Origin of the sequence: Bacillus cereus group sp. BfR-BA-01430, from assembly GCF_022663115.1 — a bacterium.
In the GTDB taxonomy this organism is placed as follows: domain Bacteria; phylum Bacillota; class Bacilli; order Bacillales; family Bacillaceae_G; genus Bacillus_A; species Bacillus_A cereus_BD.
Genome location: NZ_JAKUEW010000006.1, coordinates 115343 through 173013, shown reverse-complemented (window position 1 = coordinate 173013; position 57671 = coordinate 115343). Strand labels below are relative to the sequence as shown.

Sequence of the window (57671 nt, the reverse complement as noted above, 5' to 3'; positions counted from 1 at the left end):
CAGAATAGACGAAGTGTACCAAATCGGTACACTTCTTTTTTATAGCTTTAAACTTTAAACCTTACGACGAACAGGCCTCATCACGAATCATTATTTAATCATTCTCTATTTCACGAAACCACTGAATCGTCTCTTTCAATCCTTGTTCCCATGAAACATTAGGATGGAATTGACATGTTTCTCTTAGCTTTGTAACATCAGGCTTTCGATTCGGAATTTCTTCAAACCCATGTGGATACACCTTTTCAAATGGTACATGAACAATTTTGGAAGATGAATTCGTCAATTGATGAATATCTTGTGCTACTTCTTGAATACTTTTTTCGTCTTCAGATCCTATATTAATGATTTCTCCATTTACATTTTCATCCATTGCGGAAATTGTCGCTTCTACCGCATCACTTACATACGTAAAACAACGCGTTTGCTTTCCATCTCCATATACAAGAAGATCATCACCTTGAAGAGCTGCACGAATAAATCGTGGAATCACCCCAGCATATGGACCATCTTTTGCTCTTGGGCCATAAATATTAAAATAACGGACAATTGTTACTGGTAATCCTTGTAGCGCATATCCTAAACACAATGTCTCTTCTAATGTTTTACAAATTGCATAACTCCACCGAATTTTAGATGTTGCTCCATATAACCGATCACCATCTTCCGAAAACGGTGGCGTTCCTTTTCCATACACTTCAGAAGTGGAGGCGAAAATCACTTTCTTCTTTCCCGTTAATGCTGCTTGTAAAATATTTCTTGTTCCATCAAAATTCGTTTCAATTAATTCAATACTTTTTTCCATCGTAGTCTTTACACCTAAAATAGCAGCTAAATGAAATACAACATCATGCTGATCTACCAATTCATACATCGAATTTTTATCAAGAATACTAATCGGAATAATTGGAATTTTTTCTATTAACTCTTCATGATATTTACTTTTTCCTTTATAAAAATTATCAACAATCGTAACTTGATGACCTCTTTTCACAAGTTCTTCCGCTAAATGTGATCCAATAAATCCTGCTCCACCTGTAATCAAACAACGTTTCTTCATGCACTCACCTTCTTTAGTACACCTCGTGTATCTATTACATGTCCCATTCCTTTACATATATTCCAATCTATATTGGAATGATCTGTTACAATTAGTATACAATCTGCTTTTTCTAATATTTTCTTCTCAAGTGGAATAGAATCATATATTTCGTCTCCAATTTTTGCAGATGAAATATATGGATCGTGATATTGTACTTTATATCCCTCGTTTATTAACAGCTCGATGATTGGTAATGCTGGAGATTCTCGTAAATCATTTACATCTTTCTTATACGCAATACCAATCAGAAAGACAGTTCCTGGAGGAGCACTCCATTCTTTCACCTGCGTTACAATTTGTTGTGGCATCTTTTCATTAATCATATGAGCTGCTTCGATTAATTGACTTGATCGCCCTAGCTGTCTTGCTTTCCACTGAAAATATAAAGGATCAACTGGGATACAATGCCCTCCTATTCCTGGTCCCGGCCAATATGGTGTAAAACCAAATGGTTTTGTCGCCGCAGCTTCAAGAGCTTCACGAAAATCAATCCCTAACTTTTCACAAAGTATATTCAACTCATTTACTAAGGAAATATTAACTAAACGCTGAATGTTTTCAAATAACTTACACATCTCTGCTACTTTTGGAGAACTAACTGGAACGACTGTATCAAATACAGTACTATACAATTTTTGGACTTGTTGCTTACATCTCTCAGTTTGACCACTAATTACTTTTGGAATAGTTTGCACTGTATATTGCTGATTCGCTGGATCGATTCGCTCTGGTGAGTATCCAATATAATAATCTTTTCCAACTTCTTTACCTGATTGAGCAATGATCGGAATGATGACTTCTTCCAATGTACCCGGATATGTGGAACTTTCAAAAATGAAGGTTTGTCCTGCTTGAAGGTTTTGTTTTATATAATGAGAGGCTGCAATAAGAGCACTTAAATCAGGTTCTTTTTGTTTATTAATTGGCGTTGGTACCGTAACAATCACATACTCGCTCTTTTGAAATTCTTCTATCCCTGTATGAGGCGTATAAGCTACCAACTGCTTGTTTTGCACCAAACCTTTTAAGATATTCGAAGAAACATCTGGTATATAGCTATCTCCTTTTTCAATTCGTTCTATTTTTCGTTTATCTTTATCTAATCCGACTACGTTATATCCTCTTTCCGCAAAATGTATCGCTAAAGGAAGACCAACATAGCCCAATCCAATGACAGTTATCTTCCCACTATCATTCATTTTTTCTTCTCCTTTCTCTTTTGCCATATTTACTTCGCTGTTTATGAAATGAGCGTAGCGAAGTTTATCAAAAATACTATTCATTATTAAAAAAATAATGTAATAGTCTATTAAAAACGTTTACTAGTTTTCTCCAGTGTTTACTTAATAGACGCATTCTTAACTTTTTTCATTTATATAAAATAATATGGATAATACATCTGTACATCTTAATGTATACAAGTATTACTGATTTTGTGATAGGTAAGTCATACATTTCCAGAAAAATTAGTAGTTTCGTACATAAAGTGAAACTTTCATCAGCAAAAGCTTTCTTTATCCCCAACAATCGGGCTGTCCTAAAATAGCAGATAAGCTCATTACATAAAGTGAAACTTTAATCAGTGGGGGTTTTCTTCATCCCCCACTGATTATGAGCCTTCACCAATCGGGCTGTTACGGGCAGTTAATCTCCCACCTATCTTCCTTGCTTCTCTCTGAATCTTGAGGTGGGAGTCTTACTGCCCTAAAATAGCGGGATAAAAAAGCAGATGATGTCTCATCTGCCTTTTTTGCTTCTACTCTTTTAACGTAATTAGTGCAGCTACAGCATAGTATACTGCCTTTGGTATTTCAGTCTGTTCTGCTACTGATATCGTAATAAGTGAACCTCCACTGGCTGAAAAATACTGAATAGCTTCGAATGGAATCCCACCTTCTTTTACATCGATATAAGTTCCATCACGCCAAATTCCTTTCTGCAACGTTGCTGATAGATCACCTGTAACCTTTCCAATCTCGTTTCCATTTGATAACAAAAAAATCCATTCCCACTTTGTTAACTTTAATAGTTGATTTAATTCTCCTATTTTTTCTCCATCCACATGATAAAATGAATAAGAATTCCTTATCCCTCTCTTTTTTTTAATTCGTAATACCTCTTTCCCAATTTGATTGTATAAATAAAATTGCTTTTCATATGTTCCTTTCGAAAAGAATGACAAAATACATTTCCAAACTTTTTGTCTATGTGAATGATATATTTCTTTTAATATTCCGATTGCACTTCCATTTAGTCCAAAATATGTAATTGTTGTAAATATTCCTGTCTCCTTACGCACAACAAATCTTTTTTGCTCTAGCAATACAGTGTCTTCTTTTTCTTGAATGATTTGTTCGATTCTTTTTGCTCTTCTTCTCTCAATGAAGCTATAGATAGATAGTATACTCGCTGTTACTACAACACCTAGTAATTTTATATGCTCTCGTCCTGAACGAAACAGTGTATCTTTCCTATATTCTAAAAAGAATTCAATCCCCAAAATAATCCACACGATTACAGCAAAAAGCATTATGCGCTTTGCATTACGTGCATGATGCTTATGAATTCCCATACTCTCTCCCCCATATCCATATAATCCTCCTTCATATACAAAAAAACCTCCCCTCTAAACAAACAGAGACTATCTCAAAGATAGCCTCTTACACTTCAATATGTTGCAACATTGTATACATATCATTATTTACTTTACCAAACGATTTAATATTATTTTGAATATTGGATAATAAAATAACATGTATATTTCCGCTTTTGCTAAAGCCATTTAAGCAATTCCAACCGGGCATAACACCGTGATTCGAATAACTGCCTGGATTCACATACCATCCAAATCCATAATCTTTTTTCACAGGTGTGAACATTTGATTATAACTCTCTTTTGAAATGAGTTTTCCAGAGAATAAGCCTTCATTAAATAAATATAAATCATACGCACTTGTATATATATCACCGCATCCATATAATTGTGACATGCTTGGAATAGCAGGTGTTGTCATATTATTATTCACAATCTTATATCCAGTGGAAGGATATCTTGTTTGCTCTAAAGCCCTTCCAAAACCTGAATGTTTCATTCCGATCGCATCAAAAATATGTTGCTTTATATATTCTTCTAACGGTTGTCCGCTCACTTTTTCAACAATATAAGCAAGAATAGAATAGTTAGAATCAGAGTACTTCCATTTTTCTCCTGGATTTGCTAAACGCTTTTGTTCTCCAATTCTCTTTAACAATTCCTCGTGAGAGATATCTTCACTCCCTGCTTCATATTCTGGAATTCCAGACGTATGCGTTAATAGATACGATAGCTTCAGTCCCTCACCTTGTGGGAAGCCGGGAATATATTTTGTTACTGTATCTTCTGTTTGCAGTTTATTTTGATCCTTTAACTGCATAATCGCAGTTGCTACAAACGCTTTTGAAATCGAACCAATATAAAATGTCGTTTCTGAATTATTTGGTATTTTTTTCTCTTGATTCGCTAGACCATATCCTTTATTCAAAAGTACTTTACCATTCTTTACAACGACTGCCGTTCCACTAAATCCTTTACTTTGCAAATACTGATCTAACTCAGCATTGTCGTTAATATCTTGCGGAGTCTCTTCAACAGGTTGTTCTGCCGCTTTCACTGTTTGTTCTTGTTGTTTTGGTTGTTGCTCACTTTTCTTCGGTGCTTCTTCTTTCTTTTTCATCTCTGTTGCAGCTTTTAACGTATTCTCTTTTTTACTATGAGACATAATTTTTGTATATCCAAAATATACAATGAAAAATAACAGACTGAGAATCACTATTCCTTTTATATATGCTATTGATTTCCGAGCTTTCGGATTCACGCTATCCTTTTCCTGTTCCATAACTGCCGTTTTCCCCTCATTTTATTCATTTTATGAAAAAACTAGTCCCATTTTTTCACAAGGAATGGAAAATCCATTTCATACCATACTTACTGTATCATGCACTACGCTGATTACCAACTAATATGTACAAAAAAGAAAAAGAAAATTTTCAAAAGTAAGATTCACATATAAAAAAGGATATCCCCTAAAAGATGAATTTTATCAATCTTTTCGGATATCCTCTTTTTTCTTCAATTTATACGTGTTTTTTCATATCTTCAGCAACTGATTCAACGTTCGTTCCAACGATAACTTGCACACTTGTATTACTTAATTTCATAACACCTTTTGCACCTGCACGTTTTAACGCTGGTTCGTTTACTAAGTTTGCATCTTTTACTTGTAGACGAAGACGAGTCGCACAGTTATCAATCACTGTTAAATTGTCTTTTCCGCCAAGTGCAGTTACATATGTTTCTCCAATAGAACCTGCAACTGGAGCTTCATCGCCTGCTACTACTTCCTCATCATCTTCACGCCCTGGAGTTTTCAAGTTAAATTTCTTAATTAAGAAGTAGAATACAACAAAGTAAATAGCTGCATAAATTAAGCCAATTCCTGCTAATAATAATGGTTTTGTTGCAATACCAAGGTTTAAGAAATAATCAATGGCACCGGCACTAAATGCGAACCCATCATGAATGCCAAGTGATGTTGTTACAAATAATGAAATACCTGTTAATACAGCATGGATACCATATAATACTGGAGATAAGAACATGAATGAGAATTCAATTGGTTCTGTAATACCAGTTAAAAATGAAGTTAAAGCAAGACCCGCTAACATCCCTGTAACCATTTTACGTTTTTCCGGTTTCGCAGCTGCAATCATTGCAAAACATGCTGCTGGTAAACCAAACATCATAACTGGGAAGAAACCAGTCATAAACATACCTGCTGATGGATCTTTTGCAAAGAAACGAGCAATATCACCATGAACAATATCGCCTGCTGCATTTGTAAAGTCACCAAATACAAACCAGAAGTATGTGTTCATTACATGGTGCAAGCCAATTGGAATCAATAAACGGTTCAATAAACCGAATAAACCAGATCCAATTGCACCTAAGTTGACAATACCATGAGCTACTGCATCAATGCCATTTTGAATTGTTGGCCAAATTTGACCAAATACTAATCCTAAAAGAAGCATAACGACGGATGTAATAATTGGAACAAAGCGTTTTCCTGCAAAGAAACCTAACCATTCTGGCAATTTAATCTTATGGAATTTGTTATATAATAACCCAGCAACAACCCCGGCAATAATCCCACCAAGGATCGCCATATTTATTTTAGGTGTTAATGCTGCTGCTTTTGAAACTTTTGTCATTGTATCCGCTAACTTACTTGGATCAACTGATCCCAATAAGTCTTGAACACTTTTTAATTTATCATTTAGTTCTGCTGTCGAATAACTAACACTTAAAGTATCAGTTGTATTCTTCATAACTAGATAACCAATCGCACCTGCAAGACCTGCAGCACCACTACCATCAACTGACAAACCGATTGCAACGCCAATTGCAAAAATAAGTGCTAAGTTATCAAAAATAGCTGCACCGGCTTGTGCCATAACAGGTATATCAAATACATCTGGTTGCCCTAAACGAAGCAATAATCCTGCTGCTGGCAGTACTGCAATTGGGAGCATTAATGCTTTACCAATACGTTGTAAAAACTGTAACATTATGATTCCCCCTATCTAATTTTTGAAATCGTTACCATTATATAAGTGGTTAAGAAAACGCTTTATCTATCGAAATCATCATAACATATAGTTGTATAGATGTGTAGTTTTTTATTTTGAAAATTTTATGGATATATTTTTTAAAAATGATTATATGAGAAGACGTTTTTGCCATTGGGATGTTCTTCAGCTCTACTCATTCTGAATCTTGATCAATTGAGCTTTTACAAATATCCCTATTCTCAGCCTATTTCTTTACTTTAAAGTTTCACAATCCATAAATAGCAAGATAAAACGAAATCTCTCCTCCTTCCATGAACAATATAAAAGATAACGGATTGTATAAAAGTTTTATTTTATCATTCCACTTTTTCATGGTATTATTTATTTCCCACCATACACGGGAATAGTAAACTTAGTTTATTCAAAATAGGAGCGTTGGTATTATGCAGTGCGTTGAAACAAACAACTTAAAACAGTTGTTAGAACAAGTAAAACCATATACAAAAAAAGGGAAACTTGCTACTTATATCCCCGAATTAGGAAATGCAAATCCAAACGACTTAGGAATTGCAATTTACCATAAAGAAACCGAGTATGTTCATGCTGGGAGCTCCCAAATACTTTTTACCCTTCAAAGTATTTCAAAAGTAATTACACTTGCTCTTGCCCTATTAGACCGCGGTGAAGAATATGTATTTTCTAAAGTTGGAATGGAACCAACGGGGGATCCATTCAATTCCATTATTAAATTAGAAACAACAAGCCCTTCTAAACCTCTTAATCCAATGATTAATGCAGGTGCACTAGCAATTACAAGTATGCTGAAAGGAGCGAATAACGAAGAGAAAATAGAACGAATTCTCAATTTCGTACGTGAAATCACGGATAATCCTACTATTCATTATTCTGCAAAAGTTGCTACTTCTGAGCTAGAAACAGCTTACTTAAATCGTTCGCTTTGTTACTACATGAAGCAAAATGGTATTATCGATAGCGATATTGAAGAACTAATGGACTTATATACACGCCAATGTGCAATTGAAGTGAATTGTATTGATTTAGCACGCATCGGTTTAATTTTTGCAATGGATGGTTATGATCCATATAAACAAAAACAAATTATCCCAAAACATATTACAAAAATTTGTAAAACGTTCATGGTAACTTGCGGTATGTATAACGAATCTGGAGAGTTTGCCATCCGTGTTGGAATCCCTGCAAAAAGCGGAGTTGCCGGCGGCATTTTCGGCTGTGTAAAAGGAGAAATGGGCATCGGCATTTTCGGACCAGCACTAGATGAAAACGGAAATAGCATCGCTGGATTTAAAATATTAGAACTGCTATCAGCTCAAGAAGGCTGGAGTATTTTTTAATGATAATGTTCAAAAGAGGTAACCTATTTCTAGTAAAATAAGGAAACCTCTTTTTATTATGCATATTTCACTCACTTCTGAATAATATAGTACAACCTAACGCTATACTTGGTGGAGGTGTAAAAATGAAATTGATATTCCAAATGGCCAAGCAGCCTGTTTTGGAAAAAACAATCCTTCTCTTTATACTTAGTATTGTAGAAAGCTTAAAATTAAAAGTCGTTTCACTAGATGAAGCGCATCGATACATATTTAATTTAGACGTCTTAGAGTTATTAATGGATCGTAATATTGATGATCAAGTATTAGAACTCATTCATTTCGGAATGAGCCTTGAGGACATTCTTCATGTCCTTCCAGAAGAGCTTGAACAAAGTGTTGAAGAGTTGAAATGGCGCTGTATTCAAGTTCTTAGTGAATACGAAATGTATGAAGAACCCCAGCAATTAATTGAAGATATCCGCTAAAAAAGCACCTATATAGGTGCTTTAATGTTTCTTTAAACTATTTTTATACGTTTCAATATTAACAGGTAATTCTTCCTCTTCTAACGTATGCTCATTCACATCTTTATGAATAAATGCCCCTTTAGGCGGCTGATGATCATGCCCTTTTTTCTTATGGTCAAATGCTTTACCACGTCCCATATCCATCCCCCTTTCTATTTACGAAATCAATATTAGTATGAAGAAAAAAGCGTCGATATATGCAATGCTTTGTTGTATTTCCAAGGAAATACTCGAATTCTATTTTTCTGTATCATGTTTACATTAATTGATCAATTCCAATTAAAATCAATAAAATCCCAGCAATAATTGTCGCCCATTTCCCTAAGTATTCCGCAAAAAATCTTTTTCCGATATAAGAAAAAGCACTAATACAAATAAAACTAAATGCTCCTGAAATGATAGCCGTCCACCAAAGATTTAAATTAGTTACTCCCGCATCAAACCCTCCGGCAATATTATTAATTGACAATGCAACACCTAACACAAGTGCTTCAGAAAAACTAATCGTTTTTGAACCATCAAAATCAGCATTCTCTGGATTACGTAATATACCAATCATACTCCCATCTTTCTCTAATCCTTCTGCTGATTTATTCAATAAAGGCTGGCATAAAACAAAGATTCCAATGAGTCCAAGAACAATTGCTCCAATTAAATTTGCCATGAAATCTGAAATAAATAATGAAATCCAATTTCCAAATAAACCAGCTAATAAAGTAAAAAGAAACCCGAAAAAAGCGATAATGAAGTTGTTAAACCAAGAAATACGAATATTACGAATCCCGTATGCAATTCCTACACCCGCATTATCTAAATTAGAAGCAATCCCTATTAACAAAATAGAAAATAATCCTGCCGAACTCATCAACATTCACTCCTCATTTTTATTTTCCATGCATGTTATGCAAATATTGAGCAATTGTGCCTGTCAGCTTCATATACTGTTAATAAAAACTCAACATTTGTTCAACACTTTAGAAACAAGAAGGAGTGCTAAACTATGTCTACGGAAAATCCGAATGATAAGCTTGGCGCATTACTAAAGAAATTATTAAAAGAACGCGCTCTATCTATGCGTCAATTAGGAACACTCACAAATATTGATCCATCAACGATTTCACGAATTATAAATGGTAAACAACAAGCAAAGCAAAAACATTTGCAAAAGTTCGCTGAATCTTTAAAAGTCCCACCACAAATGCTATACAATGCATTGCATTCAACTTCTTCCCCTATCAAAAAAGAAAAAATCGATATGTATAACTCCATTGATACGATTCAAGATACCCTACAGTCATCGAACCTTTTTGATTATGATTACACAACAATACGCGTCAAACAAGAATTAGAAAACTATGAACGGTATGCGCAAACGACAGAAGGACAAATACGTATTCATGAAAGTTTCTCAACAAAATTGAAGCAAATTGATAGCACAGGCCCCTTTATTGAGCAGCTAACAGAAATGTATCAACAATTTTGCAAAGATACGATTTCTGGAAAAGAACGTGCTGTAATCGGAAGTGCTTTATTGTATTTTGTTTTATCAACAGACATTATCCCAGATTATATATTTCCAATTGGCTATTTAGACGATGCAATCGCAGTTGAGTTAGTAAAAAAAAAGCTAGCTCATTTGCGGAAAGAAATGTAGAAAATATGACAGAAACCTGTGCCAAACTATCATAAAACATGACAGTTTGGAGACAGGTTTTCCATGCTATATCGGCGGTTCGATGTAAAATATCGACCAAAAAACAACATTCGTCACTTTGCCTCTATTAAAAAAACACTACAAAAAAAGAGACTGTTTACAATTTTACAGTCTCTTTCACTATTTAAAAATCAACCTTTTCTAAATACAATCCGTTCGCATCCGCAAGGCAATTAATCTGATTCCTTTGTTTTGCTTCTAAAATTTGCGGAATTGCTTCAGCGTCAAGCTGTCCTAATCCAACTTCAATTAATGCTCCAACAATTTTTCTTACCATATTGTGAAGAAAACCATTTCCGCTTATTCGAATTTGAATACACCCTTCGCTTTCAAAAACATCGAGCACATATACGTCTCGAACCATTGATTTCTTTTTCGATTTCGCATTTGAAAAAGCGGTAAAATCATGAGAACCGATAAAATATTGCGCTGCTTTTTTCATATTTTCTATATTTAGCTTTTTGGGAACGTGCATGCTGTATTTCCTCATAAACGGGTTCGTATGTTCCTCATTCCAAATTTTATATAAATACGTCTTCGCTTTTGAATTATAACGCGCATGAAAACGTTCAGGAACTACCTCAACATTTGTAATACTAATATCATTTGGTAAGTGTTGATTTAAATACTTTTTCACTTTTGGTTCTGATAATGTTTCTTCCACCTTAAAGTTAGCTACCTGATTAAGAGCATGTACTCCCGCATCAGTTCTACTACATCCGATAATTTCAATTTCTTGTCCAATCATTTCTGATAGTGCACTTTCAATTTTCCCCTGAATCGTATGATCATTATTTCCAAGACGCTGCCATCCTTTAAAGCGTCCGCCGTCGTATTGAATTGTGAGTTTGTAGTTGTTCATTTTATTCTCCTTACTTTCTAACAAGCCTAACCACATTCTCCACATGCGCTGTATGCGGGAACATATCTACTGGCTGTACGTATTCCACTTCATAGCTCTTCATTAATGTTTTTATATCACGTGCTAGTGAAGATGGATTACAGGAAACGTATACAACTGTTTTTGGTTGTACTTTTAAAATAGTTTCAAGCAGTTTATCGTCACAACCTGTACGTGGTGGGTCAACTACGATTACATCTGGGCGCCATCCTTCTTTTACCCATTTCGGTAACCATTGTTCAGCTTTACCTGCTTCATATTTCGTATTTGTAAATCCGTGACGTTTTGCATTCTTTCGTGCATCTGCAATTGCTTCTGGAATGACATCCATACCGCGTACTTCCGCCGCATCGTTTGCAAGCCACAGTCCAATCGTACCAACGCCGCAATACGCATCGACAATTTTTTCTTTCCCTGTTAATGCCGCTGCTTTTTTCGCTTCATTGTAAAGAACAACAGTCTGTTCTGGATTCAATTGGAAAAAGGCACGCGCTGATAATTCAAATGATAAATCGCCAAGCGTTTCTTGAATGACTTCTTTCCCAGATAAACGGAACGTCTTATCTCCAAAAATAACAGATGTTTTACGTCCATTTACATTTTGCATAATGGATTTCACAGCTGGCATTTGTTTTTGTACTTCTACGATAAACTGCTCTTTATTTGGGAATTCGTCTTTTGCCGTAATTAACGTAATTTGCACTTCCCCTGTTTGAACTGCTACACGTGTAACGATTGTACGGATAAGCCCTTTCCCTTTCCGCTCATTATAAATAGAAATGTTTAACTTCTCTAAAATACGTTTCACGACTTTCGTCGCTTCGTTTGTTGCCTTATGCTGAATCATACAATGTGCAATATCAATTAGACGATGCGAATTTTGCTCATATAATCCTGTAATGACTTTTTCGTCTTTTCTTCCTACCTGTAACTGACTTTTATTACGATAGTGCCATGGATCTTTCATACCAAGCGTCGGGCGAATCTTCTCTTCCAAACTATTCTTCATATACTTTTGAAATGCTTGTACAACGATATCACGCTTCTGATTTAATTGCTCTCCATAATCTAAATGCTGGAGCTGACAACCACCGCATTTATCATATACTGGACACGGAGCTTTCACGCGATGAGGGGAAGCTTTACGAATGTTTTTCACTTTCGCTTCCGCAAAACCACGCTGAATTTTCGTTGCCTCTGCAACCACTTCTTCACCTGGTAATGCTCCTGGAATAAAGACAACTTGTCTCTTAAAATAACCAACGCCCTCTCCGTTAATCCCTAGACGCTTAATGGTCACAGGAAACGTTTGGCCAACTTGTAATTTGCTTTCATGTTGCTTTTGCACGATTATTACACCTCTACTCTATACTTTTCCATAAATATAACGCTGCATAACTACAGTATGGTTCACACTCTTGTTTTATTTGTTCTAAAAATGCATCATCTGGCTTATTGTCTAATCGAAATAATCCTTGAAGTGCACGCTGAATTCCGATATCTGTTTTGGGAAACATATTTCGGCGCCCAAGTCCAAATAATAAAAAATTTTGCACTGTCCATGCTCCAATTCCTCGTACTGGTAACAATTGTGCAGAAACTTCTTCCTCTGTTTGTTTTTCTAATTTTGACAAATTAAGCTTACCTTCCACAATCTGTTTTGCTAATCCTATCATATACTCCGCTTTTCGTTGACTAAACTTTTGTCCTCTAAGTTCTTCTATTGAAATCTTTGCTACTCTTTCTGGCGTTGGAAAAAAGAAAACGTCATTCTTCTCTGTTCCATATGTCTTTACAAATTGTTCCGTAAGAACAGTAGCGAACTTTAAATTGACTTGTTGGTGAATGATACATCGAAGCAGACAAGTAAAATAATCAAATTCTAAAATAAGCGGTGTATACGCATATGTTTCAAAAAGTGGATGTAGTGGTGTGTTTTGAAAGTGGTCTTGTATCTTTTGCAAAGATTCATTCCACTGGAAGATCGTATAAATCCGTTCCATAACTTGTTCACGCTGACCTGTCTCGCTCGAAATCCAAAATTGTGGTTTTTCGATTGTTCCTAGCCCTTGTACACGAACAACAATCTGTTCTCCATTTATAAACAGTGGAACATACACGATTTTCTCATCTAATTGAACACGATTTAATGGATCAAAAGATAAACGCCTTAATACTTCTTCAAAGTGGTACGGACTCTTTAACGTAACATGTTCACTCCACATACGTTTCCCCATCCTTTTTACACATCATTATAGCATGAGAAAACCGCAAGCATACATGCTTACGGTTGATTGCGTTTTACTAAATCATCTAGACTTTTAAAATGATACCCTTTCTCTCGTAAATCATCAATGATTTTCGCAAGGGCCTCTGCATTATCTTTTGATACTGCATGTAATAAAATAATCGCACCTGGATGAACCATATTCATCACATTATTATGTGCATATTGCCATCCTCTTTGCTCGTCTACTTTCCAATCAATAAAAGCAAGCGACCAAAATACATTATAATAACCCATTTCTTTTGCAAGTGCCAATGTGCGCTCACTGAAAATACCGCGCGGAGGACGTAAATATTTTACTTCCTTTTGCTTTGTTACTTTTTTAATTTCATCTGTTACACTTTGTAGTTCTTCTTTTAACTTTGCATCATTGACAGTTGTAAGATCCGGATGTGTTTGTGAGTGGTTACCAATAATATGTCCTTCATTTACCATTCGCTTTAATAAATCTTTTTGGCCTTTCACATAATGTCCTGTTACAAAAAATGTCGCTGGTACTTTCTTTTCTTTTAATACGTCTAAAATTTTTTCAGTATATCCATTTTCATAGCCATTATCAAATGTTAAATATATATCTTTTTTAGTCGTATCCCCTAAATAAAAGCCACCATTATTACGAAGTAAATCAGTAAACTTTTTCCCTGCATCCGGCGGAGTCTCGCTTTTAGCTCGCGGGATTCCCCAATGATTCGCCTCATTCGTATAAGCAAAAGCAAACTTCGGTACAAATGCCATTATAATCATTAAAATGAGACCTATATACAAATATCTAAACTTCATACATACTCTCCTTTCCATATGTCATCGTACCGGTAGTTTCTGTTTTTAATCTTCCTTTCATGCTGAGCATATTTTTCTACATATACCAAAAAATGCATCTCAAATAACTCGAGATGCATTTTTTCTTTCTTTATTTAAATACTGGTTCTTTAAACTCCACCAATTTTTCAAGTGACGTTTTATCCACATCAGCATGCAAGCTGTTACCATGAGAATCCATTGTTACAACTGCTTTAAAACCATCAATGCGTAAATGCCACATTGCTTCTGGAATACCAAACTGTAGAAAATCTACATCTTTTACTTCTTTAATACATTCGGCATAATACTGCGCTGCACCGCCAATTGCATTTAAATAGACACCGCCATGTTCTTTCAGTGCAGCTAATGTCTTCGCACCCATACCACCTTTACCAATGACTGCACGGATACCGAATTTCTTCATGATATCTCCTTGATATGGTTCTTCACGGATACTTGTTGTTGGACCTGCCGCTTTAATTTTCCAATTATCATTTTCATCTTTCACTACAACTGGTCCACAATGATAAATGATTTGGCCATTTAAATCTACAGGGCAGTCATGATCTATTAAATGTTTATGAATCGCATCACGTCCTGTGTACATCATACCGTTAATTGTTACAACGTCCCCAACGCGAAGTTCACGAATTTGTTCCTCTGTAATTGGGGCTTGTAATACGATTTCACGTTGTTCTTGTTTTTCTTCTACAGCCTCTTGTTGAAGTGTATCTTCTCCTTCTTGATATAACCAATCGATAATTTCACCTGTTTCTGGGTGAAGTGTTACACCAAGACGGCGATACGCCCAACAATTATACGCTACAGACACATAGAAGCTCGCTGGCAAACGATTGTACACTCCAATTTTACAACCAAGTAAAGTCGTTTCTCCACCAAATCCCATTGTACCAATCCCAAGTTTATTTGCATTCTCTACTACGTATTCTTCTAATTTCTGCAATTCTGGAATTGGATTCACATCATCTAATGTACGGAATAATTGATTTTTAGCTAATTCATATCCCGACATGCGGTCTCCCCCGATACCGACACCGATTACACCTGCGCTACATCCTTGTCCTTGTGCTTGATATACCGCATGAAGAAGACATTTACGAATCCCTTCTAAATCACGGCCTGCTCGTCCAAGCCCTTCTAGTTCGCAAGGCAAGCTATATTGAATGTTTTTATTTTCACAGCCGCCCCCTTTTAAAATTAAACGAGCATCGATATAATCTTTTTCCCACTGTTCAAATTTGATAACAGGTGTTCCTGGCCCTAAGTTGTTTCCACTGTTGTCTCCAAAAAGGGAATCGACAGAGTTCGGACGTAGTTTTCCATCCTTAGTCGCCCGCTCAAGCGCACTATAGATCGCTTCTTTCATTTTTAATTGATTCACACCAACTGGTGTATAGATTTTAAATGTTGGCATCCCTGTATCTTGGCAAATTGGCGAAATGTTGTCATCCGCCATTTTAATATTATTTGTAATTGTGCCAAGTGCCATCGCTGAACGAGTCCCTGCATTCTCTCGTTCTTTTGCTTGTTGAATTGCACGGCGAACATCCTTTGGTAAATTCGTCGACGTTTCAACAATAAGTTGATACATGCTTTCTTGAAGCTTTTCCATTGTTACTCCCCCTCAATTGTGAACGCTACCAAAACGTTGCTAGATGAAAACTTCATTCTATCCTTCTTTGTTTGTATGTCTATCATCTGAAAGTAAAATGAAATTTTCCACAACTTGATTATACCCTTTTTTTTATATTCATTCTATTTTATAAAACAAGTTCTCTCCGGTTTCTAAAACGATAAAGTACAACTTTAATCAGTAGGAAGGGCTTCATTCCCCACTGATTATGAGCCTTCACCAATCGAGCTGCTCTAACATAGCGGGATAAAAGAAAAAGTGACCTCCAACATCTCATTGGTGGCCACTTTCATATATTATTAATCTTTTTTAAATTGCTCACATTTTAGTTCTAATTCATCTAACATTGCAAGAAGACGATCTACATCTTCTAATTCCACTTCTTCTGGTTCAATTGAATCAATTACTTCAATGAACATATTTAAACGTTCTTTTAAATATACTAATTGTGAATCTTTATCATGAATTGCTTTTCCCACGAAAGCACTCTCCTTTTTATTCGAGTTGTTTTCATTATACCGCAAAAATGATTGTCATGAACATGCATTTTTATCAATTTTTGTACATAATATTATTCTATACAAATAAATATATAAAAAATTTCTTATTTTTTATACGCCTTAAGTAACTCTACAATTGTTTGTTATGAAAAGTTTCACTTTATAAAATGTCTATATTCTTCTATTATAGAGAATGGACAAATTGTTATTCCAATAGTCAAAGGAGTATTTCATATGAGTATATCACAAACAATGAAGCCGATTACTCCTTCTTACGATCCATGGGAAGCGTATATGGACCTTGAAGAGTACGGCAAATTACTATTAACAAACGTTGAGTTTACAACGACAACGTTATGCAATATGCGCTGTGAGCATTGCGCTGTTGGGTACACACTGCAACCTAAAGATCCAAATCCGCTTCCAATGGAGCTTTTATTAAAACGATTAGATGAGGTGCCTCATTTACGTTCTCTAAGCATCACTGGTGGAGAACCTATGATGTCAAAAAAATCCGTCGACAATTATGTCGCGCCACTCTTAAAATATGCCCATGAACGAGGCGTTCGCACTCAAATTAATTCAAACCTAACTATAGATTTAGCCCGTTACGAACAAATTATTCCTTATTTAGATGTGTTGCATATTTCACATAACTGGGGGACGATTGATGATTTCGTTGAAGGTGGTTTTGCAATGATGGCCCGCAAACCTACTTATGAACAACGTGCAAAACTGTTTGAGCGCATGATTACAAATAGTAAAGCTTTATCAGATGCCGGTATTATCGTTTCAGCAGAAACAATGTTAAATAAACGTACATTGCCGCATATTGAAAACATCCATCGTCAAATTGTTGAAGAAATGGGATGTAAACGTCATGAAGTACATCCAATGTATCCAAGTGACTTTGCTAGCAATCTTGAAATTTTAACAAAAGCTGAAATCCGAAGCGCCATTGAACATCTATTAGCTATTCGAGATGAAAACGTATGGATGTTATTCGGAACATTACCATTCTATGCATGTAGCGATGATGAACGTGATTTAGCTACCTTAAAAAAACTGCATGAGAGCAAAAATGTAACTGTTCGTAATGATCCAGATGGTCGCTCCCGCTTAAATGTAAATATCTTTGATGGAAATATTATCGTTACTGATTTTGGCGATATCCCCGTTCTCGGCAATGTACAAACAAATACATTACAAGAAGCATACGACAAATGGTACAGTTCCAAAACAGCAAAATCATTAAGCTGCCATTGTCCAGCTGTAAAATGCCTTGGGCCAAATATTCTTGTCAAAAATAGCTACTATCAAAATGAAGATTTCTTAACGAAAAAAGCGAAGATTACATTGTAAGAAAAAACGTCAGCTGCATATAGCTGACGTTTTTTTCTATTGCGGGTGTGGTGATGGAATGAATTTAAAGGATAAATAATCTTGAATTGGAATAGCGGCTCCAATTCCTTGTGATGTTACATTTTTAACAACCAATCTCTTTTGATTTCCCTTCAAAACAAGATATACCTCACCAAATGTAACTTTTCCTTTTTCATTTACCGCTGGCACATACGCATATAAATATCCCATTTGTTTCGGACTAATTTTGTACACTCGTTCATGATGAGTCCCATATCCAATTGTCGTTTTAAAAGAAAGGGGCAATTGAACTTTTTCAGAAGCCTTTAACAACATCATAGCTTTCACATCTGAGGAGTCTTTAATAGGCGATGTTAGGTTACCTTCTATCGTTTTTTGAATCTCTTGCTTATAGCGAAGCGGGTGCACCGCCTCTACTCCTCTATTATCATACACGTTACGATTTACTTGTTTATATTCCCAATTCATTGTTGTATCTGTTGATTCATAATGTAGTGGCCACTGTCCTAAATAAATTTTCGCTTTATATCCGATTGCGAGTGGTGCATTTGAAATGGAAGTTTCATTTAACATCCGAATTAAATCTGGATTTTCAATTTTAATACTTGATGTTTTTAACAATTCTTGCGCAAGCCTACTTGGTTGCAAACGTGGTAAATCTTGTGTTTCATTTGAATACGTATTATCTTTTGAAATATTTAAAACAGATGATGGCATCTTAACTTGCAAAGTCGTCTTGGCAAGACTATGACAAGGAAATAATAATATTAGTGTGGCTATTGTTAAAAGCCATATACTGTACACTCTTTTCACCTGTCTGACTCCTTCCTAATTAACAGCATAGAAATGATTTACTTTATTTATTCTTTTCTCTCTTCCTCATTGTTATCCGCCTTTCTTCACAACAAGTAAAAACCAATTCCCATAATAAAATAAGCAGCTAATAAAGTGCCTCCTTCAAACCAATTTGTATCCCCATCATTGGAAATTGCAATGGTTAAAAATACAGCTGTAATCATAGAAATGAGTTCTGGCACTGTAAATACTAATGGCATTTTTACCGTGAAGAACATCGAAAGTAGCACGAGTACAGGGGCGACAAACATGGCGATTTGTAAAGTAGAACCGATTGCTATTTCAACAGCGATATCTACCTTGTTTTTATATGCCATAATAATCGCCGAAGCGTGTTCAGCAGCATTCCCAACAATGGCAACGATAATAACCCCAATAAATAATTCTGACCACCCAAAAGATTTTGCTACTGTTTCAAATGTATGCACAAGTGCTTCTGAAACATAGGCAACTGCCGCTGTTGAAATTGCTAAAATAAGCAGTGCTTTTCCTTTTGACCATTCAGGTTCTTCTTCATGTTTTACCTCATCACTGTTATGCTGATATACACCACGATGTGTAACCAATTTAAAAAACAGAGCTGCTAAATACATAATGATCATAATAATAGAAACGCCAATACTTAATTGATGTGTCTTTTCAATATCCATTTTCATTGAAAAGACCTCTGGAATAACGAAAGCAACAACGACTGCAAATATTAATAATGCCGAATTGTGCCTTGCATCATACACATTGAAACTTTGTCTTTTATATTTCAGTCCCCCCACAAAAAAAGAAAGACCTCCTACTAATAATAAATTTCCAAGAACAGACCCTGTTAATGAGGCTAATACAACTTCTATCAGCCCTGCTCGTAAAGCAAAAATAGAAATAATAAGTTCTACTGCATTTCCAAAGGTTGCATTCAATAGCCCACCAATTCTTGGACCTGATACAATTGCTAAACTTTCAGTTGCCCTTCCCATAAAAGCAGCTAAAGCAATAATTGTTAAACAATATACAGCAAACATAATTGTTTGTGGCCAATGCAGCGTTTTTCCTAAAATTGAAAGCGGTACCCCAACAAGTGTCAGTATAAGAAAAATTTTATTAAACATCCTTTCCACCCTTCCATCATATATCCTCACTACTTATTAGTATTCTCCTAACTGGTTCTATTTCATCACAATTCCATTTAAAAAAAGCTTGTTTTGTCGAAAACTTATGATAAAAAAAGATAAAAAAGCTGGAACTTTCTAAAGATTCTGTTATATAATAAGTATTAACTTAAGTAAACTGTATTAAAACAGATTGAAAGGAGAATACAATATGAAAAGAGAAGAACGGAAAAATATGATTGAATTTATTGAAAAGAAAAAAGGAATCGAACGTGCAGACCTGCTTTTTATGACAGATGAGGAAGTAGAACACATTTATAATGTAACGTACTTTTTGTACGAAGAAATTGTAGAATAATGCGAAGAAAAACCCACCTTTAAAAGAATAAGGTGGGTCCTCTTTTCCGATCTTTTTATACATGAGAATGATTTTCATGTATAATACTAAAAGATTGGAGGAGTTTTACTATGAGTTCATGGTTACTATTCGCACTATTATCAGCAATTGCTGCAGCTCTCGTATCTATATTCGGGAAAATTGGTTTAGATGGCATTGATGCAAATGTCGCAACAACCATCCGCTCAATCATTATGGCATTATTTATGATCGGAGTTATTGTCGTACAAGGAAAATTTCAAACTATTGGAGATGTTCTCCTTAATAAAAAAGCACTGCTATTCATCACATTAAGTGGTATTGCAGGTGCTTCATCATGGCTATTCTATTTTCTTGCCTTAAAAACAGGGAAGGTCTCGCAAGTAGGTCCTGTTGACAAATTGAGTGTAGTCATCTCAATTCTCCTAGCGATGATTATTCTAGGTGAAAAAATAAATCTCATGACTGGAATAGGTGTTGTATGTATTACAGCTGGCGTCTTATTCATCGCTTTTAGCTAATGAACCGCTTATCATGGGCGGTTTTTTCTTCTTTTTAAATAAAGCCAAACTGCAATTGTTATAAGTCCTGAAATGATTAATATCCAAATTCCATAATGATGTAAACTATATTCAACAAAACGCCACTTCTCTCCCAATTTCCAACCAAGTCCGATAAAAACACTAATCCAAATAAGTGCACCACTATATGCATATAAACAAAAGCGCCATACAGTTAGATTGGACATTCCAGCAAAATACGCTGTTAAATGACGCACTCCTGGAATAAAGTATCCTACCATTAAAAGAAATGGACCATATTTTTCAAATAAAATATGTGTTTTTTCAATTTGTTTTTCCTTAATTCGAATCTTGGGACCATATTTTTTCAATACAGGTAATCCGAGCTTTAAACCTAATAAATAACTTAACGTAATTCCAAGCATCGCACCTGCCATCCCACTTAAAAACGCTGCAGGTCCTGACATAACACCCTTTGAAATATTATAACCAATAAAAGTTAATAGAAATTCATCTGGTATTGGCAGCCCGACAATTCCACCAGCTAAAGCGATAATAATCCCAAAATATCCGTATTGTGCGATTAATTCACCAATATGTTGTTCCATTTGGATGACACATCCCATGTACAATCGTTATTCCATATTATGCCCTTTCTCATTTTGTAGCAAACATGGTATACATATTCACTATACATGTTTTTTATAATGAACTCTACTCCTATTCTTTCATTGTTCCTATACATCTCATTTTGCAAAGTTACTAAAAAAATAAAAATTCATAAACGATTTTTTTTGTTACAATAAAAGAAAGTTACTGTTAGCATCGGTTTCACTCTTCAGAAAAATGATATAACTGGCAAAAATATATTTTGGTCGATAAAATGCAGATTCTATCCATTAAATGAAAATGCACCCTTTTTACATAACAAATCATTTTTCTAATTTATATAGGGGGAAATAACATGACCACAGAAAAACATTTCATTCAAAAGATATATTATGAAACATTTTTAACAGAACAAACCTCCACTGATGCCCAAAAAATTCTTGGAGAAGCATACATAAATGAATCCCAAAACGAATTTGCCAACATATCAAATATTCGCTTTGCACAAGGTGAGGTTTATTTTCATCATAAAGACTTTGAAGCTGCCATTTTTAAATGGGAAAAAGTAAATAATGAACTTTCTTTCTGGGCAAAGAAAAATATAGGTGATGCTTATTTTGAATTAGGTTTCCTTTCCACAGCAGAAGAAATTTATACTTCTATTAAAACAGAAGATATAACGCTTACAATGGAAGTTGCTTTACAACTCTTTTCTCTTTATATTGAACAAAATCGATTAGGTTTAGCTTTTAAAACGATTAATGAAGCTGTTTCATTCCAACCTGATTATCCTAATATTACTACAATCGCTCGCTCCTTCTATGAAAAGCAAGAAGATTGGAACAACGCAATTGAACTTGCAGTACATGAAGGGATTCGAACAAAATCGTTACACTGGTTTGATATTTTAATTCATTATATCAATCTAGGCTTCACGAAAAATATGAAACCAGAATATTTTTATGAAGCATTGAAAACTTTATATACAGTTGATCAAGCACAATTTAAAGAACTCATTTCAGCACTTTGGAATAGCTACCGAGAAGAACCAAACTATTTAGCATGGATCCAAACAGTGAATCATTTATTCTTCCATTTAGAAGTAGGTCCTTCCGAAGACTGGAATGAAATTTCTACCCTTTATCAAGAAACATATTGTAAGTTAATTACAGGCCAGCACTTCATGCATGAATTACAAGGAATCATTCCAGATGTATTAACAAATTGGTTCAGCATCACAAAAAAGGAAAATTCTTTATTTGTTTCCGCTGCGGTATTAGCTTGGGATGAAGTCTCTCCTAAAACTTTAGACTCACTACTTGTAAAAAGTGCTACAGCTATTCTTTCTCATTTAGAAGCCAATGAAAAAATGAATATAGATGATATTTCTGCACTGTTTGAAACAATTGCTACATGGGCAGAAAACAATGATGTAGATTTACCACACCAATTCACATTACTTGTTCGCGGTCTTTCTGACTTACAAGTAAAACAATTTCTGATAACCGGAACGAGCAACTTCGATACATCATTATTTATGAATTCAATACTAGGGGAAGACATATTAGGAGATCACCAGTCGGCTCCTATCATTTTTAAAGACAATGTTCAAACGGAAATAAATGAATTTACAGATTTAACAATTCGAAGTGTTTCAGACGTAAACGCATTTCAAAATATGATGATGACACCTTCTCAAGAAGAAACGAGAAAGAACTGTGTCGAGTTCAAACTACCATGTAGATTTTTAAGAAAAAATAAATTTTCATTCATTGTTACACCTAATTTTAAACAAGCGTTACATATGAAGGATACGGCTCTTGAATATTTGCAAGCAACCGATAGCCTCGTTTATATCATCAATACATCTTCACCATTATCGGATGAAGAACTCGATACATTAGTATATATGCGAGAGCAAATGCCTAATTTACAAATTCAATTTATACGAAATAAACTAGATCCAAATATTCATGCAGAGGCAGAACAGCAAATTATCAATGAAATGGAAAATAAGATACGTGCGCACTTCCCATCAGCACAAATCTTTCCTTATTCACCGCTACAAGAAAATAGTCAGGAACTAAGCGATATAACTGACTCTATTCTTTCGAATATCACTAAGAGAGATATAACACAAGAACGTATAGAAAAATTGTTATGGTTTATTCATAAGACCATTACATATCTCATAAACGAACGTGTAGAGCTAGAAAATACGTTAGAGAAATCAATTCGTTGGAATAAGCATATTTTAGTAAAGTTAAATGGATTTATGAATAATCTCACTGCAATCCAAGCAGATACAATCCGCTCGATTACAGATTCTTACCGATTAACAAAAGAAGAAATTATACATGATATACATGCTCAAATTCCAGAATTGTTACAGAGTTGTTCTGATCTCGTTCATGAAGATAGTGATTTTAAATCAGTTCATGAAGAAATAAATGTTGCAATGAACGAACGAATTCAAAAACATTTACAACAAGTGCTACTGCCTAAATTTACACAATCGATTCAAGAATGGATTGAAACAGCTCATAATGAGTTTATTCAAGGTCAATCTTACTTAGATGAAATGAGTACAACCTTTAATAAACTATACGAAGAAGAACGCATGCAATTACCATGTGATTTCAAACTTCTAGATGATTGGCGCAGGGATGTTGTAAGAATGACGAACCGAATCAACGTCAATAACATCAACATATTACTACGTTTTACGCCAACACAATTTTTCTTAAAGAGTGCTGGAAAACTGTTTGGAAATAAAAATCAACCTCTTCTCTCTAACAAATATAAACAATACATTGAAACGGAAGATTATACAGATGTGGCTACAACGATTTCTACACAATTCTTCCTGCAATTTGAATTGTTCGAAAGTGCATTAGAACGCGACATTATGATGTTCTTTAAAGATCCGCTTAGCATTTTAAAACAAACTGTAGAAGCAGCTCATCTAGAAATTGAAGAAGATGAGCATAACTTAACAAAATTAAGAACAAACCCAGAAACGTATCATGATCCGTTAGCTCTATTTAAATTACAGCTATTCCAATATACATTTATGTTAAATAAAAAGGGACATCATGAAGTTCCAACTACTTAAACAAGAATCCCCCAAGCAATTCTTTAGAATTGCTTGGGGGATTCTTTCTATCATTTCTATATAATTTTCATATGATGAAAAGGATAATAAATAGCAACCAGTGTTCCTAATACTTGCTTCTTATCAATAAACCCTAAACCATTTCGACTGTCTCTACTAATTAAACGATTATCTCCCATAACAAAGATTTTATTTTTTGGCACAGTAATCGGCCCAAAGTCTTCTGTTAAATTAACAAGGAGTTGCTTAGCATGTTTTCGATTTTTCTCTAGATATGGTTCATGATACACTTGATGATTAATATATAATTGATCATTTTTCATCTCAATTACATCTCCCGGTAATCCAATCACTCTCTTCACATAAAAATTGTCTGTCTTTACTACAATAATATCTTCTCTATCATAGCTTTCAAACCTCTTTGCTAATTTATTAATAATGACCTTATCACCATCTTCCAAAGCTGGTCTCATTGATGCCCCATTTACAGTGGTCGGAAAAAACAAAAAGATTTTTGCTAAAAAAGCTAGTAAACATGCAATCGCAAATACTTCAAACAATTCACGAAAATGCTTTTTCTTTTCCATCTCCTTCCCCTTTCTTCCCCATCCATATTCGTTTCTATATGCCTAATAATCCGTTATCTCGCTACAAAAAGGACTACTTCAATCGCAGTCCTTCTACTTTATATTCCCGCATAAATAATACACATTTGTGCAGCAACATATGTTAACCACACGAAAAGTGGGTCATATTTTATCTTTCTTGCACCTATCTCTGTAACTCCAATCATGAAGTCAGAAATCACAAATAAAAATCCACCAAGCGCCGGTAACCACCACATAGTATGAGCTGTATCATCTAACGCGAATGCAAAACAAGCCATTCCTCCCACCCATACTCCATAAATAAGTGCTCCAAGAGTAAATAACCTATCTTGATTTGGATTCCGAATAAAAAAGAACCACCCAAAGATTAACAAGAAGCCATATACAAATAGACCAATAACAAAACCAGTCCATGAAATACCTGTTTGCAAAAATGCTGTTACATAAAAACAATGCGCAATTGCAAAAGTAACCATTCCCCCTATTAATCGATGACCAAACGGAATAAGCCCAGCCATAAATAAATCACCTACTGTAGACAAGGTCATTCCAATTGCAATCCATCTACGGTATTCAATAGAAGGATCTTGCAGTAAAATCCATATTGCACTCGCGGTTAAGGAAAAACTAAGTACTAAGCGAACAATTAATGGTAATGGTCTATTCTCCTGCACTTGATTTGTTTGCACAATGGCATAAATCGCCCCAATAACAAATAAAATAATTTGTCCAGTTAATAAAAGATAAATTTCATTCATAATACGTTCTCCTCAATGAATGACATATATTCTTTAATTTTCCAACGTATAGAACATGCGCTCATTTTCTCATTTTGCTTTTAGGGAAAACCTTCTAATTGTCTCTATACATAATCCAATACTCTCTTCCACATAAAAAATAAAGTTCTCTTTATCTTTTTTCGTGATATAACATCTTTTTTCCTGTTTTTTCGTCAAATAGAAAAGAGCTCGTTCAAAAGTATCGCTTTTGAACGAGCTCTTTCTCTATATTTTCGTCGTCGTGAGGCGTCGAGATTTGTCGGTTAGTCAATATCTCGTTTCGAATTGATCATATATTTTTTTCTCTTCTGTTACAATAAGTAAGGAAATGTTATAACATTTTAGCATAGACTCTCCTCATTACTTTTCTACGCTACTTTCTTTTCTTTCTTTATCTTTTGTTCCTTAGGTGTGCGATTTACGACAATAATCCCTGCTGCCACACAAGCTAGCCCATATAATACAAACGAATGGATTGCTTCTCCTAACATCATACTAGATAACAATACGCCAAACATAGGAATAAAGAACATATACATCGACACTTTTCCTACTTTGTTATATTTCATAACTGTATTCCATATACAAAAGCCTGCTGCCGATAAGAATGATAAATAAAGGAACATAAAAAAGGCCTTAGTAGTAAATATAAACGGCATAAATCCAACTTGAAATATACCAATACATAATAACCCAATGGATCCGAAAATCATTTGATATGCTGTCATATATCCAACATCTAATGTTTTACTACCCTCTTTAGCAAGTATATTCCCATATGAATACATCATCGCTGCTCCAAGAAGTAATAAACTCCCGATTCCAAAATGGAATGTAAAACTTCCATCACTTGGTACATTCACTAAAATTACACCACAAAAACCAATGGAAACACCAATTATTTTTCTTATATTGAGTGCATCATCTTTATACAAGAAATGCGCAATTAAAATTTGAAAAAATGAAGATGTTCCTGAAATAATGGCGCCTTCAATACCGGAACTATAACTTATGCCGATATAAAAACATACATATTGCAAAAACGTTTGAAATAACCCGATTTGCACTACTTGTTTTGTTGTTTCTTTTTTAAAGTACATATCCTTTCCTAACGCTTTAAAAAAGAATAAAAGGATTACTCCTGATAAGAAAAAACGATAACCAGCAAATAAAATTTGCTCTCCTACTTCATGTGGCTGAATTCCGAGTTCGGCATAACTTAATTTAATAAAAGGAAAGGCGCTTCCCCATAAAAATGTCGCTGCAATAGCAGCGATAAATACACCGATCGGATGAGTAAAAAATTTCTCTGTCTTCACTTGTTGTCTTCCTTCCCGATCTTTTTACAAACAATATTCATATATATCAAAGGAAAAGAAAAAACACAAGTTTTTCAATTTTTTGTATAAGTAAAAACATATCATAAAAAGAAAACATGTGCTATAATATATAGCAATTACAACATAATAACTATTAAAATTAATTTTCGTTAAAAGTGCTGCTATCCGTATGGATGGCAGCTTTCGTCGTTTTATAAGGGTTTCGATTTTGATTCTTTTTCTCAATAAGAATTTAAAAGGAGTGAATAGGAATGAACTCAGAAATAAAAACATTACCATCAACAAAAAATGTGTCTCGCTTATCTTGGATGAAAACATTGCAAAACCATTATGAACTCATCTTTGCAATCCTATCAGGTATTTTCATTTTAACTGGCTGGTTATTCACGAAACATGAAATGGCAGCAGTTGGCGTAACCTTTTACATTTTAGCCTATATAATTGGAGGATATGCCAAAGCAAAGGAAGGCATTGAAGATACGATCGCTGAGAAAGAATTAAATGTAGAGATGTTAATGCTCTTTGCTGCTATCGGCGCTGCTATTATTGGATACTGGACAGAGGGCGCTATCCTCATATTTATATTTGCCTTAAGCGGCGCTTTGGAATCTTACACGTTAAACAAAAGTCAGAAAGAAATTTCAGCACTTTTGGACTTACAACCTGAGGAAGCCTTGCGCATTTCAAATGGCAACGAAGAACGCATTCCTGTAGAACAATTACAAGTAAATGATACGATTTTAATTAAGCCGGGTGAGCGCGTTCCTGCTGATGGTATCATCCATAAAGGTGAGACCAATATTGATGAAGCGGCAATTACTGGTGAACCCATTCCAAATGAGAAAAAATTGGGTGATGAAGTATTTGCGGGAACTGTCAATTTACGTGGTGCAATTGAAGTAAACATTACAAAACGTAGCGATCAAACATTGTTCCAAAAAATCATCCGCCTCGTTCAAAATGCACAAAGCGAAAAATCACCGTCACAACTATTTATTGAAAAATTTGAAGGAACATATGTAAAAGGTGTATTGTTTGTTGTTGCCCTTATGATGTTTGTTCCTCACTTTTTATTAGATTGGAGCTGGAATGAAACATTTTATCGCGCAATGATTTTACTTGTCGTTGCTTCCCCTTGTGCGCTTGTTGCTGCTATTACACCAGCAACTTTATCAGCAATTTCTAACGGTGCAAGAAACGGTATTTTGTTTAAAGGTGGTATTCATTTAGAACGTCTTGCTTCTGTTAAAGCAATTGCTTTTGACAAAACAGGAACATTAACACAAGGTAAGCCAAGCGTCACTGACGTATATGTGTGTGAGGGAATAGCAAAAAAAGAATTGCTTTCTATCATAGCAGCAATTGAAAGTCATTCTACCCATCCTTTAGCAGAGGCAATTGTTAAATATGCAAAACAAACATATGACATTACACTCCACAAACCAGAAAATGTAGAAGATGTCACTGGATTTGGATTAAAAGGAATAGTGGCAAACAAAGCTTATAAAATCGGAAAAGCAGATTTTATTGGTGAAGATACAAAAACATTCCATAACGGTATTTCTACTATACTGGAACAAGAAGGGAAAACGGTTGTCTACATTCGTGATGATGAATGTATTCTTGGACTTATCGCTTTAAAAGATACTCTTCGTCAAGAAACGATTGCAGCTATTCGTGATTTACAAAGCATTGGTGTGGAAGCCATTATGATTACTGGAGATCATGAACAAACAGCTAAGGCGATTGCAACGGAAAGTAATATAAAAGAGTATTACGCATCCTGTTTACCAGAAACAAAAGTAGAAACAGTGAAACAACTAAAAGAAAAATATGGAACCGTAGCAATGGTTGGAGATGGTATTAATGATGCCCCTGCATTAGCTACTGCCAGCATTGGGGTGGCAATGGGAGAAGGAACTGATGTCGCTTTAGAAACTGCCGATGTAGTTCTCATGAAAAATGAATTATCTCGTCTTGCTCAAGCTATCCGGTTATCAAAACGAATGAATCGTATTGTAAAACAAAATGTTATCTTTTCTTTAACAGTAATTGCTATGCTTATTTGCTCTAACTTTTTACAATTTTTAGCTCTTCCATTCGGCGTTATCGGGCATGAAGGAAGTACGATTCTCGTCATCCTTAATGGCTTGCGATTATTAAAAGGCAATAAATAAACGGGTCCTCTCACAGGACCCGTTTATTTTAATGGTAACCATTTTGTCCGTTCGCACTACCACTCGTTTTATGCTTCGGATGTGAACTACTTTTTTGTTTCCCATTATTTTTGTTATTATGATTCTTTTTATTATTACTCATCATAATCCCCCCTGTTCCTTCTTATTATGGAACAAGGGTTTACTTTTCATTCCGGGAATTATTGTCACTAGTACGGTAAAAATGAAGTAACCCATTAATTTCTCCACCTAGTAAAATGACCCAAGCAGTCAAATAGAACCACAACATTAAAATGATAATACCACCAAGGCCGCCGTATGTATTGGCATAATTTGCAAACTTGTCTACATAATAGGCAAATGAGTACGACACGACAATCCATCCAACTGTTGCAAATAATGCCCCGGATACAACCTCTCTTCTTTTTAATTTGCGATCAGGTGCAAACGTATATAAAAAGCTAAATAAAGCGAATAACACTAAAAAACTCGCTACTAATCGTATAATACTCCATACGAAAGAAAAACTTTCTGATAAACCGAGCACTTTAAACACAGCGGCTCCAATTACTTGTCCAAAAACAGGCACAATTAAGGCGAAAACAATCATAAAAATCATTGCCAGTGTAAACACAATAGACAAAGCTCTTGTTACAATAAAGGAGCGCGTTTCCTTTACATCGTAAGCACGATTAAATGCATTCATCACTGCATTTACACCATTTGAAGCAAACCATAGCATTGATAATAAACCGAATGATAGTAATCCACCATTTTGATTATTTATTACTTGATCTACATTTACTTCAATTAAGTTCATTGCCTCTTCAGGCACATAAGGCTCCAATAAATTGAGCACATTCTCTGTTTGAAGGTCAATAAATCCAAGAAGCGTGATTACAAAAACAAGCCCAGGAAAAATAGCAAGCAAGAAGAAATAAGCGAGCTGTGCTGCTAAGCCCGCTACATCATCTCGCATCGTTCGATCATATAAATCTTTACCAAACGAATAGACACGATTTCCTCTTGCTTTTTCTAGAAATTTTTTCATTTGTCTTTAAACACTTTTCTTCTCTTCTTTATTTTCTTTTAACTCCACATATGCTTCTGTTTTCTTTTCCTCTGTCTGAGAGTCCTTCATAAGTAACTCACGCGCTTCTTTCATACCACCGTCTTGAGCTACTACTGGCTCTTCTTCCGCTTTTAACTCTTTAGATTTTACAGGAGTAGCCTGAATTTCAATTGTTTCCGGCTTCTCTTCTGAATTGATTTTTTTCTTAGTGAAGATTTCTTTCGTTTCCTTTATTGTATCAACAACAGCTGGCGTTAATTTCTTGATTTCTGCTACTTTCGCTTTTACTACATTAAGGTCAGCAAACTCGCGCCCTTTATCTGTAACAGTTTGCATTTTTTCTTTTATCTTCGCATTTTCGCCAATTTCAATCATCTTTGTTTTTGCTTTTTCTGCTGTTTGTTTTACCTTTTCACGATTTTCTTTTTTCAACATAGAAACAGCTACACCTGCTGCTACCCCAATTGCAATATTTCGAGCTATATTATTCTTTTTTGCCATATTCCTTCACCCTTTCTTTTCTTATGTTAGAAAGTATGTCTTTCTAAACTCACTCATATTCCTTGCTCATTGCGAATGAATGTTAATAACTTTGCGCACCCTTCTGTTACAAGGTCGTATACTTCTTGAAAGTTCCCTGTAAAATAAGGGTCAGGAACATCTGTCCAGCCACCATCTGGAACAAAATCGGACAGTCTACCAATATAGCCTCCGGATTTACCGATTTTTTCTAAATCCGCTATATTCTTATTGTCCATGGCAATAATATAATCAAACTTTGTTAAGTCTTCTTTTTCTATTTGACGTGCTTTAATTCCTTCAAAAGAGACTTCATTTTCTGTTAAAATTTTTTGCGTTCCTTTATGAGGTAGATGCCCAATATGCCAATCTCCTGTCCCAGCAGAATCAATTTGAATCTCATTTTCCAATCCTTCGTTTCTAACAAGGTTGCTAAAAATCGCCTCTGCCATAGGTGACCGACAAATGTTTCCAAGACAAACAAACAATACTTGAATCATATTTGTTCTTCCCTTCTTGGTGCTTTCTTATATATACATATAGTATAAACAACCAATTATTAATTATAAAGGGAATTCCTACCAATTTAATGGGATTGAAAAGTTTCATTAACGAAAATGATAAAAAATGTTAAGATAACCTTATGTTATTTCAAAGGGGGACACTTCGGTGGATTTATCCGTAAAGTCACAAGAAAATGTTGAACATATGGTAGAAGCCATTAAAGAAAAATTACGTATGGTCAATGCAGGTGCCATGAAAGCTGCGAACTTTGACGAAGATATGTACGAAGATTTACGCGACATTTACGATCATGTTATGAAGCGTGAAACATTCAGTATTAGTGAAATGCAAGCTATTACAGAAGAATTAGGTACATTAATGAAAAAATAGTGAGGACAAGCTGTGAAGAATATTTCTTCACAGCTTATTTTATAGAATTCCAACAAATTCATGAAATCACTTTATTCCGCATCCCCCTAAGCCAAAGTACGGTACAATGGAGATAGAACCTCATCATAGATTATTTCCTCATACATATCACTACATGTTTTTTTACTGGAGGTGCTAATATTGAACGATTGGTACAATAAACAAAAAGAACACTTACTCTCTGAACTCAAAACAAATGAACAGCATGGTTTAACAGATGAAATCGTACAAAAGCGTTTAAATGAATATGGCCGAAATGAATTGAAAACAAAACAAAAACGAACGTTATGGCAACGTATTTTTGCTCAAATCAATGATATTCTTGTCTATGTCCTTATCGTTGCTGCTCTTATTTCCATCTTTGTAGGAGAATGGGCTGATGCAAGTATTATCGCCCTCGTTGTTGTTCTGAATGCTGTAATTGGCATCATTCAAGAATCCAAAGCTGAACAAGCGCTAGAAGCATTAAAAAAGATGGCAACACCAAAAGCCATTGTCAAGCGCAATGGTAAGCAAAAAGAAATTCCATCTGAAGAGATTGTTCCAGGGGATATTGTGATACTCGACGCCGGTCGTTATGTTCCTTGTGACTTACGACTGATTGAAACTGCAAACTTAAAAATCGAGGAATCTGCCTTAACAGGCGAATCTGTTCCAGTGGATAAAGATTCGCTTTATCATCCTTCCTTACAACATAACAAGCCAGTACCACTTGGTGATCAAAAAAATATGGCATTTATGTCAACATTCGTTACATATGGACGTGGCGTCGGCATCGCTGTAGGCACTGGAATGAACTCACAAATCGGAAAAATTGCTACGCTTTTACATGAAGCAGAAGATGATACAACACCACTCCAAAAAAGTCTAGCACAAGTGGGAAAATATTTAGGTGTTGTCGCTGTAGCCATTTGCATCATTATGTTTTTCATTGGATTTTTTCAAGGACGGGACACACTAGAAATGTTTATGACCGCTATCAGCTTAGCTGTTGCAGCAATTCCTGAAGGGTTACCTGCAATCGTCTCAATTGTTCTTGCAATTGGTGTACAGCGAATGATTAAACAAAATGTAATTATTCGTAAGCTTCCGGCTGTTGAAGCCCTCGGTTCCGTTACAATTATTTGTTCAGATAAAACAGGTACATTAACACAAAATAAAATGACAGTTACTCATTTCTATAGTGACTATGAATATGATCAATTAGAAAATTTAAATATTCATAATAAGGCTCATCGCCTATTATTAGAAAATATGATTTTATGTAACGATGCCTCTTATAGCGTAGAATCTCAAACTGGTGATCCAACAGAAATTGCACTTCTTATTGCTGGAGACACCTTCAACATACAAAAAAATGCTTTAGAAAACGAGCATAAGCGTATAAATGAACTTCCATTTGATTCTGATCGAAAGATGATGTCAACATTCCATCAATACGATCGTGATTACTATAGTATGACAAAAGGAGCCATTGATAAACTTTTACCTCGATGCACGCATGTTTTTTCAAATGGAAAAGTCGAGAAATTAACAGAAGATGATACAAAGTGTATATTAGAAACCGCTCACTCTATGTCACAACAGGCATTGCGTGTCCTTTCATTCGCTTTCAAACAACATGACACAGAACATATCGATATCGATTCTATAGAAGAAAACCTTATATTTATTGGGCTTGTCGGTATGATTGATCCACCGCGAACAGAAGTAAAAACATCGATTGCCGAATGTAAAAAAGCCGGTATTCGTACTGTAATGATTACTGGAGACCATAAAGATACTGCTTTTGCGATTGCAAAAGAACTCGGGATTGCCAAGCAAGATTCTGAAGTAATGATTGGAACGGAATTAGATCGCATGTCAGATGAGGAACTAGCAAATAAAATACATCAGTTACATGTTTTTGCCCGTGTTTCTCCAGAACATAAAGTAAAAATTGTCAAAGCTCTGCGTGCAAAAGGAAATATCGTCTCTATGACTGGTGACGGTGTAAATGACGCTCCTTCTTTAAAACAAGCCGATATTGGGGTGGCAATGGGAATCACAGGAACAGATGTTGCTAAAGGTGCAGCTGATATGGTGTTAACAGACGATAATTTTTCTTCCATTGTGAAAGCAGTTGAAGAAGGTCGAAACATTTATCGCAACATAAAAAAAGCAATTCTTTTTCTTCTTTCTTGTAACTTCGGGGAAATTATTGCACTTTTTTTAGCTATATTACTTGGATGGGCGACACCGCTGCGTCCTATTCATATTCTTTGGGTCAATTTAATCACTGATACACTTCCTGCTTTATCGCTCGGTGTTGACCCTGAAGACCCTGAAGTAATGAAAGAGAAACCTCGCGGGGCAAAAGAAAGTTTATTTAGCGGAAGTATCCCTTTTCTTGTTCTAAATGGTATTGTAATTGGAATGATGACTTTAACCGCCTTTATTGTTGGTGCAAAGCTCTATACAGGGGATACAAATCTTTTTCCTCTTTTCCCAACTTATATTCATGAAGATGCTTTATTGCATGCACAAACAATGGCTTTTGTTGTATTAAGTTTTTCTCAACTTGTTCATTCATTTAACTTACGATCACGTACAAAATCTATTTTCTCAATTGGACTCTTTACAAATAAATACTTAGTTTTCTCACTGCTAATCGGTGTCGCTATGCAAGTGTGTATCATCTCGATTTCACCTCTTGCAAATCTATTCGGCGTACATGCTTTAACATTAAAAGATTGGGGATTTGTAATTTTTCTAAGCATAATCCCTCTTATCGTTAATGAAGTGATAAAATTATTCAAGAAAAGCGAAAAAGCGATGAGTTAAATTTCTCATCGCTTTTTTGTTTATCCTCGTAATTCTTTTTTAATATTCTCTGTAAGCTCAGCCATACGCTTACGTCCTTCTTCACGTTCCCGCTTATTTTGTTCTTCAATTTGCTGTGTTTCTTGCATACCCCTTGAAATAATATTCCAAGTTTCTTCTAAAGTCTCCATTTTAATACTCGAAGACCCAGATAACCTTGCGACCTCTACACTTTGTGTTGCGATATTTTGAGCATTTTTCTTAAGAAGTTCATTTGTACGACGATCCAGTTCTGCCATTGAATCCGCAACTAGTTTTTGACGCTTCGCGTTCACAGCTTGAATAATTCCATTTTTGAAGATTGGGATTGTAGTAATGAAGGCTGTATTGATTTTCCCAATTAATTTATTATTACCACGTTGAATCATCCGAATTTGTGGTGCTGTTAACAATGCGACCATACGAGCTTTTTCCAAGTCATCGATACGCTGTTCTAAAATTTCAACAGAGTTTCTAAGAGAGTCTAACTCGATTCCTGCTAATTGGTCGTTATTTTGTACCCGTTCTTCATACATAGGAATTAATTCTGTATTTAAACGTTCTAACAACATTTCGCCTGCTACTACGTACTTTTCTAAATCTAAATAGTATTTTAAATTTTGATCATATAAACCGTCTAGCGTACCGATTGATTTTTTCATTTCATCTTGATACTTCGTAATTTCCACATATACTTTGTCAATTTCGCGACCCATTGTTTGATATTTACTAAAGATTTGTTCAATCAATTTATCTGCTTTTTTAAACATGCGAGAGAAAAATCCACCTTTTTCTTCCGCAAAATCTTTACTATCAAATTTATCCATAATTTTACCAAGTTGTTTCAGTAAATCACCGGAATCTTCTATCTTTGCTAATGACATTGTATGTAAAATTTGATCGGCAAAGCGAGAAATTTCCATTGAAGGCTCTTTACCAAGTTCAATTAATTCCAGCTGATCTTTAATATCAATGGCATTATAAATACGTTGAACTTCTGGATCCTGTCTAAGTTGCATGCGCACATCTTGTGCCGTTTGTTCCGTTAATTCTGTTTTAGAATCAAGTATGACTGGATTATTCATATACAATTCTCCTTTTCCTTATAAAAATGGACGAAATAGCCCTTTAATTGTTTGTGATAAATTTTTATAAGCTGATGCACCATGAAATTCAAGATCAAAATTCACTTCCTCAAGCCAATGGGAATCAAATGCCGCTTCTGCAATATATGGCTCAATATCATTTCTTCCCGTTGGATTAAAGTGTAGTACATCAATACCAATTTGGTTTAAAAATAACAATAGCGCTGCATCAGAACGTGTTAATTCCCCACTCTTCTCATTGTTAAATATAACAATTTTTGGTACTTCTTGTGAATAATCGAATTTCTCAAGAAGCTCTAAAATGTGAGGTGGAATTTGAGAAAGTTGCGCAAAAACATATAATGCAACATCTTGTTTTGTTTCTTTTCCAATTGGTTTAAATAGATCGCTTTCGCATGTATGAATAATGGCTTCTGCGATACCATGCTGCAATCCTTCAGGCAGGCGTTTATGCGGCCACCAATGACTATTCATAATTTGATCTGGATGTAATTTCCCGGCTCGATCTAATGCATCTCGATAATGAAATTGAAAGTTAGCCTTTTGTTCTTTTGTAAATGGAAATCTATTAATTAATAGACTATTATCAAACGACGTAACAGCTTTTAATCGCTGAAAATATTCTTTTTCACTTTTGGAAACCCCTGATATTTTTGCAAATAGAGAAGGAATATAAATATGTTTATTTTCTACAAAAAATGTCGGACGGACAAATGCCTTTTCTTTTGTAAGAATGAAAAGTTCATCATATGTTGTCTTGAGTGTACGTGCTACCGGTGTATACATGCGGAATTGCCACGGTTTGTATAAGAGCGAATTATCATGATGAAGCACTTGTTCAATTTCCTTTGACGCTTGATATGCCACTGTTGCAACACGCTCACGGCGGCGATCTGGAAATGGTTCTAACGAAATGCGTCCTGGATGAGAGAATACAAAAGTTCGTCCCTCTTCATCGATACTTTCCAAACCATCTTTTCCTTCTGGATGATAATATAAAACGTCACATCCGAGCATAATAAGGAAATATAAAAAGTAGATGCGACTCTCTTTTGCATCACCATACCAAATAATACGTGGCATTTGTTTTTTATAATGAATTGTAGAAAACCATTTTGCTACATAATTTTCACTTAATTTGATTATATCAATTAAGAAGCGACGAAATCCTTCCGTTTTTAATGATTGATTATGTTGTTTCTCATATAATTTCAATATAGAAATAAATGTACTATGTATATAGTGCTGTAAATCTGGATTCTCTACTTTTGGTAACAATTGTTTCCCCGATAAGTGTGCAACAAGACGGTTCACAGTAAGACCATTTGGCGCTTCTTGATGCACAGCAAATATCTCTTGAATATAACGAAGTTTTTCGGAATCAATGACTTTATCTAAATTTTGTTCATACAATACATGAATTCCTTTTGCTTCACTATAATCATATAATTCATTAAAATACTCATCAACATCATTAGGTACTCCAAGAATACGACAAGCTATATAGCTAAATTTCATTTCATTTTCTGTTAACTCATATTGCGGACGTTTTTCTAAAATTGTTTCGAATAGCTGTAAATGAGCTTCTTCTTTTAAAGGTTGTGGATGAAGTGTAAAACGCGAAAACACGAAAGTTCACCTCCAAAAACATTTACTGTTAAAAAAGATTCGTTTATTTCTTTATTATACCATTTTTAATTATAAAAAATGGGCGCTCGTATAACGAGCAAACCCAAGTCAATTATTTATCGTCTTCCTTCGTAGCCGCAACTTCCTCTCTGGCTTGTCCTTTTCGCATATAATGCAAAATAAATGTTGCACCAAATGCGATAACTAAAATAATAAAGAATAACCAGTGCGGTACTTCAATATGAATCACAGATAGTAACATTTTCGCTGCAATAATTAAAATTAAAATATACGCTGTCGATTCAAGTTCAGGAACACGTTCTAATAATTTTAAAAATACGCCTGCAATACCACGCATCATTAAAATACCTAGCATTCCACCTAATAATAGAATCCAAACTTCATTGGATACACCAAAAGCTGCAAGAACGCTATCTACTGAAAATGCAATATCCATAAGCTCAACCATAACAACTGTTCCCCAGAATACACCAAATATTCTAAAGAGAACGCTATTTTGGTTCATACCATGAGCTTCTTCTTCTTCACTCTCACCTTTTCGTTTGTCAATAAAGTACTTGATAGAAAGCCATGCAAGGTAAAGGGCTCCAAGTACTTTCACCCACCATAATTTAATTAAGAACATCCCGATTCCAATTGCGATAAATCGGAACGCATAGGCACCAATTAAACCATAAAATAATGCTCTTTTACGCTTCTTTTCTGGCAAGTGTTTTACCATTACGGCTAACACTAGTGCATTATCAGCAGATAATAATCCTTCAAGTACAACAAGTGTACCAATTAAGCCCCAAGATACTGGATCTTGTAATACTCTAATCCACATGTCCAAATCAAAAAATTGGGCATACGTATCAAGGATTCCTTGTAAAACGCTCATCTTACCATTATCCCCTATTCTTTGCTAGATTTATAGAAAGGGCAAAAAGAAGGAAACGAAGTTCGTTTCCTTCTTATGCATCCAAGCCATACGCTCTTACAAGCGCACCTAATCCACCTTGGAATCCGCTTCCTACCGCATTAAACTTCCATTGTCCATTATGACGGTATAATTCACAAAAAACAACTGCTGTTTCAATGGAGAAATCTTCCCCTAAATCAAAACGTAAAATTTCTTCATTTGTTTCTTCATTCGCTAATCGAACAAACGCATTTGCGACTTGTCCAAAGTTTTGATTCCGATTTTCCGCATCATAAATTGTAACTGTAAAAGCTATTTTTTGAACATCCGCTGGAACTTTTGTTAAATCTACAATAAGTTGCTCATCATCGCCTTCTCCTTCACCTGTACGGTTGTCACCTGTATGTAAAACAGATCCACAAGGAGACTGTAAATTATTATAGAAAATAAAATCTGTTTCTTTCGTACATTTTCCGTTTGCATCTAGTAAAAAGGCTGAGGCATCTAAATCATAATCAGATCCACCATCATATGCCTTAATATCCCACCCAAGGCCAATTATTGCTTTTTTTAGACCAGGGCTTGTCTTACTCAAATCAATTTTCTGTCCCTTTTGCAACTGAATCGCCATCGATCTTCACCTCTATTGTCATTCTATATATATGATCTACCTCTTGCTCATGAACGTAATTACTCTACATCTAATCCAAAGTTATTACATAATGCACCTAGTCCGCCTTGGAATCCACTTCCTATCGCATTAAACTTCCATTCGCCAGCATGACGATATAATTCGCCAACAACAACCGCTGTCTCAATCGAGAAATCTTCTCCTAAGTCATAGCGGATTAATTCAGCGTTCTTTTCTTCATCTATAATGCGTACGAAAGAGTTAGACACTTGTCCAAAGTTTTGATTGCGACCTTCTCCATCATAAATAGTAATTGTAAAACAAATCCGCTCAATACTTGCAGGAACGTTCTTTAAATCTACTTTAATTACTTCATCATCGCCTTCTCCTTCGCCTGTACGGTTATCTCCTAAATGTTGTACAGAACCATTTGCGCCCTTTGGATTGTTATAGAATACAAAGTCTTCCGCTCCGGAAACTTTTCCATTTGCTCCTACTAGAAAAACGCTAACATCTAAATCAAAATCATGTTGTCCATCATAACGATTTGTGTCCCATCCAAGACCTACAAGCACTTTAGATAATCCTGGATTTGTTTTTGTTAAATCAACCTTTTGTCCTTTTTTTAATGAAATAGATGCCATTTATTCTTCCTCCTTAAACTCCATTACTGATAACGAGATACAATCTCACTTAAATTTTTATCTTGCGTACCTTCTCCAACCGCAGAGAATTTCCACTCACTTCCGTATCGATACATTTCACCGGCAATTAATGTCGTTTTCCCACCGTAATTTTCAGATAAATTGTAACGTGCTAATTCTTCATGCGTTTGCGGATTTTGAATACGAATATACGCATTTTGAATCATTCCAAAGTCTTGACGACGATTCACACAATCATAAATATTTACAACAAACACTAAACGATTAATACGGCTTGGAACTTTATGCAATTCTACGAAAATCGTTTCGTCATCGCCTTCTCCTTCACCTGTTACATTATCACCTGAATGAATAATACTCCCGCAAGCAGAAAGCTTATTCCCAAAATAAACGAGATCATTCTTATTTACAAAACGATCATTTTCCAGCATAACTACTGATGCATCACAATCGATGTTTGGTTTACTGCCAAATAAGGAAGAGAGAAATCCACCTGATTGTCCCACAGGATCCCATCCTAAACCAACCTGTAGTTTGGCTACTTTTGGTTGTCCCTTCGTTAAATCAATCTTCTGTCCTTTTTCTAAAATAATAGGCATGAAGTTTCTTCCTTTCTACAAGATATTCTCCCGGAAAGGGAAAATATTGTATTCTTCTCTTATATTGTAGCATTTCTTGTCGACTGAAAAAAAGAATAAATTTTCAATTATTATGAAAACATTTAGGCTATTTATTTAGATGAATGTAATAAGTGGTAAATCGCTCCAATCATCCCCGCATGATTACCGTTTTGCGCAATCTCAATCTCGCACTGTTCATAAAACTCTCGATTCATATCTTCTTTTACTTCTTTTTTCACTTCTTCTAAAAAAACATCCCCTCTCGCAGTAACCCCTCCCCCAATAATGATTGCTTGTGGGTTAAAAATATAAGCAAGGTTACTAATTCCAATTGCTAAATGCTGAAGGAATTTTTGAACGGCTTGCGTTGCTTCTTTATCCTTCTTATCGTATAGCTCAAAGATTTTTTTACCATCCCACTGGCCACCACCTTTATATTGCTTTACAAGACGAATTAATCCTGAAATAGATGCAACTTCTTCAAATCTTTCCCCTTCTATTCGCATATTCCCCCATTCGCCCGCACTAAATGAATGACCACGATACAATTTCTCATCAATGATAATTGCACCACCAACTCCTGTACCTAGCGTAAGCATAATAAAGTTTGCTCTTTGCTGTCCGGCTCCCTTCCATTTTTCTCCTAATGCTGCACAATTCACATCATTCTCTATAGATACAGGGACATTCAATATATTTTGTAATCTCTCAATAATAGGAATGCCCGCATAATTTGGTATATGATCTATTCCGCCCGTTATGATTCCTTGATGAATATCGACAATTCCAGCTGTACTAATGCCGATACCAGATATATTGTGAAGTTTCATTAAATGATGAGATAAATGAATCACTTTTTGAACAATCTGCTCCCCGCCTAAATGAATTTCTGTCGGAACTGCATGATGTACTAACACTGTTCCTGCTTCTGACACCACTCCATATTTCATTTGTGTACCACCAATATCAACTGCAATATAATGTTTCATTTTATTCCATCTCCCAGTATCCTTGCTTTTCTATACTTAATTATAACGAATCAAATTTCATATAAAAAAAGGATCTTAATTCTATACGTAAGATCCTTTTCCAGACTGAGTCATATACATTAATATGCTTTTCCCCAATAAACTAGATTGTTCGCTTTTTTGTTGCAGCATACACATTCTTCCGCTATCTGCTCTTGTTCAAATGGTATGCAACGCGATGTAACGCCTACCTCTTCTTTTAGTTTTTCTTCACATGTAAGGTTGCCGCACCACATCGCTTTAATAAACCCTTTCTTTGCATTAGCTACTTGCTTCATTTCATCAAAACTTGTAACGCTGTATGTGTTTGCATTACGAAATGTCTTTGCTTTCTGAAATAAGGAATTATGAATTTCATTAAGTAACGATATAATCCGCTCTTCTAATTGATCTATTGATACACATTCTTTCTCCTTCGTATCTCGTCTAACAAGCACTACTTGATTTTTTTCGATATCTTTTGGACCAACTTCTAAACGAATTGGCACACCTTTCATTTCATACTCATTAAACTTCCATCCTGGTGTTTTACTACTCGCATCTATTCTTACACGTGCAACTTGTTGAATTCGCCCTTTTAGCTCTGCTGCTTTTTCTAATACCCCTTCTTTATGCTGAGCAATTGGCACAATCATCACCTGCACTGGTGCAATTTTTGGTGGTATAACAAGTCCATTATTATCACTATGAACCATAATAAGCCCCCCAATCATTCTTGTTGATACGCCCCAAGATGTTTGATGTACATATTGCCATTTTCCATTCCGATCTAAATATTTAATATCAAATGATTCAGAGAAATTTGTACCAAAATTATGAGATGTTCCTGTTTGAAGTGCTTTCCCATCGTGCATTAAGCTTTCAATTGTATACGTCGCTTTTGCTCCTGCAAATTTTTCCTTTTCCGTTTTCTGCCCTCTAATGACTGGAATTGCTAAATACTCTTCACAAAACGAAGCATATACATTCAAAATATTTAACGTTTCCCTTTGCGATTCCTCTGCCGTCTCGTGAATTGTATGACCTTCCTGCCATAAAAATTCAGTTGTCCGAAGAAATGGTCTCGTTGTCTTTTCCCACCGAACAACAGAACACCACTGATTATATAACTTTGGTAAATCATTATAAGACTGTACAATTTTTGAGAAATGCTCACAAAATAATGTCTCCGATGTTGGACGCACACAGAGTCTTTCTGCTAATTTCTCGTCTCCGCCATGTGTAATCCATGCTACTTCAGGTGCAAAGCCTTCCACATGATCCTTCTCTTTTTGAAGTAAGCTTTCTGGAATAAATATTGGCATATACACATTTTCATGACCAGACGCTTTTAATTTTTCATCCAACACTTTTTGTATATTCTCCCATAATGCATATCCATATGGACGTAAAATCATACAACCTTTTACACTTGAATAATCAACAAGTTCGGCTTTCTTCACAATATCGGTATACCACTGAGCAAAATCTTCCTCCATTTTTGTAATGGCTTGCACTTGTTCTTTTTTCATATTTTTCCCTCCTTTAAAACATAAAAAAGCCCGTGTCCCGAAATAGGGACCGAGCTTTTGCCGGCGTTACCACCCTGGTTCATGTACAAAAGTTGTACATGCTCTCTTTTTTGATAACGGGAATTTCCCGCCGCATATGCAGAACGCAAAGGTAGGTTCCATATCGCCTTTTTAAGAATCTTTCAGCCAATGGATTCCCTCTCTGAGAAAAAGATGAGATATGTACTAGTCCTTTTTCACCGTTATAACAAGATAAATTTTCCTATCATCATAATATAAATCGTATTTCAAAACAATAATTAATTTTCTTATTTTTCTTATTCTTTTTATTCTCTTCTACGTTTATACTTAATCTATACGGATGTATTTCGAAAAAGCTTTAAAAACTGATGAGCGATCATACCAATAAGTGTTCCCAATAATATAAAGAAACATGCTATACCGTACCCCATTCCTTTCCATCCGCCAATAACGAAAATTGTGACTAACAAAAAAGCTATGCAAAGAAGGATTACGACAAGTGCAAATATAATATCAAATGATTTTGCTGGGAAAAATTTTTTTAGCAAAAATGAAACGGTAAATACGAGAACAATGGTCATCGCTCCAATAATATAAAATACCTCAAATCCATCCATTTCATTCCTCCTTTCATTTACTTTCGTACCCCTATTTTATGTTTGATTTTTCTGAAAGTAAATATTTGAATTCTTTCATACCATCTTTGTAACCTACTTTTAACTTCCCTCCGAAAGAAGTCTCCCACTTCTAAACGTGAAGGGTTACGCTTATTAGCGTTAGTATAGCAAAAAGAACTCTTGGAACGAGAGGGATAGCTCGGTCAGTTTTCGTTAGCTACTAAAAAGCAACGATAAGTCGAGAAGCCCCCACTTCAAAAATCGTTAGGTTTTAAGTGGGGGTAGTTCACTAGGAGTATAAACAAATGCAATCTTGAGGAGGGGAAAACGACAATGAATACAGCAGCACCCAATCATGTCATCATTTTATCTTTTGATTGTTTATCAGCTTTAGATTTTCCTATATTACAAGAGCTTCCCCATTTTCAATCCTTAATGCAGCGAGGAGCAATCGCAAAAAAAGTGGAAACCATTTATCCTTCATTAACATATCCAAGCCACGCTACGATTGTAACTGGCAACTATCCTAGTAAGCATGGCGTTATGTGTAATACTTTACTTCAACCAGGGCGAGAATCACCAGATTGGCATTGGTACCGTCGTTCCATTAAAGGAACAACATTATATGACGAAGCACGAAAAGCAAATTTAACAACAGCAGCACTTCTATGGCCCGTTACGGGAAGAGCGAAAATTGACTATAATCTACCAGAAATCTTTCCAAATAGACCATGGCAAAATCAAATTTTAGTTTCATTATTTAGCGGTAGTCTCCTTTATCAACTCGAACTTAACCATCGTTTTGGTCATATTAGAAAAGGATTATCGCAACCAGAACTTGATGATTTCGTTCTTGCTTCCGCTGTTTATACGATTCAAACGAAAAAACCTAATGTAATGTTTGTCCATTTTACAGATTTAGACACGCAACGTCATGATCACGGATTTCGTTCTCCTGAAACAGAAGCGGCTATCAAGCGGCACGATGAACGGTTAGGAAAAATAACAAAGGCTTTACAAGCAAGTGGGATATACGAAGAAAGTACCATTATCGCACTCGGTGATCACAGTGCTCTAAATGAAAGTAAAGCAATTCAATTAAACGTTCTCTTTCATCAAAAAGGACTCATTTCTATTAATCGAAAGGGCAAACTCACGCATTGGAAAGCATATTGTCAAAGTTGTGACGGTTCTGCTTACGTGTATGTAAAAGATAAAAATGATATAAAAACGATTCAAACTGTTCAACACCTTCTTGAGACTCTTCTTCAAAATAAACAAAATGGGATTGAATTTATTCTTCATGATGAAGCCGCAAAAGAATATGGCGCTGATGGGAATTGTCTTTTTATGCTAGAAGCTCAGGAAGGTTATTATTTCACTGAAAGTTACACCGGAGACTTTATAAAAGAAATTACAAAGAACGATGTAATTTCTAATAAAAAGTATACATTCGGCACACATGGTTATTCTCCTACAAAACCAAACTATGAAACAATCTTTATGGCGGCTGGAAAAGGAATTCGACAAGGAGTCATCATTCCATATATGCGACTTATTGATGAGGGACCTACCATTGCACGATTACTTGGATTACATCTTGGCAAAACAGATGGAATTGTAATAGAGGATTTACTGCAATTGTAAAGAAAAATGTGTATATGTAAAAATTATGTAAAATTCATCTCTGTTTCTCTTTTTATCCGTTATGTTTTTGTACACTACTATTAGAACATACTAAGGAGGAACATTTTATGAAGAAAATGTCTCGGCAAGAAAAAAGCTGGATATTGTATGACTGGGCCAATTCAGTATATTCACTTGTCATTACAACCGCACTCTTTCCTATTTACTTTAAATCTGCGGCAAAAGAAGCTGGTTTATCCGGTGCAACGTCAACAGCATTTTGGGGATATGCAAACTCTATCTCTACACTTCTCATTTCTATACTTGCACCAATACTTGGTACCGTTGCCGATTATAAAGAATTTAAGAAGCGCTTTTTCACCTTCTTTTTCGGTCTGGGCATTCTATTTACAAGTATGCTAGCTATCGTTCCTACTTCACAATGGCATCTATTACTCATTTGTTATATGGTCGCTTTAATCGGATTTGCTGGTGCAAATATCTTTTATGATGCATTTTTAGTCGATGTTACATCAGAAGAGCGGATGGATCAAATTTCAACGCGCGGATTTGCACTAGGCTATATCGGAAGCACCATCCCTTTTATCGGTTGTATTGCTCTTATTATGTTAGCGCAAAAAGGAATCATTCCCTTATCAGCAGGCATAGCGAGTCAAATTTCTTTTGCGATTACAGCCCTTTGGTGGGGACTATTTACAATTCCAATGCTAAAGAATGTAGAACAAAGATACTATATTGAAAGAGAATCAAAACCGATTATTATGAGTTTTAAGCGTTTAGCAAATACTTTTAAAAACATAAAACAATATCGAACCGTCTTTATATTCCTACTCGCTTACTTTTTCTATATCGATGGAGTAGATACGATTATTACTATGTCGACAGCTTATGGAACAGATCTTGGTATTAGCGCAACAAATCTTCTTATCATTTTATTTGTCACACAAATTGTAGCTTGTCCATTCGCTTTATTATATGGAAAACTCTCTGAAATATTTACAGGAAAGAAAATGTTATATGTCGGTATCATCATCTATATTATTATTTGTATATATGCTTATTTTCTAAAAACAACATTAGACTTTTGGATTCTTGCTATGCTTGTCGCAACTTCTCAAGGAGGGATTCAAGCATTAAGCCGTTCCTATTTTGCTAAATTAGTACCGAAAGACTCCGCAAATGAGTTCTTTGGGTTTTATAACATTTTTGGTAAATTTGCTGCAATTATCGGTCCCGTACTCGTCGGTGTTACAACCCAATTAACCGGAAAAACAAATACTGGTGTATTAAGTATTACGGTTTTATTTATTCTAGGGGGCTTCATACTAACACGCGTACCTGAACACACTACTTCCGTTACACCACCAACACCAAAATCAGAAACATTATAATGAAAAGGTGCCCTTTTATAGAAAGTGGCATTTTTTAGTTTGAAAATATACTTTCAAACCACGTTCGAAGCGCATGAATCATTCCAATTTTAACAGCAAGTTTAATAACGAAAGCACCTCCTGCAGCTATTAAAAAGAATGCTAGCTTTCTTTTATTTTTCACTTTCTGTTTCTTCTCCATGTTCTCACCTACAATATTGTTCTTTCTTTATTTAATAATATAGTTCATTCTACGCTATGTGCAAATGAACTAATCAAACGTTTGTTTAAAACGAAATATGCGCCCGTAAAAAGTGGAATAAAACAAATCCATTTACACGTCAATCATATACACACAAGCACCACTAAACTTACTCCTACTACAAATATACTACACTGACTTTATTTTTTCTCTTACCGCTTATACGTTCCTAATCTTCAACAAGCCTAAACGATAATACTAAACTCAAATCATATCGATATTTTATACTTTTCAGCTACTGCTCCTTGTGGAGTATTGTATTTCATATCCAATTTGTAAATTTAATTTTCCCTATTCTTTCTCTTAGTCTGTAAAATTATTTTTACACTATCAATATACATTTATCAAAAAATTCCAAATAAAAAGGGCGTAAATCGCCCTTTTTATCCTTTATTCAAATGAACTTTTAACACCAGTTTGCTTTGTACTTTCCATTTGATTTGTCACTTTCGCACCACTTATATTCATACGTAAAATAGGTAAAATTGCCATTAAAATGAGTAGCATTGCTATACAAAAGACAACAATGATTGAGGTCACTTCTTTTAACCCTCCAGCAAATGCATTCCCAATTAGCATAGCTCCCATAAAAATTGGAAGAATGGTACCATTTACACGTCCAACCATATTTTCTGGTACAAGCTGAATCATAAGTGTACCAACAACAATATTAACACAAGCTAAACAAATGCCCGTTCCAAACCTCATGGAGCTAGTCAACCAAAATGATGTTGATACCCCCTCTACGAGAAATGATAGAGCTAATACAAACATACCAAACACAAACATTTTCTTCGGATGTACCTTGGAAGCAAATATAGCAGCAACACCACCTCCAATTAGCATTCCTATTCCATCAGCAGCTGCTAAATATTGAACAGCTTCCTTCTCTAATCCTAATCGTTCAATAACGAGAAAAACTTCTAATGGATTCGTTAATCCAACCGCTAAACCGATAATCGCAAAAGCAACTGTAATCATGCTTAAATTTTTCGTTTGAAGAACGAATTTCCATCCTTCTTTTATATCGCTTCCTAATGTACGCTCTATTTTTCCCTCTTGTTCCATCCATATTGGTAAAAAGGACAATGTCAGGGCAGATAACAAAAAGAGTCCAATTAAGCTATATAACGCTGTAAACAACCCTAATTGTGTATAAACAACAGAACCTATAACTGGACCAAAAATGAGAAACAATGACTGTAACGTTTGATTGAATGCAATCGCATTTGAAACATATTTTTCTTCTACATAACGCTTAAAAATTTTTGATGATGAAGGCTGAGAAAATTGTCCAACAATCGCTGAAACGAGCGTTGCAAAAAATATAGCCTGCCAATAATCCATTTTTAACAATACAACAATGCCTATAATGGAACATACACTTAACATATCTCCAGCCACCATTGTTCGGTTCGGATTCCACCGATCAGCTAGTGCACCGCCAACAAATGAAAAAATAAAAATAGGTGCATACTCCATAACCGATAATAATGAAACTGAGATAGGATCGTTGTTCGTCCTTTCCATAACAAAATATAAAAGTGCCATATTTCTTATCCAAATAGCAAACTGTTGCAAAATATCAGATATCATGACTAATAAAAAAGCGCGATTACTAAATAAATTTTTCATTTGAATCCTCCTTATAAACCGACCGTTCGGTCTATTTTTTATAAGGAAAAGGCTACTGATTTAAGAATCAGCTGCCATTCCTTGTAACAATACATCAATCGCTTTTTTATAAACTCGTTTCATCTCTATAGGATCAAGTTCATAGTAAAGCACACCAAGCCCAGACAATAAACCATTTACAATATACATAAGATCACGAATATTATCCTGACGAAATTCCTCAGATTGGATTCCTTCCTCAATTAATTTTTCAAACACACCATATGATGCTCTTGCTAAAGCGAGCATTTCATCTAGTACTTCTTTACTCACCACTTGGCTTGTAGAAAACTCTTCTACCGCACTAAAAATCGGGTGTTGTGTATCTTCTACATGAAATTCCGCCAGACCATATAATTTTTCAGTACTCGTATGATATTGCTTTTCTTTCACACTCCACTTCTCAATCCAATCATACGTATGTTGTTTGACCACAAATAAAAATAGTTCTTCTTTGCTTTTGAAATGATAATAAATACTTCCTTTACTGCGCTCTGTAATTTCACAAATCTCTTCCATAGATGTTGCAGCGTAACCTTTTTGCGAAAATAATTCCTCTGCTTTGTATGCGATTTCTTTTTTTATTTCTTCTGCACTTTTTCTCATATTTCCCTCCAACAAACCGACCGTTCAGTCTAATGATAACAAATATAAAATCTTCATTACAAGGTGATATTTCCTAAATTCAGAAAAAATATTTTTTAAAGACAATGAATCGATTCTATGTTTCTATTTATTATCCAGTAAATATACAGGATAAACACTTGTTTCACCGATTTCATAGCAGTTCATCTTAATTAATCAAACGTTTGTTTAAAAAGAAATACACTCATAAAAGAGCGTATTTCTAACAGTCTCCTCCACCGCCGCAGCAGCCATCGCCTCCGAAAGAATTTCCACAATCATGAGAACTACCACTATCATGTGAAGTTCCGCTATCAGATCCTGCAAACAAAACGAGCGGAGATGAAGTATGAGTAGATGAATTGTCCCCATTTCCTGTTTTATGTAGGTTTACTTTCTTACTATTTGAGCGAACTGTTTTTACAATCATTCCAATTAAAATGATAAATAACAATGCTGCAATTGCAAATCCCATTTCAATTCCTCCTTTCTATTACAAACCACTACATTTTTCATTTCTTGCTCTCTTACCGTAATTTATGAAGTATTTGATTTTGATACATACGAAAAGCCGAACTTCCTTTTATTTTTCTTTTTTCCATTAACTGTTGAAAGCGAAGTGTTTTTTCCGTTAACTCTTCTTTTAACTTTTTCTTTTCTGACTCATCATAACAACACGCAATCAAGTCCTCTATTTTTAATATATCCTTTTGTAACTCCATCTCCGGAGGAATCATATGCGCATTCTTCAAAATTTTATAACTCATTCTAAGCTCTGGAGGTACCATTGAAAGATCTTCTAATTGTAGTGGTTTTCCCTTCCCAGGTAAATCATTAAGATCACCATTATGAATTGCTTGACGAATTTTTTCCTCAGCAATATGCAAGAAAACATCCACACTCTCCCCTCCTTACATCCTTTTCCTATTATGTTACAGGAACATACAAAGAATTGCCATGTCATAATATCTCTTCTCTAGACAATTCTTTCTCAAATGATTCTCTAAATTCCTTTATTTTCAAGTTTTATTTTCCCTACTACATACATACTTCGCTTACTGCACTCCTTTATATTGAGAAAGTCTTTTTCCAAGCAATAAAACGTTTACACTCAATATGGTGTTTGCTACGATGAAATTAACCTTTATTACTTGTATAGACTTCGTGATGTCTGTTTGTTTTCGTTAATTGGCAATTTTGCCATTACACATATTTCAATTTTGAAAGGAGAAATGATGATGAGGATAAAAAAATGTTCACTCTTGCTTCTTTCTCTACTACTCTTCTTGCCTCTTTTTCTTACCAACTTTATAGCTCCAAATTTCGCATCAGCAGATTCGACATCAACAAACAAAAAAATCGTTGGATATTTCCCTTCGTGGGGGATCTATGGTCGCAACTATCAAGTTGCCGATATAGATGCTTCTAAGCTCACTCATTTAAACTATGCATTTGCTGATATTTGTTGGAATGGCAGACACGGCAATCCTTCTACACACCCAGATAACCCTAATAAACAAACTTGGGCATGTAAAGAATCTAGTGTCCCACTACAAAATAAAGATGTTCCAAACGGTACGCTTGTATTAGGCGAACCATGGGCCGATGTCAATAAATCCTTTCCAGGTTCAGGAACAACATGGGAAGATTGCGATAAATACGCTCGCTGCGGGAATTTTGGAGAGTTAAAGCGATTAAAAGCAAAATATCCACATTTAAAAACTCTTATATCCGTTGGGGGATGGACTTGGTCTAATCGCTTTTCAGACATGGCTGCTGATGAAAAAACGAGAAAAGTATTTGCCGAATCTGCTGTCGCCTTTATTCGAGAATACGGTTTTGATGGTGTGGATTTAGATTGGGAATACCCAGGCGTTGAAACAATTCCAGGAGGGAGTTATCGCCCCGAAGATAAACAAAATTTCACACTACTTCTCCAAGACGTTCGACATGCACTCGATAAAGCTAGCTCTGAAGATGGAAAATCCTACTTATTAACAATTGCTTCAGGTGCAAGCCAGCGCTACGCTGACCATACAGAGCTTAAAAAGATTTCCCAAATTGTAGATTGGATTAATATTATGACATATGACTTTCATGGAGGATGGGAAGCTACTTCCAATCATAATGCTGCACTATATAAAGATCCTCAAGATCCAGCAGCTGATACAAAATATTATGTAGATGGTGCAGTAGAAATTTATAAAAATGAAGGTGTCCCAGCAGATAAAATTGTACTAGGTGTTCCTTTTTATGGTCGCGGTTGGAAAAGTTGTGGGAAAGATAACAATGGACAATATCAGCCATGTACACCAGGTAACGATGGAAAACTAGCCTCTAAAGGTACTTGGGATGATTATTCTACCGGTGATACAGGAATATATGATTATGGTGACCTAGCAGCAAACTATGTAAACAAAAATGGCTTTGTTCGTTACTGGAATGACAACGCTAAAGTGCCATACTTATATAACGAAAATACAGGAACATTTATTAGCTATGACGACAATGAATCTATGAAACATAAAACAGATTATATAAAAGCAAAAGATTTAGGCGGGGCAATGTTTTGGGAATTAAGTGGAGATTGTCGTAAGAGCTCAAAGTATGACTGTAATGGTCCAAAGTTACTTGATACATTAGTCACGGAACTATTAGGAGGACCTATTCAGCAAAAGGATAACGAACCCCCAACAACTGTAAAAAATATTGTTGTGACCAACAAAAATGCCAACTTCGTACAACTAAATTGGACAGCATCTACTGATAATGTCGGTGTTACCGAATATGAAGTTCGTTCTGAAAAGGAGAAATGGACAACAACAACAAATAACATGACAATTAAAAATTTAGCACCAAACACAGAATATGTTTTCTCTATCATTGCAAAAGATGCTGCTGGAAACCAATCACAGCCTTCTTCTATTACTGTTAAAACAGATGACAGCAATACTTCGCCCCCAGATGATGCTGAGAATGTGAAATTTACAGTTACTTCTAATTGGGGTAATGGTTATAATTTCTCTATTACCGTTAAAAATACAGGGACAACACCTATTAAAAATTGGAATTTAGAATTTGATTATAACGGAAATTTAACACAATTTTGGGACTCGAAACTTATTCGTAAAGAAAATGATCATTATGTCATAACAAATGCTGGCTGGAATAGTGAAATTCCTCCGGGTGGCTCTGTTACAATTGGTGGTGCCGGAACAGGCACTGTAGCAAATATGTTAAATCCAGTTATACAAATGAATTAGTTTGAACTTACTTTCTATTTATTGAACTCCCCCATCTATCTTTCTAAGAATCCCTGATGGGGGATTCTTATTTTCGTAATGCCTTTCCTCGGATTGTTATTCACTCTAATCAGTTGAAGTTATTCGTATATTTACCGTGTTCTCTGTCTCATTATAAATCTATTTCAAAACAGATCCTGTCTTCATACGTTCTCACCTTATTGTATTCCGCTATTTTAGGGCAGTAAAACTCCCACTGATTAAAGTTTCACTTTATGTAATAATTCCTCTCCCAGATTCCTTTCATTTAGCATGGAGACGCTTTCCTTCTCAAGAAACAAATTATCCTTATATTCAGTTTCCAATATGAAGTTTATATGAAGTTAAATTGAAGTTTACATGAATTTCCTTTTAAATCTCTTGTTTTTCTTTATTCACCACATTATCCTGTAGTTATAGGGACAATCGTTGTTCCAATTTAAGCTATCTATACATATAAACAAAGATAGTAGCCTGTTAGGGAAAGGCATCTATAAATAGTTATAAAATAGACAATATGATAGAAAAAGCACGCTTATATGCGCACCATAAGCGTGCTTCTTCATATAATTCTCATGTAAGAGTTCTCCAAAATTATGTTAATCACAGGGAAAAGGCATTCACTATAAATGTGAATGTTTTTCTTTTGTCGAGCTTCTATTTCTCTAAAAAATAACAAGCCTCTGAACATCTCACATTCAGAGGCTTTCTTTATTTCTTCATATACGGAGCTAATATCTTTAAAATTTCTGTTTTATCTTCTTTTAATTCAACAGATGTTAACATATCCATTGTTCGCGGACGAGGTAAATGAACGTGCACTTCACCTACAATAGTTGCTGGTCTTTGCGATAAGATGAATACACGATCAGATAATAGTATCGCTTCATCTAAGTCGTGCGTTACCATTACAATTGTTTGTTTCTCTTGATGCCAAGAATCTAAAAGCCAGCGATGCACTTCCATTTTTGTAAAGGCATCTAACTTTCCGAACGGTTCATCAAGTAGCATAACAGGTTTCTCACATAAATACGTACGAAGAAAGCTAATCCGCTGCCTCATTCCTCCAGATAATGAGTCGGGATAGTGATCTGCATATTCAAACAACCCAAATTGTTTTAATGCTTCCATCCCCTCTGCTAAACGCTCTTTCTTGGACTTCTTCCCCTCAATTTCTAATGGCAACACAATATTTTGTAAAGCTGAACGCCACGGAAGCAATAAATCTTGCTGCGGCATATAACTTACACAGTCTTGTGTTTGTACAAGCTCATCATGATACATAATCTCACCGCTCGTCGTATCTTCAATACTTGCGATCATATTAAGCAATGTACTTTTCCCACAACCGCTCGGGCCTACAAATGATACAAATTCGCCTTCTTGTATAGAAGCATGAATATTCTCTAATACATTTTTACCATCGAATGCTTTCACAACATCTTTTATTCGTAATCCACTCATTTTTCACTTGGAAGGAATTCATTTGTAAAGGCATCTTTTACATCAATTTTCTTTTTGATTACCTTATTATCGTATAAGAAATTCATGTAATTTGTCCAAACCTCTTCCTTCTGTACTCCCCACGCTTTTGCATCATCTTGATATTTTGTACTTAACCACTTTTGACTTTCTTGCACTAACTCTTTATTAATATCTGGAACATTCTTAATTAAAATATCAGCTGCTTGTTTTGGTTCCTGAATTGCAAAATGATATCCTTCTGCTGTTGCACTCATAAACTTTTTCACAACATCTTTATTTTGCTTTATGTTCTTTTCACTTGTAATAAGAACAGGGCTATAAAAATCTAGTGCTGGATCTAAATCTTTTACCATTATTGTATTTAATTCTTTTCCTTTACGTTTCGCTTCAATTCCATCCCAGCCATAATAAATCCATTCAAAATCAGCATCACGACCAATTGATTTGAAGAAGTCTGTTTGTCCAAGCACAATTTTTTCTACTTTACTAAAGTCTGCTTGATGTTTATCCATAATGGTTTTTAAAGTTGCTTCTTCTGCTGGTGCTCCCCATCCTCCATAACGCTTTCCTTCAAAATCTTTTGGTGAAGTAATATTATCTTTTTTTAAAGAGGCAAATGCCGATGTGTTATGTTGTATAATTGCTCCAATTGATACAACTGGAATCCCTTCCACACGTGCCGATGTAACATTTTCTTGATAGCTCACACCAAAATCAGCTTTTCCAGAAGCAATCATTTGCTCTGCTGATACATTATCACCAGGCTGTATCATTTCTACATCTAAACCTTGTTTCTTATAATAATCTTTTGTTTTTGCTACATATAAACCAGTATGGTTTGTATTCGGAAACCAATCTAAAACAACTTTTACTTTTTTCTCTTTGTCACCACTATCTTCTTTCTTCGCTGTATTACAGCCGACAACACTTACTGCAAGCAGTGTTGCTAACATGACTTTTAAGCTCTTTTTCATTTTTTGTCTTCCTTTCTATATATCCATGGTGCTGTTATTCTTGCCATAAATTCTACGATAGAATATAAAAATAACGTGACGATTACAATCATAGCCGCTATACCAAATACACGAGCAGTTAAAAATGACTTTGTTGCACGGGTTAACATAACCCCTAATCCTTCGCTTGCACCAAGCCATTCACCAATAATTGCCCCCATCACACTATATGTAACAGCAATTTTTAACCCTGAGAAAAAATATGGAAGCACAGCAGGAAATTTTACTTTTTGATACATTTGCCATTTTGATGCACGCATTGTTTGTAATAATTTGAGCATATTTTTATCTACTGTTTGAAACCCTTCTAAAATACTAAGGGCAATGGGAAAGAAACAAACGAGAATAACAACCATCACCTTTGGTAGCATTCCATATCCAAACCAAATGATAAATAAAGGTGCAAGCACAACAATTGGAATAGTTTGTGAAATGACAAGTAACGGATTCATAAGAAGACGAAAAATCGGGATAACATCCATAATAATAGCAATACTTGTTCCAAGTAGAATTGCAAAAAACAAACCGCTTATCACTTCTTGCAACGTCTTTGTTATATTTGGAAGTAATAGCTCTTTCATGCCAATTAATTCTTGTACGATTGTAGAGGGCTTTGGCAATATCCATGGTTCAATGTGAAATAATGAAACAGATCCTTCCCATATCGCAATGAGAAGAATCAGCCAAATCGTTGTAATTGCGAAATTAGATCGCTTCTGTTTTGTCATATTCATCACGATACTTCCATACTTTTTCATCAATTGTTACACCTGTACTTGGACGATAGTGGATTTTAATAGAAGTAATCACTTCTTCTGCTCCAGCATCTACACAAGCTTGTTGTGCACGTTTTATGATATCAAGAAGTTCATCTAAATCTCCTTCCATCGTTGTTTCCATCGCGCCTACTTCGTAACGAACGCCTGATTGTTGGACAACTTCAATTGCCTTATCCACAACCGCATATAAATCTTTTGTTTTTGCTTGTGGTACCACTGAAAATGAAATTGTAACTTGTTGTGACATGCTAAAATCCCCTTTGCAAAATAATATGTTTTAAAAAAAGAAAAGGCTTTCCTACTATGACGTAGGAAAGCCTTGTATGCAAGTTATTATAAAATAACATATGCTACATTCCCTTAAGCAACTCCCTACGCTGGCATTATCCAGATCAGGTTGAGGGTCGATGTTCCTTTACATCCTCTCAGCCACTTGGCTCCCCGGTCCTTAATTCGTTTTCATTGTAGCATGATTTATTTTATTGAACAAACAAAAGCATGGTACATTTTGTCTGCTATTTTTCTATGTGTGGAAAATACCCCACTTGTTTTCCATGTACTAATAGCTTCTGAATAAACTGTTTGTCAATGACTGGCACTGCAATTTGCTTTTTCTTTATCCATTCATTTGTTCGTTTTGTACCTATTACAATTTCAGACTGCTGCGCTCCATCGCCAGCTACTTGTGAAGCAATCAATTCTGCTATCTCCTCATCCTCTTTCGCTAACTGTAACCCTGAATCTACATATTGCGAAAGCGGAACAACTTCTAAATGATGCCCACATTCTATAATTAACTGTACAAAATGTACAAAATCAATCGGATCTGGATGACAAATATGCAATGTTTCACCTATAATTTGAGGATCTTGCATATAAGTCACAATCGATTTACTTGCAAAATCAATTGGAGCAAAGTCTACTTTCCACTTCACGTTTGGCGCTTGTCCAATTAATAACATTGTTTTAATGAGACGATAAAATGCATTTCCTTCAATATTTTGTTGAAATACTCCCGTTTCGGAATGACATGCTAAATTGCCAGCACGATAAATATTCCCTCTCATGCCACGACTCATTGCTTCACGAACAAGATTTTCTGCCTGTAGTTTACTATTGGAATATACATTCTCTAGCTCTACATTATACTCAAAATCACCGCGTTTTTTATACGTATCCCATTGTTCTACTGCTAAATCGATTGGAACACTAATCGTAGAAATAAAGTGGAATGCTGCTCCTTCATCGGCTAATGCAAGCATGCGCTTTGTCCCTTGAATATTTACATTTTCAAATTGCTTTACATCACCAAAATGTCTTACGTCCGCCCCGCAGTGAATGACTGCATCAACTTTAGAACGTATCGCTATAAACTCTTCCTTACTAAGCCCAAAGTATTCTTCACCAAGGTCACCAGGAACAGCTGTTATACGTGCCAGAGCTTCATTTGGAATATCATGAAAATAGCCTGTTACAGTTTCAATAATTCTTTGCTCTACATCTCTTTTAGGTCTTACTAAACAATAAATATGAGCTGAAGTTTGCTGTAATAATTCATATAGGATATGTGACCCTAAATAACCTGTTGCTCCTGTTAAAAAGACATTTGAAATCCGGTTATCCGTTATTCCTTCCGTATACTGAATCGCCTCTGGTTCATGTATCCATTTATATTCATGAAATACATTTTCTTCTAGGGTTAACTCCCTTTGTATTCGCGCTAACTTATATACCGTCTTTTCCTTAAAGAAGTCTTGAATTGTTAAATGCGGAAAATCTTCTTTTAACAATGTTAAAATACGTAATACTTTTAATGAATGCCCACCAATAGTAAAGAAATCATCATGTACACCAATTTTGGAAACTCCTAATACTTCTGCCCAAGCCTGTGCGATGATCTTCTCCGCTTCAGTAGATGGTGCCACATATTCTTGTAGACGAGTCGGCTCATACGCTTCTTCTAGTTGTCCTAGTTTCTTAACATCTATTTTCTTATTTGGTGTAAGTGGTAGTTCATCAATATAAATTAACTTAGACGGAATCATATAATCTGGTAACTGCTCTTGTAATTTGTAAATGAGTTCTGGTATGTCTTTTTTCGTTAAAG

Annotated in this window: 54 protein-coding genes, 1 riboswitch and 1 other annotated feature (1 of these 56 cut by a window edge); of the genes, 13 read left to right on the top strand and 41 right to left on the bottom strand. The window is 35.2% G+C overall.

Translation table 11 applies throughout. The annotated features are described in order from the left end of the window. Positions 1 to 94: 94 nt before the first annotated feature. The 5 genes from MR058_RS13160 to nagE form a co-directional block, all read right to left on the bottom strand. A complete protein-coding gene (locus tag MR058_RS13160) occupies positions 95 to 1060 on the bottom strand; it encodes an NAD-dependent epimerase/dehydratase family protein (RefSeq protein ID WP_242144430.1) in 966 nt (321 codons plus the stop codon). Then, a complete protein-coding gene (locus MR058_RS13155; protein ID WP_242144463.1) occupies positions 1057 to 2301 on the bottom strand; it encodes a nucleotide sugar dehydrogenase in 1245 nt (414 codons plus the stop codon). The genes MR058_RS13160 and MR058_RS13155 overlap by 4 nt, the downstream gene beginning before the upstream one ends. 557 nt (positions 2302 to 2858) lie before the next feature. Beyond that, positions 2859 to 3674 carry a sugar ABC transporter ATP-binding protein gene (locus MR058_RS13150; RefSeq protein WP_242144429.1) on the bottom strand — a complete coding sequence of 272 codons (816 nt, stop codon included), beginning with the start codon at positions 3672 to 3674 and terminating at the stop codon, positions 2859 to 2861. A gap of 88 nt (positions 3675 to 3762) precedes the next feature. Further along, entirely contained in the window at positions 3763 to 4977 is a 1215-nt protein-coding gene (locus MR058_RS13145) for a serine hydrolase domain-containing protein (RefSeq protein ID WP_242144428.1), read from the bottom strand. A gap of 238 nt (positions 4978 to 5215) precedes the next feature. Next, positions 5216 to 6709, bottom strand: a complete 1494-nt coding sequence (gene nagE / locus MR058_RS13140; RefSeq protein WP_242144427.1) for an N-acetylglucosamine-specific PTS transporter subunit IIBC — start codon at positions 6707 to 6709, stop codon at positions 5216 to 5218. A gap of 446 nt (positions 6710 to 7155) precedes the next feature. On the opposite strand from nagE, the gene glsA reads away from it, so the two are divergent. Both glsA and MR058_RS13130 read left to right on the top strand, forming a co-directional pair. Then, positions 7156 to 8085 (top strand): glutaminase A, encoded by a 930-nt coding sequence (gene glsA / locus MR058_RS13135; protein WP_242144426.1) that lies wholly within the window; start codon positions 7156 to 7158, stop codon positions 8083 to 8085. Positions 8086 to 8210: 125 nt separating this feature from the next. Further along, the gene (locus MR058_RS13130; protein WP_242144425.1) at positions 8211 to 8552 is read left to right on the top strand and encodes a DUF3969 family protein; all 342 of its coding nucleotides are present in this window, start codon (positions 8211 to 8213) and stop codon (positions 8550 to 8552) included. Positions 8553 to 8573: 21 nt separating this feature from the next. Here the strand turns inward: MR058_RS13130 and MR058_RS13125 are convergent, their stop codons facing one another. Both MR058_RS13125 and MR058_RS13120 read right to left on the bottom strand, forming a co-directional pair. After that, a complete protein-coding gene (locus MR058_RS13125; RefSeq protein WP_000532411.1) occupies positions 8574 to 8732 on the bottom strand; it encodes a hypothetical protein in 159 nt (52 codons plus the stop codon). Between the two features lie 118 nt (positions 8733 to 8850). Further along, positions 8851 to 9459, bottom strand: coding sequence for a manganese efflux pump (locus MR058_RS13120; RefSeq protein WP_242144424.1), 609 nt, complete (start codon positions 9457 to 9459; stop codon positions 8851 to 8853). 135 nt (positions 9460 to 9594) lie between these two features. Here MR058_RS13120 and MR058_RS13115 point away from each other — a divergent pair, with 135 nt between their 5' ends. Then, complete coding sequence (locus tag MR058_RS13115) at positions 9595 to 10248, top strand: DUF1232 domain-containing protein (protein WP_242144423.1); 654 nt, start codon at positions 9595 to 9597, stop codon at positions 10246 to 10248. Positions 10249 to 10432: 184 nt separating this feature from the next. On the opposite strand, the gene truA is transcribed toward MR058_RS13115, so the two are convergent. From truA to MR058_RS13085, 6 genes are all read right to left on the bottom strand, one after another. Continuing rightward, positions 10433 to 11170: a tRNA pseudouridine(38-40) synthase TruA gene (truA, locus tag MR058_RS13110; protein WP_242144422.1), complete on the bottom strand. Its 738-nt coding sequence runs from the start codon at positions 11168 to 11170 to the stop codon at positions 10433 to 10435. A 10-nt stretch (positions 11171 to 11180) separates the two neighbouring features. Next, positions 11181 to 12560, bottom strand: a complete 1380-nt coding sequence (gene rlmD / locus MR058_RS13105; protein WP_242144462.1) for a 23S rRNA (uracil(1939)-C(5))-methyltransferase RlmD — start codon at positions 12558 to 12560, stop codon at positions 11181 to 11183. 10 nt (positions 12561 to 12570) lie between these two features. Beyond that, the gene (locus tag MR058_RS13100) at positions 12571 to 13434 is read right to left on the bottom strand and encodes a DNA-3-methyladenine glycosylase family protein (RefSeq protein ID WP_242144421.1); all 864 of its coding nucleotides are present in this window, start codon (positions 13432 to 13434) and stop codon (positions 12571 to 12573) included. Positions 13435 to 13493: 59 nt separating this feature from the next. Next, a complete protein-coding gene (gene pdaA, locus MR058_RS13095; protein WP_242144420.1) occupies positions 13494 to 14276 on the bottom strand; it encodes a delta-lactam-biosynthetic de-N-acetylase in 783 nt (260 codons plus the stop codon). 130 nt (positions 14277 to 14406) lie between these two features. Beyond that, on the bottom strand, positions 14407 to 15930 hold the full coding sequence (fumA, locus tag MR058_RS13090) for a class I fumarate hydratase (RefSeq protein WP_242144419.1): 1524 nt from the start codon (positions 15928 to 15930) through the stop codon (positions 14407 to 14409). A 320-nt stretch (positions 15931 to 16250) separates the two neighbouring features. Continuing rightward, positions 16251 to 16430, bottom strand: a complete 180-nt coding sequence (locus MR058_RS13085; RefSeq protein ID WP_011983522.1) for an SE1561 family protein — start codon at positions 16428 to 16430, stop codon at positions 16251 to 16253. 255 nt (positions 16431 to 16685) lie between these two features. On the opposite strand from MR058_RS13085, the gene yfkAB reads away from it, so the two are divergent. After that, a complete protein-coding gene (gene yfkAB, locus MR058_RS13080) occupies positions 16686 to 17813 on the top strand; it encodes a radical SAM/CxCxxxxC motif protein YfkAB (RefSeq protein WP_242144418.1) in 1128 nt (375 codons plus the stop codon). 36 nt (positions 17814 to 17849) lie between these two features. Here the strand turns inward: yfkAB and MR058_RS13075 are convergent, their stop codons facing one another. Both MR058_RS13075 and cax read right to left on the bottom strand, forming a co-directional pair. Then, on the bottom strand, positions 17850 to 18647 hold the full coding sequence (locus MR058_RS13075) for a YfkD famly protein (RefSeq protein WP_242144417.1): 798 nt from the start codon (positions 18645 to 18647) through the stop codon (positions 17850 to 17852). Positions 18648 to 18733: 86 nt separating this feature from the next. Beyond that, on the bottom strand, positions 18734 to 19789 hold the full coding sequence (gene cax / locus MR058_RS13070; RefSeq protein ID WP_242144416.1) for a calcium/proton exchanger: 1056 nt from the start codon (positions 19787 to 19789) through the stop codon (positions 18734 to 18736). 211 nt (positions 19790 to 20000) lie between these two features. Between cax and MR058_RS13065 the strand changes: the two genes are divergently transcribed. Next, complete coding sequence (locus tag MR058_RS13065) at positions 20001 to 20147, top strand: BH0509 family protein (protein WP_242144415.1); 147 nt, start codon at positions 20001 to 20003, stop codon at positions 20145 to 20147. Between the two features lie 110 nt (positions 20148 to 20257). Continuing rightward, positions 20258 to 20686: an EamA family transporter gene (locus MR058_RS13060; RefSeq protein ID WP_242144414.1), complete on the top strand. Its 429-nt coding sequence runs from the start codon at positions 20258 to 20260 to the stop codon at positions 20684 to 20686. Between the two features lie 11 nt (positions 20687 to 20697). Here MR058_RS13060 and MR058_RS13055 read toward each other — a convergent pair whose 3' ends face one another. Next, complete coding sequence (locus MR058_RS13055) at positions 20698 to 21294, bottom strand: DedA family protein (RefSeq protein WP_242144413.1); 597 nt, start codon at positions 21292 to 21294, stop codon at positions 20698 to 20700. Positions 21295 to 21650: 356 nt separating this feature from the next. Between MR058_RS13055 and MR058_RS13050 the strand changes: the two genes are divergently transcribed. Then, positions 21651 to 24410: a tetratricopeptide repeat protein gene (locus MR058_RS13050; protein ID WP_242144412.1), complete on the top strand. Its 2760-nt coding sequence runs from the start codon at positions 21651 to 21653 to the stop codon at positions 24408 to 24410. 56 nt (positions 24411 to 24466) lie between these two features. On the opposite strand, the gene lepB is transcribed toward MR058_RS13050, so the two are convergent. From lepB to MR058_RS13035, 3 genes are all read right to left on the bottom strand, one after another. Continuing rightward, entirely contained in the window at positions 24467 to 24997 is a 531-nt protein-coding gene (gene lepB, locus MR058_RS13045) for a signal peptidase I (RefSeq protein ID WP_242144411.1), read from the bottom strand. A gap of 98 nt (positions 24998 to 25095) precedes the next feature. Then, positions 25096 to 25776 carry a lysoplasmalogenase gene (locus tag MR058_RS13040; protein WP_242144410.1) on the bottom strand — a complete coding sequence of 227 codons (681 nt, stop codon included), beginning with the start codon at positions 25774 to 25776 and terminating at the stop codon, positions 25096 to 25098. Between the two features lie 389 nt (positions 25777 to 26165). Continuing rightward, a complete protein-coding gene (locus MR058_RS13035; RefSeq protein ID WP_242144409.1) occupies positions 26166 to 27116 on the bottom strand; it encodes a DMT family transporter in 951 nt (316 codons plus the stop codon). Positions 27117 to 27388: 272 nt separating this feature from the next. Here MR058_RS13035 and MR058_RS13030 point away from each other — a divergent pair, with 272 nt between their 5' ends. Then, positions 27389 to 29314 carry a heavy metal translocating P-type ATPase gene (locus tag MR058_RS13030; RefSeq protein ID WP_242144408.1) on the top strand — a complete coding sequence of 642 codons (1926 nt, stop codon included), beginning with the start codon at positions 27389 to 27391 and terminating at the stop codon, positions 29312 to 29314. Between the two features lie 181 nt (positions 29315 to 29495). Here MR058_RS13030 and MR058_RS13025 read toward each other — a convergent pair whose 3' ends face one another. Genes MR058_RS13025 through MR058_RS13015 form a run of 3 tightly spaced genes read right to left on the bottom strand, consistent with a single transcriptional unit; the run spans position 29496 to position 31405 of the window. Next, complete coding sequence (locus MR058_RS13025; protein WP_242144407.1) at positions 29496 to 30365, bottom strand: YihY/virulence factor BrkB family protein; 870 nt, start codon at positions 30363 to 30365, stop codon at positions 29496 to 29498. 6 nt (positions 30366 to 30371) lie between these two features. Beyond that, a complete protein-coding gene (locus MR058_RS13020) occupies positions 30372 to 30887 on the bottom strand; it encodes a DUF4075 domain-containing protein (protein ID WP_242144406.1) in 516 nt (171 codons plus the stop codon). 53 nt (positions 30888 to 30940) lie between these two features. After that, the gene (locus MR058_RS13015; RefSeq protein WP_242144405.1) at positions 30941 to 31405 is read right to left on the bottom strand and encodes a low molecular weight protein-tyrosine-phosphatase; all 465 of its coding nucleotides are present in this window, start codon (positions 31403 to 31405) and stop codon (positions 30941 to 30943) included. Positions 31406 to 31574: 169 nt separating this feature from the next. Here MR058_RS13015 and MR058_RS13010 point away from each other — a divergent pair, with 169 nt between their 5' ends. Next, positions 31575 to 31799, top strand: a complete 225-nt coding sequence (locus tag MR058_RS13010) for a DUF1128 domain-containing protein (RefSeq protein ID WP_011983505.1) — start codon at positions 31575 to 31577, stop codon at positions 31797 to 31799. Positions 31800 to 31979: 180 nt separating this feature from the next. Further along, positions 31980 to 34661: a calcium-translocating P-type ATPase, PMCA-type gene (locus MR058_RS13005; protein ID WP_242144404.1), complete on the top strand. Its 2682-nt coding sequence runs from the start codon at positions 31980 to 31982 to the stop codon at positions 34659 to 34661. Between the two features lie 20 nt (positions 34662 to 34681). On the opposite strand, the gene MR058_RS13000 is transcribed toward MR058_RS13005, so the two are convergent. The 9 genes from MR058_RS13000 to MR058_RS12960 all read right to left on the bottom strand — a co-directional run bounded on the left by MR058_RS13000 (position 34682) and on the right by MR058_RS12960 (position 43429). Continuing rightward, complete coding sequence (locus MR058_RS13000; protein ID WP_242144403.1) at positions 34682 to 35764, bottom strand: toxic anion resistance protein; 1083 nt, start codon at positions 35762 to 35764, stop codon at positions 34682 to 34684. An 18-nt stretch (positions 35765 to 35782) separates the two neighbouring features. Continuing rightward, the gene (locus MR058_RS12995) at positions 35783 to 37414 is read right to left on the bottom strand and encodes a YceG family protein (protein WP_242144402.1); all 1632 of its coding nucleotides are present in this window, start codon (positions 37412 to 37414) and stop codon (positions 35783 to 35785) included. 112 nt (positions 37415 to 37526) lie between these two features. Then, the gene (locus tag MR058_RS12990) at positions 37527 to 38315 is read right to left on the bottom strand and encodes a TerC family protein (protein ID WP_242144401.1); all 789 of its coding nucleotides are present in this window, start codon (positions 38313 to 38315) and stop codon (positions 37527 to 37529) included. Positions 38316 to 38388: 73 nt separating this feature from the next. Next, positions 38389 to 38967: a TerD family protein gene (locus MR058_RS12985; protein WP_242144400.1), complete on the bottom strand. Its 579-nt coding sequence runs from the start codon at positions 38965 to 38967 to the stop codon at positions 38389 to 38391. A 59-nt stretch (positions 38968 to 39026) separates the two neighbouring features. Then, a complete protein-coding gene (locus tag MR058_RS12980; protein ID WP_242144399.1) occupies positions 39027 to 39611 on the bottom strand; it encodes a TerD family protein in 585 nt (194 codons plus the stop codon). Positions 39612 to 39634: 23 nt separating this feature from the next. Beyond that, positions 39635 to 40231 (bottom strand): TerD family protein, encoded by a 597-nt coding sequence (locus MR058_RS12975; protein ID WP_242144398.1) that lies wholly within the window; start codon positions 40229 to 40231, stop codon positions 39635 to 39637. Positions 40232 to 40362: 131 nt separating this feature from the next. Beyond that, positions 40363 to 41241, bottom strand: a complete 879-nt coding sequence (locus MR058_RS12970) for an ROK family protein (protein WP_242144397.1) — start codon at positions 41239 to 41241, stop codon at positions 40363 to 40365. 119 nt (positions 41242 to 41360) lie between these two features. After that, the gene (proS, locus tag MR058_RS12965; protein WP_242144396.1) at positions 41361 to 42791 is read right to left on the bottom strand and encodes a proline--tRNA ligase; all 1431 of its coding nucleotides are present in this window, start codon (positions 42789 to 42791) and stop codon (positions 41361 to 41363) included. 41 nt (positions 42792 to 42832) lie between these two features. Then, positions 42833 to 43040 (bottom strand) — a binding site (T-box leader). A 104-nt stretch (positions 43041 to 43144) separates the two neighbouring features. Continuing rightward, positions 43145 to 43429 carry a YesK-like family protein gene (locus MR058_RS12960; protein ID WP_242144395.1) on the bottom strand — a complete coding sequence of 95 codons (285 nt, stop codon included), beginning with the start codon at positions 43427 to 43429 and terminating at the stop codon, positions 43145 to 43147. A gap of 333 nt (positions 43430 to 43762) precedes the next feature. Between MR058_RS12960 and MR058_RS12955 the strand changes: the two genes are divergently transcribed. Continuing rightward, entirely contained in the window at positions 43763 to 45076 is a 1314-nt protein-coding gene (locus MR058_RS12955; RefSeq protein ID WP_242144394.1) for an alkaline phosphatase family protein, read from the top strand. A 107-nt stretch (positions 45077 to 45183) separates the two neighbouring features. After that, positions 45184 to 46467 carry an MFS transporter gene (locus tag MR058_RS12950; protein WP_242144393.1) on the top strand — a complete coding sequence of 428 codons (1284 nt, stop codon included), beginning with the start codon at positions 45184 to 45186 and terminating at the stop codon, positions 46465 to 46467. 34 nt (positions 46468 to 46501) lie between these two features. Here MR058_RS12950 and MR058_RS12945 read toward each other — a convergent pair whose 3' ends face one another. The 5 genes from MR058_RS12945 to MR058_RS12925 all read right to left on the bottom strand — a co-directional run bounded on the left by MR058_RS12945 (position 46502) and on the right by MR058_RS12925 (position 49905). Beyond that, positions 46502 to 46648 carry a histidine kinase gene (locus MR058_RS12945; RefSeq protein WP_242144392.1) on the bottom strand — a complete coding sequence of 49 codons (147 nt, stop codon included), beginning with the start codon at positions 46646 to 46648 and terminating at the stop codon, positions 46502 to 46504. A gap of 450 nt (positions 46649 to 47098) precedes the next feature. Further along, positions 47099 to 48343, bottom strand: coding sequence for an MFS transporter (locus MR058_RS12940; protein WP_242144391.1), 1245 nt, complete (start codon positions 48341 to 48343; stop codon positions 47099 to 47101). Between the two features lie 60 nt (positions 48344 to 48403). Continuing rightward, a complete protein-coding gene (locus tag MR058_RS12935; protein WP_242144390.1) occupies positions 48404 to 48988 on the bottom strand; it encodes a TetR/AcrR family transcriptional regulator in 585 nt (194 codons plus the stop codon). A 241-nt stretch (positions 48989 to 49229) separates the two neighbouring features. Then, positions 49230 to 49481, bottom strand: a complete 252-nt coding sequence (locus MR058_RS12930) for a hypothetical protein (protein ID WP_242144389.1) — start codon at positions 49479 to 49481, stop codon at positions 49230 to 49232. 52 nt (positions 49482 to 49533) lie between these two features. After that, positions 49534 to 49905, bottom strand: a complete 372-nt coding sequence (locus MR058_RS12925) for a DnaJ family domain-containing protein (protein WP_242144388.1) — start codon at positions 49903 to 49905, stop codon at positions 49534 to 49536. Between the two features lie 339 nt (positions 49906 to 50244). Between MR058_RS12925 and MR058_RS12920 the strand changes: the two genes are divergently transcribed. Then, complete coding sequence (locus MR058_RS12920) at positions 50245 to 52269, top strand: glycosyl hydrolase family 18 protein (RefSeq protein WP_242144387.1); 2025 nt, start codon at positions 50245 to 50247, stop codon at positions 52267 to 52269. Between the two features lie 729 nt (positions 52270 to 52998). Here MR058_RS12920 and MR058_RS12915 read toward each other — a convergent pair. From MR058_RS12915 to MR058_RS12895, 5 genes are all read right to left on the bottom strand, one after another. Then, complete coding sequence (locus tag MR058_RS12915) at positions 52999 to 53751, bottom strand: ABC transporter ATP-binding protein (RefSeq protein ID WP_242144386.1); 753 nt, start codon at positions 53749 to 53751, stop codon at positions 52999 to 53001. After that, positions 53748 to 54746: an ABC transporter substrate-binding protein gene (locus MR058_RS12910; RefSeq protein WP_242144385.1), complete on the bottom strand. Its 999-nt coding sequence runs from the start codon at positions 54744 to 54746 to the stop codon at positions 53748 to 53750. The genes MR058_RS12915 and MR058_RS12910 overlap by 4 nt, the downstream gene beginning before the upstream one ends. Continuing rightward, positions 54743 to 55519 carry an ABC transporter permease gene (locus tag MR058_RS12905; protein WP_242144461.1) on the bottom strand — a complete coding sequence of 259 codons (777 nt, stop codon included), beginning with the start codon at positions 55517 to 55519 and terminating at the stop codon, positions 54743 to 54745. The genes MR058_RS12910 and MR058_RS12905 overlap by 4 nt, the downstream gene beginning before the upstream one ends. Then, positions 55491 to 55811 carry an MTH1187 family thiamine-binding protein gene (locus tag MR058_RS12900; protein WP_242144384.1) on the bottom strand — a complete coding sequence of 107 codons (321 nt, stop codon included), beginning with the start codon at positions 55809 to 55811 and terminating at the stop codon, positions 55491 to 55493. Before MR058_RS12900 ends, MR058_RS12905 begins: the two co-directional genes overlap by 29 nt. Positions 55812 to 55916: 105 nt before the next feature. Then, positions 55917 to 56018, bottom strand: a riboswitch (TPP riboswitch). 61 nt (positions 56019 to 56079) lie between these two features. After that, positions 56080 to 57671: the end of a non-ribosomal peptide synthetase family protein gene (locus MR058_RS12895; RefSeq protein ID WP_396021446.1), read on the bottom strand. The gene runs 1912 nt beyond the window's last position; only the last 1592 of its 3504 coding nucleotides appear in the window; its start codon lies off the right edge, out of view; it ends in the stop codon at positions 56080 to 56082.

Bases quoted from the DNA above. Each gene is read 5' to 3' on its own strand.
- MR058_RS13160 (WP_242144430.1), bottom strand. From the start codon at position 1,060: ATGAAGAAACGTTGTTTGATTACAGGTGGAGCAGGATTTATTGGATCA.
- MR058_RS13155 (WP_242144463.1), bottom strand. From the start codon at position 2,301: ATGAATGATAGTGGGAAGATAACTGTCATTGGATTGGGCTATGTTGGT.
- MR058_RS13150 (WP_242144429.1), bottom strand. From the start codon at position 3,674: ATGGGAATTCATAAGCATCATGCACGTAATGCAAAGCGCATAATGCTT.
- MR058_RS13145 (WP_242144428.1), bottom strand. From the start codon at position 4,977: ATGGAACAGGAAAAGGATAGCGTGAATCCGAAAGCTCGGAAATCAATA.
- nagE (WP_242144427.1), bottom strand. From the start codon at position 6,709: ATGTTACAGTTTTTACAACGTATTGGTAAAGCATTAATGCTCCCAATT.
- glsA (WP_242144426.1), top strand. From the start codon at position 7,156: ATGCAGTGCGTTGAAACAAACAACTTAAAACAGTTGTTAGAACAAGTA.
- MR058_RS13130 (WP_242144425.1), top strand. From the start codon at position 8,211: ATGAAATTGATATTCCAAATGGCCAAGCAGCCTGTTTTGGAAAAAACA.
- MR058_RS13125 (WP_000532411.1), bottom strand. From the start codon at position 8,732: ATGGGACGTGGTAAAGCATTTGACCATAAGAAAAAAGGGCATGATCAT.
- MR058_RS13120 (WP_242144424.1), bottom strand. From the start codon at position 9,459: ATGAGTTCGGCAGGATTATTTTCTATTTTGTTAATAGGGATTGCTTCT.
- MR058_RS13115 (WP_242144423.1), top strand. From the start codon at position 9,595: ATGTCTACGGAAAATCCGAATGATAAGCTTGGCGCATTACTAAAGAAA.
- truA (WP_242144422.1), bottom strand. From the start codon at position 11,170: ATGAACAACTACAAACTCACAATTCAATACGACGGCGGACGCTTTAAA.
- MR058_RS13100 (WP_242144421.1), bottom strand. From the start codon at position 13,434: ATGTGGAGTGAACATGTTACGTTAAAGAGTCCGTACCACTTTGAAGAA.
- pdaA (WP_242144420.1), bottom strand. From the start codon at position 14,276: ATGAAGTTTAGATATTTGTATATAGGTCTCATTTTAATGATTATAATG.
- fumA (WP_242144419.1), bottom strand. From the start codon at position 15,930: ATGGAAAAGCTTCAAGAAAGCATGTATCAACTTATTGTTGAAACGTCG.
- yfkAB (WP_242144418.1), top strand. From the start codon at position 16,686: ATGAGTATATCACAAACAATGAAGCCGATTACTCCTTCTTACGATCCA.
- cax (WP_242144416.1), bottom strand. From the start codon at position 19,789: ATGTTTAATAAAATTTTTCTTATACTGACACTTGTTGGGGTACCGCTT.
- MR058_RS13065 (WP_242144415.1), top strand. From the start codon at position 20,001: ATGAAAAGAGAAGAACGGAAAAATATGATTGAATTTATTGAAAAGAAA.
- MR058_RS13060 (WP_242144414.1), top strand. From the start codon at position 20,258: ATGAGTTCATGGTTACTATTCGCACTATTATCAGCAATTGCTGCAGCT.
- MR058_RS13055 (WP_242144413.1), bottom strand. From the start codon at position 21,294: ATGGAACAACATATTGGTGAATTAATCGCACAATACGGATATTTTGGG.
- MR058_RS13050 (WP_242144412.1), top strand. From the start codon at position 21,651: ATGACCACAGAAAAACATTTCATTCAAAAGATATATTATGAAACATTT.
- lepB (WP_242144411.1), bottom strand. From the start codon at position 24,997: ATGGAAAAGAAAAAGCATTTTCGTGAATTGTTTGAAGTATTTGCGATT.
- MR058_RS13040 (WP_242144410.1), bottom strand. From the start codon at position 25,776: ATGAATGAAATTTATCTTTTATTAACTGGACAAATTATTTTATTTGTT.
- MR058_RS13030 (WP_242144408.1), top strand. From the start codon at position 27,389: ATGAACTCAGAAATAAAAACATTACCATCAACAAAAAATGTGTCTCGC.
- MR058_RS13025 (WP_242144407.1), bottom strand. From the start codon at position 30,365: ATGAAAAAATTTCTAGAAAAAGCAAGAGGAAATCGTGTCTATTCGTTT.
- MR058_RS13020 (WP_242144406.1), bottom strand. From the start codon at position 30,887: ATGGCAAAAAAGAATAATATAGCTCGAAATATTGCAATTGGGGTAGCA.
- MR058_RS13015 (WP_242144405.1), bottom strand. From the start codon at position 31,405: ATGATTCAAGTATTGTTTGTTTGTCTTGGAAACATTTGTCGGTCACCT.
- MR058_RS13000 (WP_242144403.1), bottom strand. From the start codon at position 35,764: ATGAATAATCCAGTCATACTTGATTCTAAAACAGAATTAACGGAACAA.
- MR058_RS12990 (WP_242144401.1), bottom strand. From the start codon at position 38,315: ATGAGCGTTTTACAAGGAATCCTTGATACGTATGCCCAATTTTTTGAT.
- MR058_RS12985 (WP_242144400.1), bottom strand. From the start codon at position 38,967: ATGGCGATTCAGTTGCAAAAGGGACAGAAAATTGATTTGAGTAAGACA.
- MR058_RS12980 (WP_242144399.1), bottom strand. From the start codon at position 39,611: ATGGCATCTATTTCATTAAAAAAAGGACAAAAGGTTGATTTAACAAAA.
- MR058_RS12975 (WP_242144398.1), bottom strand. From the start codon at position 40,231: ATGCCTATTATTTTAGAAAAAGGACAGAAGATTGATTTAACGAAGGGA.
- MR058_RS12970 (WP_242144397.1), bottom strand. From the start codon at position 41,241: ATGAAACATTATATTGCAGTTGATATTGGTGGTACACAAATGAAATAT.
- proS (WP_242144396.1), bottom strand. From the start codon at position 42,791: ATGAAAAAAGAACAAGTGCAAGCCATTACAAAAATGGAGGAAGATTTT.
- MR058_RS12960 (WP_242144395.1), bottom strand. From the start codon at position 43,429: ATGGATGGATTTGAGGTATTTTATATTATTGGAGCGATGACCATTGTT.
- MR058_RS12955 (WP_242144394.1), top strand. From the start codon at position 43,763: ATGAATACAGCAGCACCCAATCATGTCATCATTTTATCTTTTGATTGT.
- MR058_RS12950 (WP_242144393.1), top strand. From the start codon at position 45,184: ATGAAGAAAATGTCTCGGCAAGAAAAAAGCTGGATATTGTATGACTGG.
- MR058_RS12945 (WP_242144392.1), bottom strand. From the start codon at position 46,648: ATGGAGAAGAAACAGAAAGTGAAAAATAAAAGAAAGCTAGCATTCTTT.
- MR058_RS12940 (WP_242144391.1), bottom strand. From the start codon at position 48,343: ATGAAAAATTTATTTAGTAATCGCGCTTTTTTATTAGTCATGATATCT.
- MR058_RS12935 (WP_242144390.1), bottom strand. From the start codon at position 48,988: ATGAGAAAAAGTGCAGAAGAAATAAAAAAAGAAATCGCATACAAAGCA.
- MR058_RS12930 (WP_242144389.1), bottom strand. From the start codon at position 49,481: ATGGGATTTGCAATTGCAGCATTGTTATTTATCATTTTAATTGGAATG.
- MR058_RS12920 (WP_242144387.1), top strand. From the start codon at position 50,245: ATGAGGATAAAAAAATGTTCACTCTTGCTTCTTTCTCTACTACTCTTC.
- MR058_RS12915 (WP_242144386.1), bottom strand. From the start codon at position 53,751: ATGAGTGGATTACGAATAAAAGATGTTGTGAAAGCATTCGATGGTAAA.
- MR058_RS12910 (WP_242144385.1), bottom strand. From the start codon at position 54,746: ATGAAAAAGAGCTTAAAAGTCATGTTAGCAACACTGCTTGCAGTAAGT.
- MR058_RS12905 (WP_242144461.1), bottom strand. From the start codon at position 55,519: ATGAATATGACAAAACAGAAGCGATCTAATTTCGCAATTACAACGATT.
- MR058_RS12900 (WP_242144384.1), bottom strand. From the start codon at position 55,811: ATGTCACAACAAGTTACAATTTCATTTTCAGTGGTACCACAAGCAAAA.